58 protein-coding genes and 2 pseudogenes (2 of these 60 running past the window's edge) are annotated in these 53,742 nt (G+C 63.6%); 27 read left to right on the top strand and 33 right to left on the bottom strand.

The features are described from left to right. Window positions 1–1,364 carry the 3' portion of a DHA2 family efflux MFS transporter permease subunit gene (locus tag AC0V7N_RS04055; RefSeq protein ID WP_475454931.1) on the top strand. The gene continues 232 nt to the left of window position 1, outside the view, so only the last 1,364 of its 1,596 coding nucleotides appear in the window; its start codon lies off the left edge, out of view; its stop codon occupies window positions 1,362–1,364. 171 nt (window positions 1,365–1,535) lie between these two features. Here AC0V7N_RS04055 and msrB read toward each other — a convergent pair whose 3' ends face one another. From msrB to AC0V7N_RS04035, 4 genes are all read right to left on the bottom strand, one after another. After that, entirely contained in the window at window positions 1,536–2,039 is a 504-nt protein-coding gene (gene msrB, locus AC0V7N_RS04050) for a peptide-methionine (R)-S-oxide reductase MsrB (protein ID WP_475454930.1), read from the bottom strand. A gap of 227 nt (window positions 2,040–2,266) precedes the next feature. Next, complete coding sequence (locus AC0V7N_RS04045) at window positions 2,267–2,824, bottom strand: fasciclin domain-containing protein (protein ID WP_475454928.1); 558 nt, start codon at window positions 2,822–2,824, stop codon at window positions 2,267–2,269. Window positions 2,825–3,050: 226 nt separating this feature from the next. Next, window positions 3,051–3,773: an anti-sigma factor gene (locus tag AC0V7N_RS04040; RefSeq protein ID WP_475460197.1), complete on the bottom strand. Its 723-nt coding sequence runs from the start codon at window positions 3,771–3,773 to the stop codon at window positions 3,051–3,053. Then, the gene (locus tag AC0V7N_RS04035) at window positions 3,770–4,309 is read right to left on the bottom strand and encodes a sigma-70 family RNA polymerase sigma factor (protein WP_475454926.1); all 540 of its coding nucleotides are present in this window, start codon (window positions 4,307–4,309) and stop codon (window positions 3,770–3,772) included. Before AC0V7N_RS04035 ends, AC0V7N_RS04040 begins: the two co-directional genes overlap by 4 nt. 137 nt (window positions 4,310–4,446) lie before the next feature. Between AC0V7N_RS04035 and AC0V7N_RS04030 the strand changes: the two genes are divergently transcribed. Both AC0V7N_RS04030 and argB read left to right on the top strand, forming a co-directional pair. Further along, window positions 4,447–5,943 carry an amidase gene (locus tag AC0V7N_RS04030; RefSeq protein WP_475454924.1) on the top strand — a complete coding sequence of 499 codons (1,497 nt, stop codon included), beginning with the start codon at window positions 4,447–4,449 and terminating at the stop codon, window positions 5,941–5,943. A gap of 161 nt (window positions 5,944–6,104) precedes the next feature. Beyond that, entirely contained in the window at window positions 6,105–6,998 is an 894-nt protein-coding gene (gene argB, locus AC0V7N_RS04025) for an acetylglutamate kinase (protein ID WP_475454922.1), read from the top strand. Window positions 6,999–7,044: 46 nt separating this feature from the next. Here the strand turns inward: argB and AC0V7N_RS04020 are convergent, their stop codons facing one another. The 3 genes and pseudogenes from AC0V7N_RS04020 to AC0V7N_RS04010 all read right to left on the bottom strand — a co-directional run bounded on the left by AC0V7N_RS04020 (window position 7,045) and on the right by AC0V7N_RS04010 (window position 9,754). Further along, the gene (locus AC0V7N_RS04020; protein ID WP_258588153.1) at window positions 7,045–7,503 is read right to left on the bottom strand and encodes a RidA family protein; all 459 of its coding nucleotides are present in this window, start codon (window positions 7,501–7,503) and stop codon (window positions 7,045–7,047) included. A 112-nt stretch (window positions 7,504–7,615) separates the two neighbouring features. After that, window positions 7,616–9,164, bottom strand: a pseudogene (bchE, locus tag AC0V7N_RS04015) (magnesium-protoporphyrin IX monomethyl ester anaerobic oxidative cyclase). 113 nt (window positions 9,165–9,277) lie between these two features. After that, on the bottom strand, window positions 9,278–9,754 hold the full coding sequence (locus AC0V7N_RS04010; protein ID WP_027040871.1) for an Lrp/AsnC family transcriptional regulator: 477 nt from the start codon (window positions 9,752–9,754) through the stop codon (window positions 9,278–9,280). Window positions 9,755–9,891: 137 nt separating this feature from the next. Between AC0V7N_RS04010 and phhA the strand changes: the two genes are divergently transcribed. Continuing rightward, window positions 9,892–10,728 (top strand): phenylalanine 4-monooxygenase, encoded by an 837-nt coding sequence (phhA, locus tag AC0V7N_RS04005; protein WP_475454917.1) that lies wholly within the window; start codon window positions 9,892–9,894, stop codon window positions 10,726–10,728. A gap of 74 nt (window positions 10,729–10,802) precedes the next feature. Here the strand turns inward: phhA and AC0V7N_RS04000 are convergent, their stop codons facing one another. After that, entirely contained in the window at window positions 10,803–11,207 is a 405-nt protein-coding gene (locus tag AC0V7N_RS04000) for a VOC family protein (RefSeq protein WP_475454915.1), read from the bottom strand. Window positions 11,208–11,310: 103 nt separating this feature from the next. Here AC0V7N_RS04000 and AC0V7N_RS03995 point away from each other — a divergent pair, with 103 nt between their 5' ends. Next, the gene (locus AC0V7N_RS03995) at window positions 11,311–11,943 is read left to right on the top strand and encodes a TetR/AcrR family transcriptional regulator C-terminal domain-containing protein (RefSeq protein WP_496627722.1); all 633 of its coding nucleotides are present in this window, start codon (window positions 11,311–11,313) and stop codon (window positions 11,941–11,943) included. A gap of 49 nt (window positions 11,944–11,992) precedes the next feature. Here AC0V7N_RS03995 and AC0V7N_RS03990 read toward each other — a convergent pair whose 3' ends face one another. Continuing rightward, window positions 11,993–12,118 carry a hypothetical protein gene (locus tag AC0V7N_RS03990; protein WP_496627721.1) on the bottom strand — a complete coding sequence of 42 codons (126 nt, stop codon included), beginning with the start codon at window positions 12,116–12,118 and terminating at the stop codon, window positions 11,993–11,995. Further along, complete coding sequence (locus tag AC0V7N_RS03985; protein WP_496627720.1) at window positions 12,115–12,450, bottom strand: MarR family transcriptional regulator; 336 nt, start codon at window positions 12,448–12,450, stop codon at window positions 12,115–12,117. The genes AC0V7N_RS03990 and AC0V7N_RS03985 overlap by 4 nt, the downstream gene beginning before the upstream one ends. A gap of 133 nt (window positions 12,451–12,583) precedes the next feature. Here AC0V7N_RS03985 and AC0V7N_RS03980 point away from each other — a divergent pair, with 133 nt between their 5' ends. Both AC0V7N_RS03980 and AC0V7N_RS03975 read left to right on the top strand, forming a co-directional pair. Further along, window positions 12,584–12,751, top strand: coding sequence for a hypothetical protein (locus AC0V7N_RS03980; RefSeq protein ID WP_475454909.1), 168 nt, complete (start codon window positions 12,584–12,586; stop codon window positions 12,749–12,751). Between the two features lie 2 nt (window positions 12,752–12,753). After that, window positions 12,754–13,965 carry an FAD-dependent monooxygenase gene (locus AC0V7N_RS03975; protein WP_496627719.1) on the top strand — a complete coding sequence of 404 codons (1,212 nt, stop codon included), beginning with the start codon at window positions 12,754–12,756 and terminating at the stop codon, window positions 13,963–13,965. Between the two features lie 41 nt (window positions 13,966–14,006). Here AC0V7N_RS03975 and AC0V7N_RS03970 read toward each other — a convergent pair whose 3' ends face one another. The 3 genes from AC0V7N_RS03970 to AC0V7N_RS03960 form a co-directional block, all read right to left on the bottom strand. Continuing rightward, window positions 14,007–15,446: a GMC oxidoreductase gene (locus tag AC0V7N_RS03970; protein ID WP_475454905.1), complete on the bottom strand. Its 1,440-nt coding sequence runs from the start codon at window positions 15,444–15,446 to the stop codon at window positions 14,007–14,009. Beyond that, window positions 15,443–15,640, bottom strand: a complete 198-nt coding sequence (locus AC0V7N_RS03965) for a hypothetical protein (RefSeq protein ID WP_475454903.1) — start codon at window positions 15,638–15,640, stop codon at window positions 15,443–15,445. The genes AC0V7N_RS03970 and AC0V7N_RS03965 overlap by 4 nt, the downstream gene beginning before the upstream one ends. A 184-nt stretch (window positions 15,641–15,824) precedes the next feature. Continuing rightward, window positions 15,825–16,586 carry a GGDEF domain-containing protein gene (locus tag AC0V7N_RS03960; protein ID WP_475454901.1) on the bottom strand — a complete coding sequence of 254 codons (762 nt, stop codon included), beginning with the start codon at window positions 16,584–16,586 and terminating at the stop codon, window positions 15,825–15,827. Window positions 16,587–16,748: 162 nt separating this feature from the next. On the opposite strand from AC0V7N_RS03960, the gene AC0V7N_RS03955 reads away from it, so the two are divergent. Further along, a complete protein-coding gene (locus AC0V7N_RS03955; RefSeq protein ID WP_475454899.1) occupies window positions 16,749–17,471 on the top strand; it encodes a pyrimidine 5'-nucleotidase in 723 nt (240 codons plus the stop codon). 196 nt (window positions 17,472–17,667) lie between these two features. Here the strand turns inward: AC0V7N_RS03955 and AC0V7N_RS03950 are convergent, their stop codons facing one another. Continuing rightward, window positions 17,668–18,513: an LOG family protein gene (locus AC0V7N_RS03950; protein WP_421915140.1), complete on the bottom strand. Its 846-nt coding sequence runs from the start codon at window positions 18,511–18,513 to the stop codon at window positions 17,668–17,670. A gap of 145 nt (window positions 18,514–18,658) precedes the next feature. Between AC0V7N_RS03950 and dapD the strand changes: the two genes are divergently transcribed. The 4 genes from dapD to AC0V7N_RS03930 all read left to right on the top strand — a co-directional run bounded on the left by dapD (window position 18,659) and on the right by AC0V7N_RS03930 (window position 21,097). Further along, window positions 18,659–19,513 (top strand): 2,3,4,5-tetrahydropyridine-2,6-dicarboxylate N-succinyltransferase, encoded by an 855-nt coding sequence (gene dapD, locus AC0V7N_RS03945; protein WP_475454896.1) that lies wholly within the window; start codon window positions 18,659–18,661, stop codon window positions 19,511–19,513. Window positions 19,514–19,586: 73 nt separating this feature from the next. Further along, entirely contained in the window at window positions 19,587–19,940 is a 354-nt protein-coding gene (locus AC0V7N_RS03940) for a DUF805 domain-containing protein (RefSeq protein WP_475454894.1), read from the top strand. Further along, entirely contained in the window at window positions 19,933–20,310 is a 378-nt protein-coding gene (locus tag AC0V7N_RS03935; RefSeq protein WP_010912753.1) for a DUF805 domain-containing protein, read from the top strand. The genes AC0V7N_RS03940 and AC0V7N_RS03935 overlap by 8 nt, the downstream gene beginning before the upstream one ends. A 13-nt stretch (window positions 20,311–20,323) precedes the next feature. Further along, complete coding sequence (locus AC0V7N_RS03930; protein WP_475454892.1) at window positions 20,324–21,097, top strand: hypothetical protein; 774 nt, start codon at window positions 20,324–20,326, stop codon at window positions 21,095–21,097. Here AC0V7N_RS03930 and AC0V7N_RS03925 read toward each other — a convergent pair. Beyond that, window positions 21,000–22,007 carry a 2-dehydropantoate 2-reductase gene (locus AC0V7N_RS03925; protein WP_496628000.1) on the bottom strand — a complete coding sequence of 336 codons (1,008 nt, stop codon included), beginning with the start codon at window positions 22,005–22,007 and terminating at the stop codon, window positions 21,000–21,002. The genes AC0V7N_RS03930 and AC0V7N_RS03925 overlap by 98 nt on opposite strands. Before the next feature lie 169 nt (window positions 22,008–22,176). On the opposite strand from AC0V7N_RS03925, the gene dapE reads away from it, so the two are divergent. Together dapE and AC0V7N_RS03915 are read left to right on the top strand one after the other, a co-directional pair. Beyond that, entirely contained in the window at window positions 22,177–23,370 is a 1,194-nt protein-coding gene (gene dapE / locus AC0V7N_RS03920; protein WP_475454888.1) for a succinyl-diaminopimelate desuccinylase, read from the top strand. A 5-nt stretch (window positions 23,371–23,375) separates the two neighbouring features. Then, window positions 23,376–24,008: a transporter gene (locus tag AC0V7N_RS03915; protein ID WP_475454886.1), complete on the top strand. Its 633-nt coding sequence runs from the start codon at window positions 23,376–23,378 to the stop codon at window positions 24,006–24,008. A gap of 40 nt (window positions 24,009–24,048) precedes the next feature. On the opposite strand, the gene truA is transcribed toward AC0V7N_RS03915, so the two are convergent. Genes truA through def form a run of 4 tightly spaced genes read right to left on the bottom strand, consistent with a single transcriptional unit; the run spans window position 24,049 to window position 26,812 of the window. Continuing rightward, the gene (gene truA / locus AC0V7N_RS03910) at window positions 24,049–24,795 is read right to left on the bottom strand and encodes a tRNA pseudouridine(38-40) synthase TruA (RefSeq protein ID WP_475454884.1); all 747 of its coding nucleotides are present in this window, start codon (window positions 24,793–24,795) and stop codon (window positions 24,049–24,051) included. Between the two features lie 23 nt (window positions 24,796–24,818). Further along, window positions 24,819–25,325 (bottom strand): GNAT family N-acetyltransferase, encoded by a 507-nt coding sequence (locus AC0V7N_RS03905; protein ID WP_475454882.1) that lies wholly within the window; start codon window positions 25,323–25,325, stop codon window positions 24,819–24,821. Further along, the gene (gene fmt / locus AC0V7N_RS03900) at window positions 25,322–26,275 is read right to left on the bottom strand and encodes a methionyl-tRNA formyltransferase (RefSeq protein ID WP_475454880.1); all 954 of its coding nucleotides are present in this window, start codon (window positions 26,273–26,275) and stop codon (window positions 25,322–25,324) included. Before fmt ends, AC0V7N_RS03905 begins: the two co-directional genes overlap by 4 nt. A 6-nt stretch (window positions 26,276–26,281) precedes the next feature. Beyond that, complete coding sequence (def, locus tag AC0V7N_RS03895) at window positions 26,282–26,812, bottom strand: peptide deformylase (protein WP_475454877.1); 531 nt, start codon at window positions 26,810–26,812, stop codon at window positions 26,282–26,284. Window positions 26,813–26,915: 103 nt separating this feature from the next. Between def and AC0V7N_RS03890 the strand changes: the two genes are divergently transcribed. Beyond that, window positions 26,916–28,184 carry a DNA recombination protein RmuC gene (locus AC0V7N_RS03890; RefSeq protein WP_475454875.1) on the top strand — a complete coding sequence of 423 codons (1,269 nt, stop codon included), beginning with the start codon at window positions 26,916–26,918 and terminating at the stop codon, window positions 28,182–28,184. A 13-nt stretch (window positions 28,185–28,197) separates the two neighbouring features. Here AC0V7N_RS03890 and AC0V7N_RS03885 read toward each other — a convergent pair whose 3' ends face one another. From AC0V7N_RS03885 to AC0V7N_RS03870, 4 genes are all read right to left on the bottom strand, one after another. Continuing rightward, window positions 28,198–29,010, bottom strand: coding sequence for a class I SAM-dependent methyltransferase (locus AC0V7N_RS03885; RefSeq protein WP_475460195.1), 813 nt, complete (start codon window positions 29,008–29,010; stop codon window positions 28,198–28,200). Window positions 29,011–29,090: 80 nt separating this feature from the next. Further along, entirely contained in the window at window positions 29,091–29,495 is a 405-nt protein-coding gene (locus tag AC0V7N_RS03880; protein ID WP_475454873.1) for a GFA family protein, read from the bottom strand. Window positions 29,496–29,572: 77 nt separating this feature from the next. After that, on the bottom strand, window positions 29,573–30,526 hold the full coding sequence (locus tag AC0V7N_RS03875; RefSeq protein ID WP_475454871.1) for a cation diffusion facilitator family transporter: 954 nt from the start codon (window positions 30,524–30,526) through the stop codon (window positions 29,573–29,575). A 122-nt stretch (window positions 30,527–30,648) separates the two neighbouring features. Beyond that, complete coding sequence (locus tag AC0V7N_RS03870) at window positions 30,649–31,458, bottom strand: transglutaminase-like domain-containing protein (protein ID WP_475454869.1); 810 nt, start codon at window positions 31,456–31,458, stop codon at window positions 30,649–30,651. A 214-nt stretch (window positions 31,459–31,672) separates the two neighbouring features. On the opposite strand from AC0V7N_RS03870, the gene AC0V7N_RS03865 reads away from it, so the two are divergent. Together AC0V7N_RS03865 and sugE are read left to right on the top strand one after the other, a co-directional pair. Further along, on the top strand, window positions 31,673–31,798 hold the full coding sequence (locus tag AC0V7N_RS03865) for a hypothetical protein (RefSeq protein WP_013891842.1): 126 nt from the start codon (window positions 31,673–31,675) through the stop codon (window positions 31,796–31,798). A gap of 205 nt (window positions 31,799–32,003) precedes the next feature. After that, window positions 32,004–32,318: a quaternary ammonium compound efflux SMR transporter SugE gene (gene sugE, locus AC0V7N_RS03860; protein WP_064990686.1), complete on the top strand. Its 315-nt coding sequence runs from the start codon at window positions 32,004–32,006 to the stop codon at window positions 32,316–32,318. A gap of 156 nt (window positions 32,319–32,474) precedes the next feature. On the opposite strand, the gene AC0V7N_RS03855 is transcribed toward sugE, so the two are convergent. Further along, window positions 32,475–32,903, bottom strand: a complete 429-nt coding sequence (locus tag AC0V7N_RS03855) for a DUF6481 family protein (protein ID WP_475454866.1) — start codon at window positions 32,901–32,903, stop codon at window positions 32,475–32,477. Between the two features lie 220 nt (window positions 32,904–33,123). Here AC0V7N_RS03855 and AC0V7N_RS03850 point away from each other — a divergent pair, with 220 nt between their 5' ends. After that, the gene (locus AC0V7N_RS03850) at window positions 33,124–34,185 is read left to right on the top strand and encodes an LLM class flavin-dependent oxidoreductase (RefSeq protein ID WP_475454864.1); all 1,062 of its coding nucleotides are present in this window, start codon (window positions 33,124–33,126) and stop codon (window positions 34,183–34,185) included. 88 nt (window positions 34,186–34,273) lie between these two features. On the opposite strand, the gene AC0V7N_RS03845 is transcribed toward AC0V7N_RS03850, so the two are convergent. Beyond that, a complete protein-coding gene (locus AC0V7N_RS03845) occupies window positions 34,274–35,104 on the bottom strand; it encodes a helix-turn-helix domain-containing protein (protein ID WP_475454862.1) in 831 nt (276 codons plus the stop codon). A gap of 101 nt (window positions 35,105–35,205) precedes the next feature. Then, window positions 35,206–35,760, bottom strand: a complete 555-nt coding sequence (locus AC0V7N_RS03840; protein ID WP_475454860.1) for a carboxymuconolactone decarboxylase family protein — start codon at window positions 35,758–35,760, stop codon at window positions 35,206–35,208. Between the two features lie 277 nt (window positions 35,761–36,037). Here AC0V7N_RS03840 and AC0V7N_RS03835 point away from each other — a divergent pair, with 277 nt between their 5' ends. The 4 genes from AC0V7N_RS03835 (at window position 36,038) to AC0V7N_RS03820 (ending at window position 39,990) form a co-directional block, all read left to right on the top strand. Further along, window positions 36,038–37,207 (top strand): AI-2E family transporter, encoded by a 1,170-nt coding sequence (locus AC0V7N_RS03835; RefSeq protein WP_258588125.1) that lies wholly within the window; start codon window positions 36,038–36,040, stop codon window positions 37,205–37,207. 73 nt (window positions 37,208–37,280) lie between these two features. Next, on the top strand, window positions 37,281–38,114 hold the full coding sequence (locus AC0V7N_RS03830) for an arylamine N-acetyltransferase family protein (protein ID WP_475454857.1): 834 nt from the start codon (window positions 37,281–37,283) through the stop codon (window positions 38,112–38,114). Then, the gene (locus tag AC0V7N_RS03825; protein WP_496627718.1) at window positions 38,111–39,112 is read left to right on the top strand and encodes an MsnO8 family LLM class oxidoreductase; all 1,002 of its coding nucleotides are present in this window, start codon (window positions 38,111–38,113) and stop codon (window positions 39,110–39,112) included. The genes AC0V7N_RS03830 and AC0V7N_RS03825 overlap by 4 nt, the downstream gene beginning before the upstream one ends. An 83-nt stretch (window positions 39,113–39,195) precedes the next feature. After that, window positions 39,196–39,990: an inositol monophosphatase family protein gene (locus AC0V7N_RS03820; protein ID WP_475454853.1), complete on the top strand. Its 795-nt coding sequence runs from the start codon at window positions 39,196–39,198 to the stop codon at window positions 39,988–39,990. Window positions 39,991–40,005: 15 nt separating this feature from the next. Here the strand turns inward: AC0V7N_RS03820 and AC0V7N_RS03815 are convergent, their stop codons facing one another. Beyond that, window positions 40,006–41,025 (bottom strand): LacI family DNA-binding transcriptional regulator, encoded by a 1,020-nt coding sequence (locus AC0V7N_RS03815; protein ID WP_475460193.1) that lies wholly within the window; start codon window positions 41,023–41,025, stop codon window positions 40,006–40,008. A 220-nt stretch (window positions 41,026–41,245) separates the two neighbouring features. Between AC0V7N_RS03815 and AC0V7N_RS03810 the strand changes: the two genes are divergently transcribed. Genes AC0V7N_RS03810 through AC0V7N_RS03800 form a run of 3 tightly spaced genes read left to right on the top strand, consistent with a single transcriptional unit; the run spans window position 41,246 to window position 45,110 of the window. After that, the gene (locus AC0V7N_RS03810) at window positions 41,246–42,832 is read left to right on the top strand and encodes a sugar ABC transporter ATP-binding protein (RefSeq protein ID WP_475454851.1); all 1,587 of its coding nucleotides are present in this window, start codon (window positions 41,246–41,248) and stop codon (window positions 42,830–42,832) included. Beyond that, window positions 42,829–44,148 carry an ABC transporter permease subunit gene (locus tag AC0V7N_RS03805; RefSeq protein ID WP_496627717.1) on the top strand — a complete coding sequence of 440 codons (1,320 nt, stop codon included), beginning with the start codon at window positions 42,829–42,831 and terminating at the stop codon, window positions 44,146–44,148. Before AC0V7N_RS03810 ends, AC0V7N_RS03805 begins: the two co-directional genes overlap by 4 nt. Continuing rightward, a complete protein-coding gene (locus AC0V7N_RS03800) occupies window positions 44,145–45,110 on the top strand; it encodes a substrate-binding domain-containing protein (RefSeq protein ID WP_475454847.1) in 966 nt (321 codons plus the stop codon). Before AC0V7N_RS03805 ends, AC0V7N_RS03800 begins: the two co-directional genes overlap by 4 nt. Window positions 45,111–45,157: 47 nt before the next feature. Here AC0V7N_RS03800 and AC0V7N_RS03795 read toward each other — a convergent pair whose 3' ends face one another. The 6 genes and pseudogenes from AC0V7N_RS03795 to AC0V7N_RS03770 all read right to left on the bottom strand — a co-directional run bounded on the left by AC0V7N_RS03795 (window position 45,158) and on the right by AC0V7N_RS03770 (window position 52,284). Then, window positions 45,158–45,619: a MarR family winged helix-turn-helix transcriptional regulator gene (locus AC0V7N_RS03795; RefSeq protein ID WP_172221215.1), complete on the bottom strand. Its 462-nt coding sequence runs from the start codon at window positions 45,617–45,619 to the stop codon at window positions 45,158–45,160. Beyond that, window positions 45,616–46,199: pseudogene (locus AC0V7N_RS03790) on the bottom strand (amino acid synthesis family protein). The gene AC0V7N_RS03795 and the pseudogene AC0V7N_RS03790 overlap by 4 nt, the downstream one beginning before the upstream one ends. Further along, complete coding sequence (locus AC0V7N_RS03785; protein ID WP_475454842.1) at window positions 46,192–47,076, bottom strand: UPF0280 family protein; 885 nt, start codon at window positions 47,074–47,076, stop codon at window positions 46,192–46,194. The pseudogene AC0V7N_RS03790 and the gene AC0V7N_RS03785 overlap by 8 nt, the downstream one beginning before the upstream one ends. Beyond that, entirely contained in the window at window positions 47,076–48,617 is a 1,542-nt protein-coding gene (locus AC0V7N_RS03780) for a 6-hydroxynicotinate reductase (protein WP_475454840.1), read from the bottom strand. The genes AC0V7N_RS03785 and AC0V7N_RS03780 overlap by 1 nt, the downstream gene beginning before the upstream one ends. After that, window positions 48,614–51,430 carry a molybdopterin-dependent oxidoreductase gene (locus AC0V7N_RS03775; RefSeq protein WP_475454838.1) on the bottom strand — a complete coding sequence of 939 codons (2,817 nt, stop codon included), beginning with the start codon at window positions 51,428–51,430 and terminating at the stop codon, window positions 48,614–48,616. Before AC0V7N_RS03775 ends, AC0V7N_RS03780 begins: the two co-directional genes overlap by 4 nt. Further along, complete coding sequence (locus AC0V7N_RS03770) at window positions 51,427–52,284, bottom strand: FAD binding domain-containing protein (protein ID WP_496627716.1); 858 nt, start codon at window positions 52,282–52,284, stop codon at window positions 51,427–51,429. Before AC0V7N_RS03770 ends, AC0V7N_RS03775 begins: the two co-directional genes overlap by 4 nt. A gap of 289 nt (window positions 52,285–52,573) precedes the next feature. On the opposite strand from AC0V7N_RS03770, the gene pncA reads away from it, so the two are divergent. After that, window positions 52,574–53,188, top strand: coding sequence for a bifunctional nicotinamidase/pyrazinamidase (gene pncA, locus AC0V7N_RS03765; protein WP_475454834.1), 615 nt, complete (start codon window positions 52,574–52,576; stop codon window positions 53,186–53,188). Between the two features lie 205 nt (window positions 53,189–53,393). Then, window positions 53,394–53,742, top strand: the beginning of a protein-coding gene (locus tag AC0V7N_RS03760) for a sodium:proton antiporter (protein ID WP_475454832.1). 1,046 nt of this gene lie beyond the right edge of the window; 349 of the gene's 1,395 nt are visible here — the first part of the coding sequence; the start codon lies at window positions 53,394–53,396; its stop codon lies off the right edge, out of view.

The following is a 53,742-nucleotide window of genomic DNA, read 5'->3' as shown; positions in this document are numbered from 1 at the left end:
TGATCCCGCTGTCGGGCTTCCTCAGCCGCATGCTGTCGACGCGGGTGTTGTTCACCATCGCCGCCGCCGGCTTCACCGCGGCCAGCGCGCTGGCCGCGACCGCCACCAACATCGACCAGATGATCGTCTACCGCGCTGTCCAGGGCTTCATCGGCGGCGGCATGATCCCGAGCGTCTTTGCCGCGGCCTTCACCATCTTCCCACCCTCGCGCCGCGCCATCGTCTCGCCGATGATCGGCCTGGTGGCGACGCTGGCGCCGACCATCGGTCCGACCGTCGGCGGCTATATCAGCCACGCTTTTTCATGGCACTGGCTGTTCCTGGTCAACGTCGTGCCCGGCATCCTGGTGGCGACCGCCGCCTGGTCGCTGATCGATTTCGACAAGCCCAATCTCAAGCTGTTCAACAAGTTCGACTGGTGGGGCCTCGCCGGCATGGCGGCCTTCCTCGGCTGCATGGAATATGTGCTCGAGGAAGGCCCGAACAATGACTGGCTGCAGGACCAGGGGGTGTTCATCTGTGCCATCGTCATGACCGTCGGCGCGGTGATCTTCTTCTGGCGTGTCTTCACCGCCGAGGAGCCGATCGTCGATCTGAGAGCCTTCAGCAACATCAACTTCGCCTTCGGCTCGCTGTTTTCCTTCGTCATCGGCATCGGCCTCTACGGCTTGACCTATCTCTATCCGGTCTTCCTCGGCCGCATCCGCGGCTACGATTCGATGATGATCGGCGAGGCGCTGTTCGTCAGCGGCCTGGCCATGTTCATCACCGCGCCGATCTCCGGCATCCTGTCGAGCAAGATGGATTTGCGGCTGATGATGATGATCGGCTTCTTCGGCTTCGCCACCGGTACGTGGTGGATGACGCATCTGACCGCCGACTGGGATTTCTATGAGCTGCTGATACCGCAGATCCTGCGCGGCTGTTCGATGATGCTGTGCATGGTGCCGATCAACAACATCGCGCTCGGCACCTTGCCGCCCGACCGGCTGAAGAATGCGTCCGGCCTGTTCAACCTCACCCGCAACCTCGGCGGTGCCGTCGGCCTTGCCCTCATCAACACCGTGCTGATCGACCGCAACGCCTTCCACTATGCAAGGCTCGCCGAGCATGTGCAGTGGGGCAGTGCCGCCGCGCAGACCAAGCTGCAGAACATGACGCTCAATTTCGAGCAGGTCACGGGTCTCGATGCCACCAGTGCGGCGATCTCCAAGCTGTCGGGCATGGTCCAGCAGCAGGCGGCGCTGCTGTCCTTCATGGACGTGTTCTACATGCTGACGGTGCTGTTCGCGACGCTTGGCCTGTTCACCATGCTGATCAACAAGCCGGCCGCGCCGGGTGGCGGTGGGAGTGGCGGGCATTAAAGCAATTCCAGGAAAAGTGTGAAGCGGTTTTCCGTCCGGAATTGCGTCGAAGCAAAAATACCAGACGTGGCAGCGGTTTCGGGAAGCTCCTCCAGTCCACGCCCGAAAAGCTCTGACCGCGCAAAAACTCCGGGCCGCAAAGCCCGGAGTTTTTTGCATTTATAGCTGGGTTCAGGCCGTGGCGGGCTTGAAGGTCAGCGCCACGCCGTTGATGCAGTGGCGCAGGCCGGTCGGCGCCGGGCCATCGTCAAAGACATGGCCGAGATGGCCGCCGCAGCGGCGGCAATGCACCTCGGTGCGGGTCATGCCGAGCGACCGGTCCTCGGTCTTGCCGATGCCATTGGCGATCTCCTGCCAGAAACTCGGCCAGCCGGTGCCGGAATCGAACTTCGTCTCGGAGGGATAGACCGGCAGGTCGCAGCCGGCGCAGGCGAAAATACCCTTGCGGTGTTCGTTGAGCAGCGGGCTGGTGCCGGGATATTCGGTGCCTTCCTTGCGCAGCACGTCGAAGGCGGCCGGCGACAGGATGGCTTTCCATTCATCGTCGGTCTTGGTGACCTCGAATTTCTCGGCGGCCTGTGCGGGCTGCGGGCTGCCCATGCGCAGCATGGTTGCCGCGGCTCCGACGACGCCAATTGCAGCGGCACCGCTCAAAAGAAGATCGCGACGGTTCATGGCCAGTTCCTCCTGTCGTTTCTTTTGCCAAACTTATACCGCCACGCGAAAATCAAAAAGCCGGTGACGGCTGCCCTCGAACGAAACTCCGCGTCGCCCACGGTTGAGCGTGGGCGGCGCGGAGCACGCGTGTCGTTTGCAGGTCACGGGAGCGAGACTATGCAATCGACGGAGGGCTCTTGCTGCAGGTTCGTCGCGGCAAGCCCTTTGTTACATTTTCGGGTCGATCACATCTTCGGGAGCAGAACCTTGTCGATGACGTGGATGACACCGTTGGACTGCTCGACATCGGCGATCGTCACATTGGCGACGTTGCCGTTCTCGTCTGTGACGGTGACCTTGCCGCCCTCGGCCTTCAGCGACAGCTCGCAGCCGCCGACGGTCTTGACCTTGTGGGTGCCGCCGTCAGCCTTCACCATCGCGGCGACATCAGCCGCCATCGCTTTGGCGCCGATGACATGGCAGGTCAGGATCTTGACGAGCTTGTCCTTGTTCTCGGGCTTGAGCAGCGTGTCGACCGTGCCGGCCGGCAGTGCCGCGAAGGCTTCGTTGGTCGGCGCGAAAACGGTAAACGGACCGGCGCCCTGCAGGGTCTCGACAAGGCCGGCTGCCTTGACGGCGGCGACCAGCGTCGTGTGGTCCTTCGAATTGACTGCGTTCTCGACGATGTTCTTGTTGGCAAACATGGCGGCACCGCCGACCATCGGGTTTTCGGCATAGGCAGCGGTGGCGAGTGCGGAAACGGCAATCGTACCGGCGAGCAAAAGGGTGGCGTATCTACGCATGATATTCAAACTCCTCGGGTTTTCTCTTCCCATTTTTGGGGACGCGAGGAGATACGGAACACAAACGCGTGAGTTTCAGAATATTTTTGAATTTTTAATTTAATCGTGCGGGCGAAGAGATTTATTCCGCGCAACAGTTTGCCGGCTTACGCGCTTGTTTAGACAAGCGTCACATAAGATACATTGAAATTATTCTGGCGACGGCCTCGCGGTGAGAAGAAGCGGCTCAGATGCTCTTCAGGTCGCCTGCGGCCACCACGGGTCCAGTCGGCTGCCCGGTCGGCGAACCGCCGGCCGGCTCAAGACTGACGGCCAGCACCGCGCCCTGAGCAAGCTTCTGCTGGGCTGCCGGCGAGACGACGATATGGGCCGTCGACCCGACCGGGATGACACCCATCGAGACCGGCGGATTCTTGCCCTCGATCATCCAAAGCTCGAAGTCCTTACCTGTGGCACGCTCACCGGAGACATGCGACAGGCCGACCTCGTGATGTGCGGCATCGTAAACGGCGAGATATTTGACGTCGCTGCCATCGGCAGCCAACGAGGCGACGAGCCGTGCCTGCGGCTGTGCGATCGGCGGGTTGACGTAGGGGATCGCAATGTAGATCGCCAGCGCGGCAACCGCCGCCGCGGCAAGACCGCGCCAGAAGGCGAGGCTGGACCACAGGCCGGCGCGTGTCTCGCCTGAAGTGGCCGCGGTCGATGCAAACAGCCGGCGATCGATCGCGGGCTTCACTGAAGCCGGCGGCTCGACCTCCGCATAGGCCGCGGCCAGCGGCGAGAGGTGAACCTCCCAGCCATCGACGAGCCGCGCGAAATCGGTTTCGGAATCGATGCGCCTGGACGCGATCTGTCGCTCTTCCGCCGGCAGCACGCCAAGAACGTATTCGGCGGCGAACATGTCGTCGCCCCCACGTTCCGGTCCATTGTCCTCTGCGAGCGTCATCTTTCCAGACATTCTCTGAGTTTCATCAGGCTGCGGCGCAGCCAGGTACGCATCGTGTTCAACGGCACGCCGTGACGTTCCGCCAGTTCGGCATAGCTTTCGCCCTTGAGATAAGCGCCCCGGACGGCCGCCGCCCGGTCTTTCTCCAGCTCTTCAAGACAATGATGGATGCGCTCGGTCTCGTCGCCCGCCACCACCATCGCTTCAGGTCCCGGTGCCGGATCGGCCACGTCGAGCGCGGCATCGATATCGGCGGCAGGCTTGCGCCGCGCCCTGATGCGATCGATCGCATGATTGCGTGCGATCGCCACCAGCCATGAGATCGGGCTCAGATCGGAAACAGCAAAACGGTCTGCCTTCGTCCATATCTTGACGAAGACTTCCTGCAGCGCTTCTTCCGCATCTCCCCGGTCGTTCAATACACGAAGGCACACGCCGAAAAGTTTCGCGCTGGTCTGCCTGTACAGCAGATCGAACGCGGCCCGGTCCTTCATCGAAGTCCGGACGATCAGCTTGGTGATGTCCTGCGGCGTCATGCGGGTCAAATTAGGCGATTACGCTGTATTTGCAACGCCGGAAATATTCCATGCACCTAAAGTTCCGGCCTCCGGGCGCAGGCTTCGATTGCCAAGGGAATCGCCGCTGGCTAGCTTGGCGGGGGTGGAGAGCGCTGATGTCGGTCGAACGGATCCTGTGGGAAGAAGACGCGACCGGCCTCGCCGGTCTTGTGCGTAAGGGCGAGTTGTCGCCGGTCGAACTGACCGAAGCGGCGATCGCGCGCGCCGAGGCCACGCGGCCTGAAATCAATGCCACGGCCGAACCGCTTTACGAGGCCGCGCGCACCCGGGCCAAGACCATCGACCGCTCGCTGCCGCTGGCCGGTGTGCCCTCTGCCATCAAGGACCTCGGCATCGCCATCAAGGGCGTGCCGTCGCATGGCGGCAGCCGCATTCCGGCCTCGGTGCCCGACGTCAATTCGGTGATGACCGAGCGCTACCTCGCCGCCGGACTGATCCCCATCGTCACCTCGACATCGCCGGAACACGGGCTGCGGCTGATGACAGAATCCAAAGCCTTCGGCATCACCCGCAATCCCTGGAACACAGGCCACACCAGCGGCGGCTCGTCGGGTGGTTCGGCGGCCCTCGTCGCAGCTGGCGTCGTGCCGGTGGCGCATGCCTCCGATGGCGGCGGTTCGATCCGCGTGCCGTCCGCCTGCACGGGCTTGGTCGGCCTCAAGACATCGCGCGGCCGCATCCCGCTGACGCCGCTGGTCAGCGAAAGCTGGTACGGCATGGTGGTCGATCACGCCGTCACCCGTTCGGTGCGCGATTGCGCTTTGCTGCTCGACCTCACTCACGGTCCCGACGCCTTGTCGCCATATGCGGCACTGCCGTCGAAGGGCACATTCGCCGCCGCCGCGGCGCGCGATCCGGGCAAGCTCAGCCTGGCCGTGTACCGCAAGTCGCCGCTTGGTCTGCCGATCTCGGCCGAGACAATGAAAGCGCTGGACACGGCGGTGGCACTTGCGCGCGAGGGCGGCCACACCGTCGAGGACATCGACCTGCCCTTCATCGGCCGTGATTTCTTTGCCGACTTCTGCCGGACGGTTGCTTCCGCCGTCGCCGGCACGCTGCGGGCGGAGGCGCTGCGCGTCGGCCGTTCCGTTACCGGCGACATCGAGCGTGCCACGCGCGTGCTTGGCCGGTTGGGTGAAATGGTCTCGGCCGGCGAGATCTATGCCGGGCTGCAGCGGCTGCATGCGGCCTCGCGGCGGATGATCGAGGAAACCGCGCAGTATGATGCCGTACTGATGCCTGTTATCGCGCATCCGCCGCTCGCCTGCGGCGCCATGGATCCGAAAGGCGCCGATGAGCTGATCGAAAACATGCTCGACAAGCTTCACCTCACGCCCTTGCTCAAGCTGAAGCCACTGTTCGGCCAGCTGATGGACAAGAGCCTTTTCTTCACCCATTGGCCGGCGATCCACAATGTCAGCGGCCAGCCGTCGATCGCGCTGCCCGTTCATGTCACTGAGGCCGGGCTGCCGCTCGGCATCCAGGCCGCCGGCCGTCCGGGCGATGAGGAGACGCTTTTGTCCTTCGCCGCGCAGATGGAGAAGATCTCGGGTTGGCTGACGAGGCGGGCGCCGCTGATGGTGCCGACATGATGACGAGGCCGTGAGCTCGGCGAATATGACAGCAATGCCATTTGCCCCCCGCGCCAATTCCCGCTAAGACGCCGCCGTCCTTTCCAAGTGCATGTCGCCCAAAAGTGCCCAGCGGTTTTGGGACAACGACATGCACAAATCAAAAGCCGGGAACCACGCCGATGACGGAGATAACCGCCACCGCCGAAATGCAGGCCGCCCTGCTTTCGCGGGCGCTGCCCTACATGCAGCGCTACGAACACAAGACGGTCGTGGTGAAATATGGCGGCCACGCCATGGGCGACCTCGAACTCGGCAAGGCTTTCGCCCGCGACATCGCGCTGCTCAAGCAATCCGGCGTCAACCCGATCGTCGTCCATGGCGGCGGCCCGCAGATCGGCGCCATGCTGGCCAAGATGGGCATCGAATCCAAGTTCGAGGGTGGGCTCCGCGTCACCGACCAGAAGACGGTCGAGATCGTCGAGATGGTGCTGGCCGGTTCGATCAACAAGGAGATCGTGGCGCTGATCAACGCCGAGGGCGAATGGGCGATCGGCCTGTGCGGCAAGGACGGCAACATGGTGTTCGCCGAAAAGGCGCGCAAGACCATGATCGATCCGGACTCCAACATCGAGCGGGTGCTCGATCTCGGCTTCGTCGGCGAGCCGGTCGAAGTCGACCGCACACTGCTCGACCTTCTGGCGCGTTCCGAAATGATCCCGGTGCTGGCGCCGGTGGCGCCTGGCCGCGACGGCCACACCTACAATATCAACGCCGACACTTTCGCCGGCGCCATTGCCGGCGCCTGCAAGGCCACGCGCCTTTTGTTCCTGACCGACGTGCCCGGCGTGCTCGACAAGAACAAGAAGCTGATCGACGAGCTGACTGTGGCCGAGGCCAAGGCGCTGATCAAGGACGGCACGGTGTCGGGCGGCATGATCCCCAAGGTCGAGACCTGCATCGAGGCGATCGAGCGCGGCGTCGAAGGCGTCGTCATCCTCAACGGCAAGACGCCGCACGCGGTGCTGCTCGAACTCTTCACCGAACACGGCGCCGGCACGCTGATCGTGCCGTGATAGTCTGCGGCTACAGCGCCGGACGCGGCCTGCCGTTGAGCATCCACTAATCCGGCAGAGCCGCAACCGCCACGATTTCGACGACGAGGTCGGGGTGGGCAAGTGCGGCAACTCCGATCACCTCCGATGGCGGCGGATTGTTGTAGCTGCAGTGCTTTGGGCAGTGCTCAGCAAAGAATTCGTCCATGACGTCCAGCCGAAAATTGGGGGAACTGAGAGCCCCACCGTCCGGAAACGGTCCCTTGACGTATTGGGTGATCTTGACGAGATTTTCGAGCGAACTGCCAAGCTCCTCCAGATCTGATTTGATGTTCGTCAGGATGGAGCGCCATTGCGTCGCTGCGTCACCGACGGCACCACCCTTGCCACTCGACGGATCGTAGTTTTCGGCAGTGCCCGTATTGCCGGCAAGAAAGACATATCCCTTGGCGCCGGTGACGACAGTACCTTTCCCCCAAGGCATCAGTCGGTCACCCTTCATCTTCTTATGTGTGACAAGGTTCATCGCGTCCTCCTGCCGGTAATCGGCGGTCCATTGCAAAAATTTAGCGCGCTGACCGTCGGCGACCAGTGCGAAAGCTCAGGCTCGAAGCGGCGATACGCAGAAGCCGCGTTGCTCAGACGCTATGCGACTGTTCGACGGCAGGCGCGGCCGGTTTACGCGGCGGTCGCCCGACGATCATCGATTCCTCTTCCGCGTCCTGCGGCGCGCCCCGAGAATTCGGCAAGCGTCGGGCCGTCTTTGACCCGACCATCGTGCGCCAGAAATCCCCAGACCTCGCGGAACCAGACGCGGCGGCCCATTTTGGTGTACCAGCGCATCGAGTGTCGCTGCTCGGGATCGGGGTGGAACAGGATGCGTGCCAGCGCCTTCGGCCGCGATTGCACCGCCACTTCGATCAGCTTGACGCTGAAGAACAGCATCCATGGCTTCAGTCGGGTCATCTGCAACACCTGGTGCTTGTAGTCCCACAGCCGGGCATCTCTTTGGATGACCTTGCGGTCGCGCGCGATGCGGAAGAACGGCGTCCAGCGATGCGGCGTCACGTAAAGCGCCTGGATCTGGTCGGGGTCATAGGCGAGGAGCTGGCGAAAGCCGCGCCACAGGTCGCGAAACCCCTCATCCTCGAAACCGGCCACCCAGGTCGCCATCGACAATATGCCGTGCTTTCGCAGCAGCCTGATCGCCTCGCGGTCGGATGAGGTGCTGCCGCCCTTGCGGATCAATTGCAGCGTCTGTTCGTCGGTGTTTTCCATGCCAAGCAGCCAGCGGATCACGCCCGCCCTGCGGTAGAGATGCAGGATGTCGGCATCGCGCACGATGTCGTCGGCCCGGGTCGAGCCGACGATCAGCACCGGCACGTTCTCTGCGATCAGCGCATCGAGAAAGGCGCGCCAGGCCTTCTTCGAAACCGTCGGGTTCTCGTCGGCAAGGTTGATCAGCTCGACACCATGCTTGCGGTGCAGCCAGGCGATTTCTTGAGCGAATTTCTTGGGATCGCGATGCCGCCAGCGGGTCCAGAAGCCGCGCTGGCCGCAATAGTTGCACAGATGCGGGCAGCCGCGCGAAAACTGCATGACCACCGCGCGCTTGCCGCCCCAGTAGCTGTATCTGCTGTGGTCGATCAATTCCCAGCCGACGCGGTAGGCGTCGAGCTCGGCAATGGTCATGGCGGCCTGCGTGGCGAAGGGGCGGCGCAAATCGTCGCGAAAGGCGATACCGGCCACGCTTGCCGGCGACTGGTGCATTTCCAGCGCCTCGACCAGCGCCACCACGGTTGCCTCGCCCTCGCCGCGCACGATGAAGTCGAAGACGTCGGTCGCCTCCAGTATGTCGCGCCAGTGATAGGTCGGGAAAACGCCGCCATAGATGACGATGGTCGCCGGTTCGCGCTGCTTGATCATTTTGGCGATCAGCAAGGCGGTCGGGTGCGCCGAGGTCGAGCCGGAATGGCCGATCAGGACGAAGTCGGGAAAGTTATTCAATGCGTCGCGCACGACGTTATCGAGCGGCATCGGCCCGAACTCGGCATCGACGAGCCGCACTTGGTGACCGGCATCGATCAGCGGGCCACCGATCGCCAGCAGGCCAAGCGGCGGCAGGTGATCGTCCGGCACGCGGCTGCCGATGGCGGTGTGCGGCGGATTGATGAGCACGATTTTCATGCCGGACCTCCTGGGAAGTTGGTCCGCGTATGCTGGCCGGCGATGTGGACGGCCGCTTGGCCCGTTTCAGCAGTTTGCGTGCAGCTTTTCCGCAGGAACGCCGGGGATGCGCGTCACTTCCGGAGATGCGCGAGCGGCACGTGGCCCGGTCCCTTGATGTTCTGCAGCACCAGCTGCGTGTGGACGTCGCGCACACCGTCGAGCCGCATCAGCCGGTGCATGACGAAGGCGTTGAGCTCGTCGACCGACGGCACCATGACATGCAGCAGGAAGTCGTGGTCGCCGGTCATCGTCCAGCATGACGACACCTCGTCCATGCGCTGCACGGCGGCGATGAAGCTTTCCGGCGAGCCGTCGCTGTGGCTGACCAGGCGTACCTGGATGAACACCTCGACCATCAGGCCGACCGCGCGGCGGCTGATCACCGCGGCAAATCCCTTGATGATGCCGGCATCCTGCAACGCCTCGAAGCGTCGTGCGCATGGCGTCGTCGACAGGCCGATCTCCTGTGCCAATTCGGAGACGGGCTTGCGGCCGTCGCGTTGCAGGACATCGAGCATCTTGATCTCGAAATCATCGAATTGAGGCATTTTCACTCCCATGGCGCGGATTGTGAGTGAATATTATCTCGAATATCGCTGATGAGCCATCATCAAAACCAAATTGCCTCGGCAAATCCGGGTAACCTCTGGGTACGTCATCCTTGATGATTTGCGAGGAGAAAACCATGACGACGATGAGTGTTGCCGAATATGCCCGCGATTGCGCGGCGCAGGGGCTGCGCGGCGACTACTCGGTCTGCCGTTCCGATTTCACCGTGGCGCAGGGCTACGATTACAGCGCCGAGGAACAGGCGGTGTGGCGCACTTTGTGCGACCGCCAGACCAAACTGACGCGCAAGCTCGCCCATCATTCCTACCTCGACGGTGTCGAAAAACTCGGCCTGCTCGACCGCATCCCCGATTTCGAGGACGTCAGCGCCAAGCTGCGCGAGCTGGCCGGCTGGGAGATCGTCGCCGTGCCGGGTCTCATCCCGGCCGCCCCCTTCTTTGATCATCTCGCCAACCGCCGCTTCCCGGTCACCAACTGGCTGCGCACCAGCCAGGAGCTCGACTACATCGTCGAACCGGACATGTTCCACGATTTCTTTGGTCACGTGCCGGTGCTGTCGCAACCGGTATTCGCCGACTTCATGCAGATGTATGGCAAGAAGGCTGGCGACATCATCGCGCTCGGCGGCGACGAGATGATCACCCGCCTCTACTGGTACACGGCCGAATACGGCCTGATGCAGGAGGCCGGCCAGCCGCTGAAGGCCTTTGGTGCCGGCCTGATGTCGTCCTTCACCGAACTGCAGTTCGCCGTCGACGGCAAGGACGCCCACCACGTGCCCTTCGATCTCGAAACGGTGATGCGCACCGGCTACGAGATCGACAAGTTCCAGCGCGCCTATTTCGTGCTGCCGTCCTTCGACGCCTTGCGCGACGCCTTCCAGACCGCCGATTTTGCGGCGATCGTAGCTCGCCGCAAGGGCCAGCCGGCGCTCGACCCGGCAACGGTCTAGCAATCCGGCATCAGTGTTTAAAGCGCGTCGCATGAATCCGTGCTACGCGCTTTAGGCGCTTTGATCCCGCTGAGCTATTGCATGGCGGCGGGGTTCATCCACAGGAACTCCCAGACGTTGCCGTCGGGGTCTTCGATGTGGCGGTTGAACATGAAACCGAGATCCTGCGCTGGATTGGGATCAGCGCGGCCGCCTGCCGCCACACCCTTCTCGATCACGGTATTGACCTCGTCCTTGCTGTCGGTGGTGAGCGCGATCAGCATCTGGCTGTCACGCTTGGCATCGCCGATCTGCCGCGCCGTGAACTGGCTGTAGTGCCCATGCGTAAGCAACATAACCCCGATCGAGTCGGAGAACATGATCGAACTGGCCTGGTCGTTCGAGAACTGCGGATTCAGCGTGCCGCCGATCGCGAGATAAAACGTGGTCGCTGCCTGCAGATCGCGAACCGGTAGATTGACGAAGATCATTTTGCTCATCGGTTTAAGCCCTGCTTTCGTTGACGGGTACTAGTCAGTCTAGTACTGTTGTCGTAACTACCATGCAGGAACGGTACCGTCTAGTACTGGTCAGGAGGATTCTATGGAAATCGACGGCGAGACCAGATCAGCCCGCAAGGATCGAGAAATCATCCAGGCGGCCACGGCGGCGTTCATCGGCAAGGGCTATGATGGAACCAGCATGGAGGAAATCGCCACCAAGGCGGGAGCTTCCAAGCAAACCGTCTACAAGCATTTCACCGACAAGGAGACGCTTTTCGGCGAAGTCGTTCTGGCAACCGCAACCCAGGCCAACGATATCGTCGAAGCCGTGACGACGCTGCTTTCCGAGGCGAAATTCATGGAGGGTGGCCTGCAACAGCTCGCTCGATGTTTGATAATGACGCTCATGGACGACGAGTTGTTGAAGCTGCGGCGCTTGATTATCGCCAACGCGGATCGAATGCCGCAGCTTGGCCGCAGTTGGTACGAAAAGGTTTTTGAGCGCATGCTGGCGTCGATGGCGTCCTGCTTTCAAAAGCTCACCAGTCGAGGACTGATACAGACCAGTGACCCCTATCTGGCAGCCAGCCATTTTTTTGGAATGCTTCTTTGGATCCCCATGAATGAAGCCATGTTCACCGGAAGCAACCGGCGTTCCAAGGCCGAACTTGAACGGCACGCGGATGCCTCGGTGGAGGCGTTTCTTGTCGCCTATGGGGTCCAGCCGAAATAGCCCCGTTCCCTGCCGACATTTGCAGTAAGGCCGCGAACACATCGCACCCCTATCGCCCGGGGCTGTCCGGCCCCTCGGCCTTCAGCCGCGCAAGCTGGGCGCGCTGCAGGTCGAGCGCGGCGTTGACGAAGCGCGATATGGTCGCAAGCTCGGCGTCGCTGAAGGTGGCGATCACCTTTCTCCCTCCCGCGCGATGGCGCCATAATAGCGCGCCGACAGCTCCCGCGTCGCATCGGTCGCTTCGATCACCACCTTGCGCCTGTCCTCGAGACTGCGCGTGCGCGTCAGCAGGCCGCGCGCTTCCAGCCGGTCGATCAGAGCCGTCACCGCCGCCGGCGTCAGCCCGGTCGCGATGGCTACCGCGCCGGCCGATTGCGGGCCGCCATAGAGCAGCCCGATGCAATGGCGCTCGGCCATGTTCAGCCCAAGCCTCGTCCCCACCGCTTCGTCATAGGCCTGCGTCGCGTCCTGCCACTGCATGATGGCAAGGCCGATGGAGGCAGTCATGTCGTTGCGATTCTCGCTTGACGAATTTGTTTCGATCATCTAATTATCAATCCGTCTAACATTTAGACCATTACAGCAATATGCGGCCGCGGTTTGGACAAGGCAAGAGCCGGCCACCGACAAGGAGTGAAAAATGAGCTTGATTCAACAACGTAACCCTCTCTCGCACGAGGATGAATTCAAATACGCCAAGCTGGCGATGGAATGGTATGGCTGGGGCTCTCCCATCGGCCTCGGCATCCTGCTCGTGGCGCTAGCCGCGGCGGCCGTGCTGGTGCGCATCGCCATCTACGGCCTGTAACGATGGCCGTCACCACCCCCTCGGCATTGCCGATCGCCATCATTGGCGCCGGCGTTGCCGGGCTGGCCCTTGCCGTCATGCTGCGCCGGCAAGGGGTTGGCGTCTGCCTGTTCGAGGCACGATCGCGCGAGGCATTGAGCGAAGGCGCGTTCCTCACTTTGACGCCAAACGGCATCAATGCCTTGCGCGCGCTTGGGCTTGCCGAGCGTGTCAGCGCGCTGGGCACTCCGACGCTTGGATTCGAGATCATGAACGCCGCCGGGCGCCGTCTCATCAATCTCGACGAGCGGCGATCGATGCGCGTCGCCGGCGCCGAAAGCGTCACGCTGCGGCGCTCGGACCTGCTCGGCGCGCTGCTGGACGAGGCTGTGGCGCTTGGCGCCGATATTCGTTTTGGCCATGCGCTTGCCGAGATCGAAGAGCAGCCGGAGGCTGTGCGCCTTGTCTTCGGCAACGGCACCACGGTCGATGCCGCCTGGCTGGCCGGCTGCGATGGTGTCTGGTCGCGCGTCCGCCGCCTCTGCTTTCCGGCCTCCCCGGATCCCGTCTACACCGGGCTGACCGGCGTCGGCGGCGTGGCGGAACTGCCCTTCGTCGAGCCGACCGAAGGCCTGATGCACATGGTGTTCGGCAAGAAGGCTTTCTTCGGCTACATGAAACCAGATGATGGGCCGGTGTTGTGGTTCTCGTCCTTTCCGCTGGACGAGGATGCTGCCCTGGCGAGACCCGATCCTCTCCATCTGGCGGCAACCCTTCGCCGGTTGCATGCCGGCGACCCCAGGACGATCCGCCAGATCGTCGACACCATCACGCAGATCCCGCGCACCTATCCGGTGTTCGACATGCTGCATCTGCCGCAGTGGCACAGCGGCCGGGTGGTTCTGCTGGGCGATGCCGCGCACGCCGTCTCGCCGCATTCCGGGCAGGGCGCGTCGATGGCCATCGAGGATGCCGTGGTGCTGGCCGCGTGCCTGGATGCAACGCCGTTGCCGACGCAGGCCTTTGCCGCCTTTCAGGCGCTGCGCCAGGACCGTGTCGAACACATCGTCAAGGTCAGCCGGCGCATCGGCTCGCAAAAGCAGGTGAAGGGTCGCGTCGCTCTGTTCCTGCGCGACCTGATGCTGCCGTTCTTCATCCGCTTCGGCTCCGGCACGACCCGCGCCATGACGCGTTACCGTGCCGACCTGGCGCCGCTCGACAAGCCGCTGATCTGATCGACAACCGCGCCCGTCGCGAGCGCGGTAATCGAGGCAGCTCAGACCGAGACCACCTTGCTCAGATGATCTCCTAGCCGGCAGGCCAGCGCGGTGATCGTCGTCGTCGGGTTGGCTTGACCGGAGGTGCAGAACACCGAGGAGCCGCCGACATAGAGATTGTCCATGCCGTGCACCTTGCAGTTGGCGTCCACCACGCTCCTGGTCACGTCGGTGCCCATGCGCGTGCCACCCATGTGATGGTGGCCCGCGGTCTCCTCGTTGGTCGGATAATCCTCGCCATTGGCAATCCAGTCCATGAGACGGACACGGCCTAGATCCTTCTCGATCAGTGTCGTGCCGAACAGCTTCAGGCCCTCGACCAGCGTGCGGCGTTCGAGCGCCGATTTCTTCCAGTGCAGCTCGATGCGCGGCACGCCGGCATGGTCGACATCGGTCTTCGACAGTTCGATCTGGTTGGAGGCAAGCGGCGCCTGTTCCCAGGCGACGTAGAGCTGGGCCGCGCAGCGCAGGTTCTGGCTGAGCTGATAGGCGACCCATTCGGCCATGTCGGGCGCCGTGCAGGCGAGATCTGCAATCACGTGCTTGACGCCGGCATAGGGCGTCTCGATCAGCCTGATGCCGAAATTCATGATCTGCAGGCGCTCCATCGCAGCAAGCGTCGGCGAGAAGAAGGCCTCGTTGACGGCATCGACCTCGAACTCGCTGTAGTCGGCCAGGATGGCATTGCCGCCCTCGAAGGTCGGGTGTTCCATCCAGTAGCGGCCGAGCGCCGTGGCGTTCGGAACCACGCCGCCGTTGGAGCGCTGGTTTGACCACAAAAGCAGCCGCGAATTCTCCAGTCCACCGGTGCAGACGATGAAGTAGTCGGCGCTGAACGAGCCGGCGTCCTGGCCGTTGGACCACAGTTTGGCGCCGGTCACCCGCTTGCCGTCGCCGGCAAGCTCGGTGGCATAGGTGTTGAGCACGAGGGCGATGTTTCGGCTCTTGTCGAGTTCGTCGGCGAATTTCTCGGCAAAGCGCACCGCCGGGCTCTTGATCAACTGCACCCAGCGTATGTCGTCCGAGATCGGCACGTCAGGCCGGAAATCGGGAAGCTCGAGGATATCGTGCACCTCGGGCAAATAGGGCTCGATGTCGGCGCGGCGGATCGGCCAGCCGGTGTCGGGTGCCCAGGCCTTCGGTTCGAAATCCTGCTTGTCGAGCACGCGGCACCAGCCGGCCCAGTGGTTGGAGCTGCCGCCCATGTACCGCAGCCGGGTGATGTCGAGGTCGAAATAGAAATCGCCGACCGTGGTGCCACGGTAGAAATCCTGCGACTCATCGCTGAAGTCCCGCGAGCCGGCCTCCAGCACCACGACCGGAATGCCGGCGGCACCCAGCTTGCGGGCAATGGTGGTGCCGGCCGGACCGGAACCGAGGATGCAGACCTTGGGTTTGAAGTTGGTGGCGCGATACGCCTCATAGCTGTCGAAGATCATGCCAGGTCGCTCCGCTTCAGGATCCAGCCATTGACCTCGACGATCTCATTCGGGTCGGCCCGTGATGTATCGACTCGGGATGGACCGGTTTGAGCTGCGCCGGCTTCAGGCAGCTTGCGGAACAGGGACAGGGCAGGCAGTGCGATCATCGCCCGCACGAGCGTGCGGCGTGACATTTTCTTGAAGAAACTCATGACAGGTCTCTCGTACAGGGGCTTCGATGCGCGCATGCCATTCCCCGAACGGCACACGCATCGTCACAGAGGCCAGTATCGTGCCAAGCCTGGTCTCAAGGCAGTGAAAAGACGGGCAAGCGGCACAACCGAATGCAAACAGAGTTAGAAATTCCTTAACGGTCCGGGTGTGCCGACCCATGGCTCACGCGGCCGCGGAAATGTCCGTATCGAGGATCGTCAGGTTGCGGCCGCGATGCTTGGCCTGGTAGAGGCGCCGGTCCGCGGCCCGCATCAGTTCCGAGACGTTGATGTCCTCGCCACAGACGGTGCCGCCGATGCTGACGGTCAGCGGAATGGTCCGTTCGTCGACCGGCCGGAAGCGGATCAGCTCAACCTCGCGGCGAATGCGTTCGGCGACACGCTTGGCCTCCTGCTCAGTGGCGCCGACCAGAAACGCGCCGAACTCCTCGCCGCCGATGCGGCCAAGCACATCGCCGCTGCGCACGCCGCGCTCGATGGCGCTGGCGATCAAAAGCAGCGCGTCGTCGCCGGTCAGGTGACCGAAGCTGTCATTGATCTTCTTGAAATGATCGGCGTCGATGATCAGCAGCGCGCCGCGGTCGGACTTGCGCCGGGAGCCGTCGAGCGCGGCAAAGAAACTTTCCCGGTTGAGCATTCCGGTCATGTCGTCGCGGCTCGCCTTTTCCGCCAGGCGGCGGTGTGCGGCGGCAAGCTGGGCGTGGGCCCTCGCCAGTTCGCGGTGCGCGTTTTTCAGCCTGTCGCTCTGCCAGAAGGTGCTGACACAGGCCACCCATGCAAGCACCAGCGGGCACAGCGTGGAGGTCAGCCAGATCGTTCGGTTGATCGGGAATCCCAAGGCTGGAACGATGATCAGCGTCAGAAGAAGCGAGGCGGCGACGGAGGCGAAAGCGATAGCGGCGGATTTCAGAATGATGCTGTTCATCGCAGGCTCCCCACAGGACTGTCTCTGTGCCAGCAAGCCCTGAAGGCCACCTTTCCCGGTTGCTTAAAATTTGAATCGTGGGGCCATTTCTGCCACTAAAAGCGCGTGGAAGTTGTGGATAAAGTCTCTTTCAGAATCTCTGTTTCGTGCCATAAGGAGCGCATGACCACGCTGCCTGATCCCGCCCGCTTCGCTCATGTCACCGACTGGGTGTTCGACCTCGACAACACGCTCTATCCGCATCATTCGAATCTGTTCTCGCAGATCGACGTCAAGATGACCGCCTATGTCGGGGAACTGCTGGCGCTGCCGCGCGACGAGGCGCGCAAGCTGCAGAAGGAACTCTATCTCGAATATGGCACGACGCTGAACGGCCTGATGACGCGCCACGGCATCGACCCCGACGATTTTCTCGAGAAGGTGCATGACATCGACTATTCATGGCTGGTGCCCGACCCCGTTCTCGGCACCGCCATCCGCCAGCTTCCCGGCCGCAAGTTCATCTTCACCAATGGCGACCGCAGGCACGCCGAGCGCACCGCGCGCCAGCTCGGCATCCTCGACCATTTCGACGACATCTTCGATATCGTTGCCGCCGGCCTCAATCCCAAGCCCGCGCGCCAGACCTACGAGAAGTTCGCCGCACTGCACGCCGTCACCGGCCTTAATGCGGTGATGTTCGAGGATCTCGCCCGCAACCTGGAGGTGCCGAAGTCGCTGGGCATGACCACGGTGCTGGTGGTGCCGCGCAATTTCGAGCCGACCTTTGCCGAGATATGGGAACGCGACCCCGCGCAGGAGGACGATGTCGACTACGTCACCGACGATCTCGCCGGGTTTCTGACGGCGATTGTGGAGGGGAAGGAAGAGGAATTGAAGAACTGAGGAATTGAAGAACTGGGGAACGATCCTGCCCTGCTTTTCCTCAATTCCTCAATTCCTCAACTCCTCAATTCCTCAATTCCTCAATTCCTCAACTCCTCAACTCCTCAACTCCTCAATTCCTCAACTCCTCAATTCCTCAATTCCTCAATTCTTCAATTCCCCAGTTCCCCAGTTCCCAGTTCCTCAGTTCCCCGCCCTACTCCCCTAACTTGTAGAACCGGCTGATAATCCCCCACGCCTCATCGGCGGTGTCGACGAAATCGATGATGTCCTGGTCGCCGGGACTGATCGTGCCTTGCTCGGCGAGGAAATCGAGGTCGATCGCCCGCTTCCAGAACGATTTGCCGAACAGGATCACCGGCACGCGCTCCATGCGTCCGGTCTGGATCAGCGTCAGCGTCTCGAAGAACTCGTCCATCGTGCCGAAGCCGCCGGGAAACACCGCCACCGCCTTGGCGCGCATGACGAAGTGCATCTTGCGGATGGCGAAATAGTGGAAGTTGAAGCACAGCTCCGGCGTCACATAGATGTTCGGCGCCTGCTCGTGCGGCAGCACGATGTTGAGCCCGATCGACGGTGCGCCGACATCGTCGGCGCCGCGATTTCCCGCTTCCATCACGCCGGGGCCGCCGCCGGTCACCACGACATATTCGCGGTAGTATGACGCGGCCGACTGCTGCGAGCACAGGCGAGCGAATTTGCGCGCCTCCTCATAATATTTGCTGTTTTCCTCGAGGTTCTTCTTTTGCGTCTCGTTCTTGGCCGCCCAGGCCTCGCCACCGGGTTCCGGCAGGCGCGCGCCGCCAAACAGGATCACGGTCGAACGGATGCCGCGCTCGGCCAGGATCATTTCCGGCTTCAAAAGTTCGAGCTGCAGCCGCACCGCGCGCAATTCGCGCCGCGTCATGAAGTCGGGGTCGTTCCAGGCAAGCCGGTAGGTCTCGGCCCGCGTCTGCGGCGTGTCCGGCACGCTTTTCGACCGCTCCAGATCCTCGTCCGAATGCGGCAGCGGCGTCCACCCCGCCTTTTCCATAGGTGTCATCGAATTACCCGTCCAAATTTCCTTGACTGCGCCGTCCCATGACGCAGGCGCGATTGACCCCCATTGAGCCTTAACATAGGGTCCGCGCGACTTTCAAAACAGGTTAAGGCTCAGGCCCTTAACAGCTTGGTAATGGAGCGAATTCATGTCGAAGCCCGATCTGGCGAGCCTCGAAAAGACCATCGAGAAGGCCTTCGAGGAACGCGACACCATTTCGACATCGACCCGTGGCGAAACGCGCGATGCCATCCAGTCGGCGCTCGACCTGCTCGACCACGGCACCGTCCGCGTCGCCGAGCGCCAGGCCGACGGCAAGTGGCATGTCAATCAGTGGCTGAAGAAGGCGGTGCTGCTGTCCTTCCGGCTCAACCCGATGGAGATCATCAAGGGCGGTCCGGGCGAAGCCGTGTGGTGGGACAAGGTGCCGTCCAAGTTCGATGGCTGGAGCGCTGTCGATTTCGAGAAGGCGGGCTTTCGCGCCGTGCCGTCGTCGATCGTGCGCCGCTCCGCCTATGTCGCCCCGGGCGCCGTGCTGATGCCGTCCTTCGTCAATGTCGGCGCCTACGTCGATACGGGCACCATGGTCGACACCTGGGCTTCGGTCGGCTCCTGCGCCCAGATCGGCAAGAACGTCCACCTGTCAGGCGGCGTCGGCATCGGCGGCGTGCTGGAGCCGATGCAGGCGGGGCCAACCATCATCGAGGACAATTGCTTCATCGGCGCGCGTTCGGAAGTCGTCGAGGGCTGCATCGTGCGCGAGGGCTCGGTGCTCGGCATGGGCGTCTTCATCGGCCAGTCGACCAAGATCGTCGACCGCGCCACCGGCGAGGTCTTCTATGGCGAAGTGCCGCCAAATTCCGTCGTCGTCGCCGGCTCGATGGCCGGCAAGCCGTTTCCAAACAACGAGCCCGGCCCCAGCCTCTACTGCGCCGTTATCGTCAAGCGGGTCGACGCCAAGACCCGCTCCAAGACCTCGATCAACGAATTGCTGCGCGATTGATCTTTCCGCAAAGCGGGCGCACCTTCCCGCCGGCGCGACAATCCGTCGCGCTGGTTCAACATGGAGGGGTGACATGGACTGGAAATATCTGCTGACCAGCTATGAGGGTCGCATCAACCGCGCCAAATTCTGGGCTTGCGTCGGCGTCATTTTCGTTGGCGCGGTGATCGCGATGATCCTCGACAACATACTGGGCACGACATTCAACCAAATGCCTTACGGCTTTATCTATGTGCTTTACTCGCTCGCCATGCTCTATTCGATCTTCGCAGTCTACGCCAAGCGCTGGCATGATCGAGGCAAGTCCGGCTGGTGGACCCTGATCATCCTGGTGCCTTTTATCGGCGCGATCTGGTTTCTGGTGGAATGCGGCATTCTCGAAGGCGCCAAGGGTGCCAATCAATACGGACCGGACCCGCTTGCCTGACAGTTCAAATCTTACCTGGCTTTTCTTCAAGACATCGGGCCGCGTTAGCCGCGCGGCCTATTTTCTTGGCGGGCTGCTGGTCGCTATCATCCAGGCGTTCCCGCTCTACCGCTTCACGCTGGTGCCGGAAGGCTCGGCCGAGAGCAACATGTGGTCGTTCATCTTCTTCATCGCCTTCATTGCCTCGCTGTGGTCGAACATCGCGCTGGCGGTGAAACGCCTGCACGACCTCGACAAGCCGGGCATTGCCGCGCTGATCCTGTTCGTACCGGTCGTCTCGATCGTCGCCTTTCTTGTGTTGTGCTTGTTTCCAGGGCAGCCTGGGCCCAACCGCTATGGCCGGCGCACCAACGAGCCGGCACAACCCTGAGGACCGATCGGACATGCGCTACCGCACGCTTGATCCGAAACTGATCATCGACACCGCCGAGCGGCTGGAGAGCCGCGTTGCAGAACGGTTTCCAAAGGCCGGATTGCGCGGCGTCGCCGCCGAACTGGTGTCGCTGTCGCGCGACTTGGCCAAGGCGGCAAAGGCGCTCGAGGAGCCGATCTGGTGGCTGCGCGGCCTGATCATCGCCGCCTTCGTCGCCGGTGTGCTGGTGTTTGTGTTCGTCGGCACCATCCTGCCTCTCGACCGCATCTCGGGAAACGACGATGCCCTGCAATCGGTGCAAGGCATCGAGGCATCGATCAACACCTGCATTCTCGCCGTGCTCGGCCTGCTGGCGCTGATCCGCACCGAGGAGCGCATCAAGCGCAAGAAGGTGTTTCGCCAGTTGCATGGCCTGCGCTCGCTGATCCACGTCATCGACATGCACCAGCTGACCAAGGATCCGGCAACGCTTTCGGCCAATTTCAAGCCGACGGCGCATTCGCCGGCCCGCATCACCAATGCCGCCGACCTGGCGCGCTACCTCGACTATTGCTCCGAAATGCTGTCGATCACCGGCAAGATCGCCGCGCTCTTCGCCCAATCGGTCAATGACGACGTGGTCATCGACGGCGTCAACGACATCGAGAATTTGAGTTCAAACCTGTCGCGCAAGATATGGCAGAAGATCACCCTGATCGAGAGCCACCCGGCGGCACAACCTGTTCCGGCGCCAGGCCCGGCGACCCCAGCCGCGCCGCTTCCGCCGCGCGCACCAAAGCGGTAACGCTTTTCAAGAGCGGCGCCGGCGTGCCCGTTTTTTCGGCGAGGCCGATCACCGCCCCTTGCAGCTCACCGATCTCCGTCGGCCGGCCGCGCTGCAGATCGTCCCACATCGACGAGCGCGCCTGAGGATCGATCGCCAGCATGCGCCGCGCCAGCAGTTTGAACAGCCAGTCCGGCAGCCTGAGCACTGTCGGCAGCAGCGCCGGCCGCAGCCCGGCGATCCGCGCCGGCTCGATGCCGGAGGCTTTCATCGCCCGAAGCGCTTCGTCGATCTGGCCGGCCAGGATCAGCCGCCAGCGGCGGTCGGCGAGTTCGCTCGCCAGCGGCAGGCCTGACAGCGCCACCAGCGCGTTGTTGAGGTTCATCAGAAGCTTGCCCCACAGCACGGCCTTCATGTCGCCATGCGACTCGACCGGCAGTCCCCCGACATCAAGAAGACTGACGACATCGAGAAGGCCGGCAAGGCCACCGGCCTCGATCATCACCTTGCCGTCGCTGGCGCGGTGGACGCGTAGCGGCAGGTCGCCGTCCGGCGATTGCACCACATTGAATGGCACCATGCCGGCCAGCACCGTTCGCGGGCCAAGCACGGCGCGCAGCCGGTCGGCATTGTCGACGCCGTTCTGCAGGCTGATCACCACCGCATCGGGGCGGGCATGGGCCTTGATCAGCACTGCCATTTCGTGCGTCGCGCCGCTCTTGACGGTCACCAGGATCAGGTCCGCCTCGGGCAAGGCGGCGGACGGATCGGCGGTGATCCCGAACCCGTCCGGCTTGACCAGGCGATCGCGGCCTTCAAGGTCGCTGATGCACAATCCGCCCTGCCGCAGCGCGGCCTCGATGCGCGGCCGGGCCAGCAGAATCACCTGCCGCCCGGCAAGCGCCAGGCAGCCGCCGACATAGCAGCCGATGCTGCCGGCGCCGGCGATGACGATCCTTTTTCCCCGTCTGCCATCTCTTGCTCCGCACCGGCCTGACTATACGACATGCAAACCATAATGTTGGCGGTATCGTGGACCATTGGGCTGGCCTCTATGTCGGGCCGTGACAGGCCTTCCGCTTTCGACTATCGCTTTTGCCATGACGCTGCCGACCGATCCCGCCGAAAACCTTGCCGCCCTCATCCGTTGCGCCTCGGTGACACCAGCCGAAGGCGGCGCACTGAGCGCGCTGGAAACGATGCTGAAACCGCTCGGCTTCCTGGTCGACCGGCCGGTGTTTTCGGAAGACGGCACGCCCGATATCGAGAACCTCTACGCAAGGCGGTCCGGCAACGGCCCGCATCTGATGTTCGCCGGCCATACCGATGTGGTGCCGGTTGGCGACGAAGCCGCCTGGACGCATCCGCCCTTCGCCGCCGAGATCGCCAATGGCGAGATGTATGGCCGTGGCGCGGTCGACATGAAGGGCGGCATTGCCTGCTTCATCGCCGCCGTGGCGCGCCATGTCGAGACAAAGGACGGCCCCAAGGGTTCGGTCTCGCTGTTGATCACCGGCGATGAGGAGGGCCCGGCCATCAACGGCACGGTCAAGCTGCTCGAATGGGCGGCGTCCAGGGGCGAAAAATGGGATGCCGCGATCGTCGGCGAACCGACCAACCCGGATGCGCTCGGCGACATGATCAAGATCGGCCGCCGCGGCTCCATGTCCGGTTCGGTCACCGTCAATGGCCGCCAGGGCCACGCCGCCTATCCGCATCTTGCCGACAATCCGGTGCGCGGGCTGATGAGCCTGGTCGACGCCTTGCTGCATCCCGTCTTCGACAAGGGCACGAAGGATTTCCAGCCGACCAATCTGGAGGTGACCTCCATCGATGTCGGCAACCCGGCCACCAATGTCATCCCGGCAAAAGCGACTGCGACCTTCAACATCCGCTTCAACGATACCTGGACGGCCGAGACCGTGCAGGCTGAAATCCATAATCGCCTCGACCAGGCGGCCAAACGCAAGAAATACCGGCCGGGCAAGAAGACGTCGGTCGACTATGATCTCATCTGGCGTGACCGGCCGAGCCATGTCTTCCTGACCCGTGACGACAAGCTCATCGACACGCTTGCCGGCTCGATCAAGGCGGCGGTCGGCAAGGAGCCGACGCTGTCGACCTCCGGCGGCACGTCGGATGCGCGCTTCATCAAGGATTATTGCCCGGTGGTCGAGTTCGGCCTGGTCGGCAAGACCATGCACATGGTCGACGAGCGCGTCGCCATTGCCGATCTTGAAACGCTGACGCGGATCTACCAGCGCTTCATCGAAGACTGGTTCGGACAGGGCTGAGCAGCATGCTTACGGCGGACGAGACCCAAGCTTCGCTGACCGGCGCCTGGCGACTGATGCTCGGCAAGGCCGACGGCCTGCGCCTGCTCGACCTGTCGGCCGACGGTTTCTGGAATTCCTTTTTTGCCATCGTTGTTGCCGCGCCGGCGCTGATCGTCGGCTGGGTCGGCATCGCCAACGAGATCGGCGACCCCGATGCCTTCGCCGGCCGCTTCAGCATGCTGATGCGCCTGGCGACGGTCGATATCGGCTCCTGGGTGCTGCCGCTGATCGCGCTCGCCCTGGTCGCGCCGCGCGCGGGCATTGGCGGGCGCTTCGTCCACTATGTCGTCGCCAGCAACTGGGCCTCGGCCATCACCGCCTGGCTGATGCTGCCCTCGGCGCTGATCCGGCTTTTCCTGTCCTCGGCGAGCCAGGTCTCGAGCCTCGTGTCGCTGCTGCTGTTTGCCCTGTCGATGGTGCTGACCTGGCGCATGACCAACGCCACGATCGGCAAGGGCGCGGCAGTCGGCACCGCCGTTTTCGCCGGCATGTTCATCGCTTCGTTGTTGGTGCTGTTCGGGTTGCAGATGCTGCTTGGCATCACCGTCCCCGACGATATCGGGGCTCAGAGCCTTTCCGGACTCGTCCCTGGATAGGATCTTCCGGCTCTATTCCGAATAGAGCCTTCGTCTCTATTCAGGGATAATCGACGCCAATGAGAAAAAGCCCGTCGGGCGGCGCCACCTGGCCGCAGGCGGCGCGGTCGCGCGCCTCGAGCGCCGCCTTGAGGTCGGCCTCGGTCCAGCCGCCATCGCCGACGCGCTTGAGCGAGCCGACCATGGAGCGCACCTGGTTGTGCAGGAAGGAGCGCGCCGAAGCCCTCACTTCGATCACGTCGCCCGTCCGGCTCACATCGAGCCGCTCCAGCGTCCGGATCGGGCTGTTGGCCTGGCACTGGGTGGAGCGGAAGGTGGTGAAGTCATGCCGGCCAAGCAGTATTTTCGCCGCCTCATGCATGGCGCCGGCGTCGAGCCGCTTGGGCACCCACCACACCTTGCCCTTGTCCAGGGCCGCGGGCGCGCGCCGGTTGAGGATGCGGTAGAGATAGTGGCGGCCGGTGGCTGAGAAGCGCGCGTCGAAATCGTCGGGGACGACCGTCGCCTTCAGGATGGCAACATGCGCGCCCGCCGCCTGCATATGCGCGTTGATGGCATCGCGCACCTTGTCGCCAGGCCATGCCTTGGCGAGGTCGACATGCGCCACCTGGGCGGTCGCATGCACGCCGGCATCGGTGCGGCCGGCGGCGCGCATCCGCACCGCCTCGCCGCTGAATTTTTCGATGGCCTGCTCGATCGCCTGCTGCACCGAAGGCTGATCGGCCTGGTGCTGCCAGCCGGCAAACAGGCTGCCGTCATATTCGATGTCGAGGCGAAAACGCGGCATGCCGGAGCGCTATACGCACTCGCCTAGGCGGCGAGTGCGGTGAAGGCGGAGGCGTAGACCAGCCTGCCGGCTTCCGGAGCGTCGCCCCAGGCCAGCGCCTGCAGCGCCTCGCCTTGGTATTCACTCTCGAACTTTTCGGCACGCGCATGGCTGTAGCCGAAACGGCCGTAATAGGTCGGGTCGCCCAGCACCACGGCCAGCGTCTCGCCGGCATCCCTGAGACGGATATGCGCCTCGCGGATCAGCGCGCCGCCAATGCCGCTGCCATGGAACGAAGGTTCCACCGCCAGCGGCGCCAGCGCCAAGGCCGCAAAGCTCTTGCCGCCATTGCTGACGAACAGCCGCGAAAACAGGATGTGGCCGACCACCTGGCCGTCTTCTTCCGCCACCAGTTCGACGACGGCATCGCCGCCGGTGACCAGTGCGTCGACCAGCCCGGCCTCCGCCTGCTGGCCGAAAGCGTGTTCTTCGACGAGGCGAATGGCCTCGCGATCCCGCGGCGTCGCCGCGCGTATCGACATCATGCTCATGAGAACTTCATTCCTTTTACGATCTTGGCTCCGCGCAGGAATTCCGACGCGGCGGCGAGCTTTCCGCCCGCACGTTGAACTTCGACCAACCTGACCGCGCCTGCCCCGCAGGCGACCGTCAGCCGGTCATCGAGAATTCCTCCCGACTCGCCCAAATCGTCCGAAAGCGACAGGCCTTCGGACAGCGTCGAGCGAAGCAGTTTCAGCCGTTCCATGCGGCCGCCAATGTCAATTTCGGACCAGGCGCCGGGAAAGGGCGACAGGCCACGAAGGTGGTTATGGACCTCGGCCGCAGGCCGCGTCCAGTCCACGCGCGTCTCGGATTTATCGATTTTTCTGGCGTAAGTCACCCCTTCCGCCGCTTGCGCGGTAAATGTCAGGGTGTTCTCTTCCAGCCGCGCCAGCGCTTCCACCATCAAGGCAGCACCGACACTCATCAACCGATCATGCAGATCGCCCGCCGTCATATCGGGTTCGATGGCGCATTTTTCAAGCAATCCCACCGGTCCGGTATCCAGACCCTCTTCCATGCGCATCACCATCATGCCGCTTTCCAGGTCTCCAGCCATGATGGCGCGCTGGATGGGGGCGGCACCGCGCCAGCGCGGCAAAAGCGATGCATGGCCGTTGATGCAGCCAAGCCGGGGTGCGTCGAGAACAGCCTTCGGCAGCAGCAAACCATAGGCGACGACCACGGCGATATCGGCCTGCAGGGCATGGAAAGCGGCCTGCTCGGCCTCGCTCTTGAGGGAGGTCGGCGTCCGCACCTCGATGCCAAGCCGCTCCGCCTCGCGCTGCACCGGCGACGGCGTCAGCTCCAGCCCGCGCCGGCCGGCGGCACGCGGCGGCTGCGTGTAGACGGCTGAAATCTCATGTCCGGCCTCGGCAATGGCGCGCAGCGTCGGCACCGAAAACTCCGGCGTGCCCATGAAGATGACGCGAAGGGGCATTTTCCCCTATCCCACCAGCTTGCCCGGCGCCTTGTCCTTGGCGAGCTTCTTGAACTTCTTCACCACCATGTCGCGCTTCAGCTTCGAGATGTGGTCGATGAACAGCACGCCGTTGAGATGGTCGATCTCATGCTGCAGGCAGGTCGCCATCAGGCCTTCGGCCTCCATCTCCTGCAGCTTGCCGTCGCGATCGAGATATTTCACCCGAACGGAAGCCGGGCGTTCGACCTCGGCGTAATAGTCGGGGATCGACAGGCAGCCTTCCTCATAGACGGAGCGCGCCTCGGCGCTTTCCAGGATCTCGGGGTTGATGAAGACATGCGGCGCCGGCGTTTCGTCTTCCTTGGCGAGGTCGATCACCAGCATGCGCACAGGCTCGCCGATCTGGATCGCCGCCAGCCCGATGCCGGGCGCGTCATACATGGTCGCCAGCATATCGTCGGCCAGTTTGCGCAAAGGCGCGTCGACGCGCTCCACCGGCTTGGAAAGCTGGCGCAGGATGGGATCGGGAAGGATGATGAGCGGCTTGATCGGCATGGCGTTCCACCTAAGACGTCCAGCGAAAAGCGTCAACCGGGGCGCCCGAGCCTCGTTCACGTTTTGATCTGTGCCAGCCTGCCGAATCGGCTATGCTGTCCACATGAATGATCTGAGCACCATCCTTTCCGAGCCCGTCGCACGGCTTGGCGCCACCACGATTACGCTTGGCCATGCGCTGGCTTTCGGCGCCTTGCTGTTTCTCGGCCTGTTCGTGGCGCTGGTCATCGCGCTGTGGCGGTCGGCCAAGGCGCGCGCGGTCGCTGCCGCGGAAGCCGCCGACCATGCCCGCGACGCCGAGGCACGGATGGCCGGCATATTGCAAAGCCAGGCCGAGATGCAGGGCCGCATGGGCGCCATCGCCGAAGTGTTCGGGGCGCGCCAGGCGGAACTGACGCAGTCGATCGGCCAGCGCCTCGACGCCATGACCGGCAGGCTCGGCCAGACCATGACCGAGCAGACCAAATCCACGCATGAGAGCCTGGCCAAACTGCAGGAGCGGCTGGCGATCATCGATGTCGCGCAAGGCAACATCCAGTCGCTCGCCGGCCAGGTCGTTCAGCTGCAGGCGATCCTCTCCAACAAGCAGACGCGCGGCGCTTTCGGCCAGTCGCGCATGGAGGCGATCGTCGCCGACGGTCTGCCGATGGGCGCATACGAATTCCAGGCGACCCTGTCGAATGGCAGCCGGCCGGATTGCCTGGTGAAGATGCCGAACGGCGCGCCGTCGCTGGCCATTGACGCCAAATTTCCGCTGGAAGCCTGGAATGCCATCCGTGCCGCCGATGGCGCCGACCTGCAGAAGGTCGCCTCGCAGGCCTTTCGCCGCGACATCGAGATCCATGTCCGCGATATCTCCGAGAAATATCTGATCCAGGGCGAGACGCAGGACACCGCCTTCATGTTCGTGCCGTCGGAATCGGTGTTCGCCGAGATCCACGAGAATTTCGAGGCGATCGTCCACAAGGCGCACCGTGCCCGCATCGTCATCGTCTCGCCATCGCTGCTGATGCTGTCGATCCAGGTCATCCAGGCGATCCTCAAGGATGCCCGCATGCGCGAACAGGCGCATCTGATCCAGGGCGAGGTGATCCGGCTGATGGAGGATGTCGCGCGCGTCGACGAGCGCGTGCGCAAGCTGCAGGTGCATTTCGGCCAGTCGGCCAAGGACATCGACGACATCCTCGTCTCGACATCGAAGGTGACCAAGCGCGGCCAGAAGATCGAGGCGCTGGAGTTCGGCGTGCAGCCCGAAGGCGACGCCTCGGAGATACCGTCACGGGCACCGGCCGCGAAACTCGAGCCCGGACCGCGCGTTGCCGATTCAAAGACCGGCCAGCTCAGGCTGCGGGTCGTCGAAGGCGATGACTAGCGGGCAATTCCACCTAGGCCACGGCCACGATGACGTGCGCCTGAATTTTGGCGGCAAACGCCCCGCTGCCATGTCTGGCCGCAATCGCGGCTGCTGCATAGTCCGTTGCAGCGTCGAGTTTGCCCGGATCCCGGGCCTCGATTTCGGTGCGAAGAACAGTTCCCTGGCAATAGGCAACGGCCGGAATGCGCGGCGAAGGTGCCCGGCTTTGTTCGGCTCTCGTCTCGATCGCCACGCTGGAGAAACCTGCCTCCTCAAGGTCGCTGCGGATCAATGCCGTGTCGTGGTAGCCGTGCGGCGTGCGGGCCAGAAAGCGTGGCGGATCGTTCGGAAAAATCCTCGCCAGGGCATTCGTCACATCATCGGCAAAAACATTCTCTTCGATGCGATCCCATACGTTGAACAGAAAATGTCCGCCGGGCTTCAGCACCCGCTTTGCCTCGCGGTAGGCGGAGGGGCGGCTGGGAAAGAACATCGCGCCGAACTGGCAGCAAACCAGATCGAAGGCCGCGTCTTCAAAGGGCAGCGCCATGGCATCGGCCTGGCGCCATTGGATGCGACTGTCGGGCGCTTGACACGAAGCGGCGTAGTCGAGCATCGGCTGGTTGAGGTCGGTCACGACATAGCTTGCGTCAGGGGATAGTTTTGGCGCCAAGGTGCGGGTGACGACCCCGGTGCCCGCGGCGACTTCCAGGACGGCGCTGGGCGATAAGGACGCGGCTCGCCGTGCAAGGTCCGCGGCGAACGGCTCGAAAATCAACGGCACCATATAGCGGTCGTAGTTTTCCGGGATCGAGCCGGCAAACAATTTGTCCGTTTCCAACATGGCTATCCCCGCCCGTTTGATGGCGAGCCAGGCTAGCACATAATTGCGTGTCTGGGCGGCTTTCGACCCGAGAAACGGGGCTACTGCTCCTCCACGGTCGCCATGCCTTCGAATTCCGGAAGCCAGTGCAGAGCCGATCTGTGCCACTTCTGTTGTCTTGGGGTCAAATCCTGGCGTTGCCGCGCGGTGCCGACCCTGATCCCATAGATTTTCGGGCCGTCGCCGACCGACGTCGCGTAAAGATGCGAACCGCAGTCGGCACAGAAGGCCTGAACGCGCTTGGCGCCGCTCGCTACGGTTTTGATATAGATTTTTGGCGTTCCCCGGGTGATCCGGTAGTGATCCTCAGGCGCGGGAACGGTGACGCGAAAGGCCGTGCCGGTCAGTTGCTGACAGTCCGTGCAGTGGCAGATCGAGGTCTTTTCCGGATCGACCTCCGCCTCATAGGTGATGGCGCCGCAATGGCACCCGCCATCGATCTTCATGCTTGCTCCTCCGAAATCCACCGACCGATCTTAGCGGGACCAGGTGGTGGGGCCAACAGTGCAGTGCTGGTCCAGGACTACTCGGACGCGGCTTCGATCAGCTTGCGCCGCTGCTCCCAGGTGCCCGTGGTCTGCGGCTTGACGAACAGCCGCGTGATCTCGGGCATCTCCTTCTTCAACCGGGCCTCGATCCGCTCGACACAGGCTTCGATCTCCGGCGCCGTCAGATGGTCCTCGAATTCGATGCTCAAGCCAGCAACGATCTCCTGCGGCCCCATGTGGACGGTCAGCACGCCGTTCGCCCGCTGCACCGCCGGGTCCTGCTGGGCGATCGCCAGCACCTTTTTCTGCACCTCGGGTGAGGCCGGCTCGCCGATGAGCAGCCCCTTGCTTTCGCGGGCGAGGAAGATCGCCGTCGCGCCGAGGATCAGCGCGATACCGATCGAGGCGGCGCCGTCGAGCTCCGGCATCTCCAGCAGCTCCGCCGCCATTATGCCGGCAAAGGCGACGATCAGGCCAAGAAGCGCCGCGCTGTCCTCGAACAGCACGGTATAGACGCTCGGGTCCTTGCTCGATTGCACGGCCTGCAGCCAGCCCTGCTTGCCCTTCTCTCGGCGGAATTCCTTCAGCGCCACCATCCAGGAGGTGCCTTCGAACAGGAAGGACAGGCCGAGAACGATATAGTTCACCTTGACGTTGGCGACCGGCTCCGGCGCCATGATGTGGACGATGCCCTCGTAGAACGACACGCCGGCACCCAGCGCGAAGACCAGCAGGGCAACGATGAAGCTCCAGAAATAGAGTTCGCGGCCGTGGCCGAGCGGATGCGTGCGGTCGGCCGGGCGCGCGGCACGGTGCATGCCGTAGAGCAGCAGGCCGCCATTGCCGGTATCGACCAGCGAGTGCACGCCTTCCGACAACATTGCCGAGCTGCCGGTGAAGAAGGCGGCGGCGAATTTGGTCAGCGCGATGGCCATATTGCCGGCCAGCGCCGCGTAGATAACCGTTTTCGAGCCGCCATGCCCGGCCATGCAGTCTTGTCCCCTTCAGGATGCCCATTGTAACGGCCCTGCCGCCGAAGCTCCACAGGCAGCACAACGCGCGAACCGTCCAGCCGTTCAGACGGTTGAAGACTTATGGGCAGGAACGCCTTCTACTCGACGATCTCGTCGGTCCACACCTTGAAGCCGGCAAGTGTCCCTGGTCCAAAAATATGGGTCAGCGGTACATCCGCCGCGTCACGGCCCGAGGCGATCAGGATGCGCCCGATGCGCGGTGCGTTGTTGCGCGGGTCGAAAGCGTGCCAGCGGCCGCCGAGATAGACCTCCATCCAGGCGCAGAAATCCATGCTCGACCACGGCTTCGGCATGCCGATATCGCTGATGTAGCCGGTGCAATAGCGTGTCGGGATGTTGAGCGCCCGGCAGAAGGTGACGGCGAGATGCGCGAAGTCACGGCACACGCCGCTCTGCTCGCGATAGGCTTCCGCCGCGGTGCGCGTCGGTCGCGCGTTGCCGTAGTTGAAGACGATGTGGTTGTGGACGAAATCGCACACCGCCTGCACGCGCGGGATGCCGAGCGGCGTATGGCCGAACAGCCGCCACGCTTCGTTGGCCAAAAGGTCGCTCTCGCAAAACCGGCTGGGCAACAGGAACAGCAGCGCTTCGGCCGGCAGGTCTCGCACCTCGTGCTGCCAGGCCATCAGCTCGCTCATCTCGAATGTGCCGGGCGCGCGGATGACCGCATCGGTGCCGAATGTGAACCGGCCGGGGGGAGCAACGAAGCGGTTGCACCAATTGCCGAAACTGTCGCGGTAGCTCTCGATCGGCACCGGCGGATTCGAGGTCAAAAAATCCGGGCGCTCTAGATCGGAGGCGCGGGAATAGTGGACATTGAGCATCGCGATAAGCGGCGTTTCCTGCGGGAAGTCGAAACTCATCTCGCAGCCGATGTGGATCCGCATTGTTGTCCTGACCGGCCTGCCCAGCGATCACCCGGCGAAGGCGCGGGTCGATGCTGCAGTGCGAAGATGAGAATGGCACGGACCGGGATGGTTTACGAGCAAATTAGAAACCGGTTGAAAGCCGTCGACCGGCAGTCGCGACAGGCGCGCTGCCCCCTTGCAGCAAAGCGTTTCTCTTGTTTCACTCTGCATCCCGCAACTGGAGGAACGAATCATGGCTAAAGGTGCGATGAAGGCAGGCAAGGAAGCCCGCAAGCCGAAGAAGGATGCGAAGAAGCCGGCACCCGCTCCCGCCCTGAAGGCGCCGCCGGTCAAGGCGATGCGCATCAAGGAAAAGTAGGCCTCGGTAAGTCAGGCGCGGCGAAATCCCACCGGCGGCGTCAGACAATGCCGCCGGGTTGATCGGGCGTTTGGACAATCCTATATTTGTGGCGCGGGGACGACCCCGCGCTTCCCCGAAAATTCGGTCGGGACGACCCGCCACTATGATCGGCATCTGAGGAGCGGATTCCGTCTCCGGCCCGATGCTGGATGGAGCGTTCCCGATGTCATGGATTCTTCTGTTTTTCGCCGGCCTGTTCGAAATCGGCTGGGCGATCGGCCTCAAATACACTGATGGCTTCTCGAAACTGGTGCCGACGGTCCTCACCGTCGCCTCGATGATCGTCAGCCTTACTTTGCTTGGCCTGGCGCTGAAGGCGCTTCCCGTGGGCACCGCCTATGCGGTGTGGACCGGCATCGGCACCGTCGGCACGGCGCTGCTCGGCATCTGGCTGCTCGGCGAGCCCGCAACCGCGATCCGACTTGCCTGCATCGCGCTGATTGTCTGCGGCATTATGGGGCTGAAGTTCGCGGCCTGATTACGTCCAAGCGCCCGTCCTCGGACCTGGCCCGAGGGCGCGGCCGCTGGCATGACCTGCCTCGGAGAGGCTCAAAGCCTTGCTTTCACGCAAACGCCTTCAGGGCCGCTGCAAGGCGACCCTGATTCCAAATTTCGAAGCTTGGCCGCTAAGGCGTTAGCGGGCTGAGAAGCCTGGAGGCGTTCTGCCGGTGCGCTGCTTGCGCGCCGCATAGCGTGCGTCGCGTTTTGCTTTGCGTTCGGCTTCGTCGGCCAGCAAACGGGCGATGCGCTCGTTCTCTTCGGCTTCCTTGATCTTCGCTTCGGCCTGTGCCGTCTCTTCGGCCGCAATGCGTGCCGCTTCGGCCGCTGCCTCGCGCTCGGCCTTCTCGACCGCCTCGCGTGCCAGCTTCTCCTGCTTCAGCCTTGCCTTTTCAGCTTCGCGAATCTCGCGGGCCTCGAGGATTGCCTTGCGTTCGGCCTGTCGCGCCACGACTGCAGGATCGTCTGCCGCCGGCTTCGACTTGAAGCGCTCCAGAAGCGCCTTCTTTGCCTCGTTCGCGGCATTGCGCCGCTCGAAAATGTCTTTTTCCCTATAGATAGCCAAGTCCACTTCCCTGAAGTCAATTCGCGAGGCTTACATACGCGCGAATGCCGAGAGTTCAAGCGCCAAAACGGTATGCCAGCCATGAAATTCCGCGATGTTGCAGCCGGGAGACGCCTTTCCCCTGGAAATCGACATGCACTGTTCACCGCTAGCCCCTCTGGCGGCAAGACGGGTCGCTCGCTACCTCTAGCGCTAAAACCCAACACCAGGATGACATCACATGGAACTCGGTCTCTACACTTTTGCCGACGTCAGCCCGCAGCCGGGCCCCGGCGCCATCGGCCCGCATGAGCGCTTGCGCAACCTGATCGAGGAGGTTGAACTGGCCGACCAGGTCGGTCTCGACGTCTTTGGTCTCGGCGAACATCACCGGCCTGACTATGCCGCCTCAGCGCCCGTCGTGGCCCTGGCGGCGGCCGCTGAACGCTCGAAACGCATCAAGCTGACCAGCGCGGTCACCGTGCTCTCCTCGGACGATCCGGTCCGTGTCTTCCAGCAGTTCGCCACGCTAGATCTTCTGTCGGGCGGCCGTGCCGAGATCATGGCCGGGCGCGGCTCATTCATCGAATCCTTCCCGCTCTTCGGCTACAATCTCGAGGACTATGACGAGCTCTTCGCCGAAAAGCTCGACCTGCTGCTCGCCATCCGCGACCAGGTCAAGGTCACCTGGTCCGGCAATCTGCGTGCACCGATCAACGATCGCGGTGTCTATCCCCGACCCTTCCAGGACAGGCTGCCGGTCTGGATCGCCATCGGCGGGACGCCACAGTCTGCCGCCCGCGCGGGTGCGCTCGGCCTGCCGCTGGCGCTTGCCATCATCGGCGGCGAGCCGGCGCGCTTCGCGCCGCTGTTCGACCTTTACCGCGAGGCCGCCAAGCGCGCAGGCAATGACCCGGCGGGTCTCGCCACCAGCATCAACGTGCATGGCTTCATTGCCGAGACGACCGAGCAGGCGGCCGACGATTTCTACGGTCCGCAGGCCGAGGTGATGAACCGGATCGGCCGTGAGCGTGGCTGGGGCCCGACATCGCGGGCGCATTTCGACCAGTCGCGTGGTCCCAACGGCGCGCTGTTCGTCGGCAGTCCGGAGCAGATGGCCGAGAAGATCGTTGCCCAGCACAGGATCTTCAACAATGACCGCTTCCTGCTGCAGATGGCGATCGGCACCATGCCGCATGCCAAGATCATGAAGGCGACCGAGCTCTACGGCACGAGAGTGGCGCCGATCGTGCGCAAGGAAACCGCAAAATCCGCTCCGGCGGTGGCTGCGCCCGTCGCCTGAAGCAATTGCAGGAAAAGTGTGAAACGGCTTTCCGTCCGCAATTGCGCAAAACAAAGAGGTAGAGCGGGCTCGTCCCGCCGCTACACATTTATGGGCTGCCGGCGGCCTTCATAAGCTCCGCATGATGGATTTCGGTCGCTTCGTCGGCCGGGAACATGCATTCGATGCGCAGTTCCTGGGCGGCGACGGTTTGCGGCGTGCCTACTGTTGTGACCATCGAAAAGTAGTTGAGAACCCGATCTCCCCTGACGAAGCCCAGTGGAATGGTCGGCATGAAGCCGATTGCCACCGGGTTTCTCCATGCGCTTTGCACGTCCGGATAAGCGAGCAGTTCCGCCAGCAATGCCTTGGTCTTGTCATCGACGGCGCGGCCGATGGATTCGCGATAGACGCGCTCGAACAGGCTTTTCGCGACATCGGGCCAATTGGCGACGAACGGGCGCATGCCTTGCGGATCGAACATCAGGTGCAGCATGTTGCGCGGTCCCTGGCGGGCGGCCATGTCGATGAAGCCGCCGAAGAAGCGCGGCGCGGCTTCGTTGGTCATGAGCACGTTCCAGTAGCGATCCATGACCAGGGCCGGAAACGGCTCATGTTGCCGCAACATGCGCTTCAAGGCGTTGGTCACACCGGTCATCTCGGCCGAGTCCCACGCACTCTCGGAAAACATCGGCGCATAGCCTGCCGCCAGCAGCAAATTGTTGCGGTCGCGCAAGGGGATGTCGAGCGCCTGGGCGATGGTCATCAAGGTCTGGCGGCCGGGAACGCTGCGGCCGCTTTCGACGAAGCTGATCTGCTTTTGCGAAATCCCGGTATCGAGCGACAGGTCGAGCTGGCTTCGGCCACGCAGATCACGCCAGTGGCGCAAAAGCACGCCCAGGTTCGGCGTCATGTTCGTCTTGAGATCGGCCGATTTCATGGGGTCCTCGCAATCCACTTGCACCATACATGGCGATCGGACAGCGCATGAAGCCGACATCGCATGGATCGCGTCAGCCAATCCATGCGATGTCGATTGGTTCAGGCCGCCGCGGACCACAGCTGCGGCTGAAAACGGTCCTCGATCGGCGTGCCAGCCATGTTGGTGGTGATTGCCGCCATGGTGGAAATGCCGATACCGGTCACGACTTCCAGGATCTGGGCCTTCGAATAGCCCGCCGATGTAAACGCGTCGATATCGGCGTCGCTCACGTTTCCCCTGGTCTCGATCAGCGCCTTTGTCAGTGCCGACAGCGCCGCATATCTGGGATCGCTCGGCAGCCTGCCCGCCCGGATCGCCAAGACTTCGCTCTCGGCGATCCCGTCTTCGATGGCGAACGTCGAATGGGCGGCAACGGTCCAGGGGCATTTGATCGTGACGGCGTTGGTCAGCAGCAGCACCTGCTTTTCGATCTCGTCGAAGCTGCCACCGTGAAAGCTGCCGAAGCTGCCGGCGAATCCATTGAGAAGAACCGGATTGTTCGCCATCGTCGCCATCACATTCGGAAGAAAACCAAATCGCTCTGCCAAGGCTTTCAGCGTCGGCCTGGATTGTTCCGGCGCAGACTCGATCGTCTGAAGGGTGAATCTCTGCATTGTAACATCCTCTTGCAAGATCAGTTTCTGATTGCACGCACACCTTCGCGGATGCCCTACGACAGTGTTGCATCGCGAAAGTCCCCATCCACTAAGCCTCTCGAAGGCATGGTCTCAATTACATGCGGTGTAATATTTCGATCGAAGCGCTGCCCAACCGCTGATTTCCTGCTGCCATCCGGCCCGGCTTCGAAGCCGGCTCATGGAACCCGCGCCCGGAGTCTGCGTTTTCATGCAGGTAATTGCCGCGCTGAGGGGCGCGGGCTTGAGGGCGACCATGAAAACCGAACCCGCCGTTTTGGGCGCAGGCGTTGCCGAGGCCGAAGAGTCGCGCGAGGTGGCACGTGCCGACACGCATCTGATGCGCTCGCTGCTGGTCGGCATCTTCATTTTCATGACCATCTACGCCCTCTACTTCGCCCGCGCCTTCTTCATGCCGGTCATCCTGGCCTTCCTGCTGGCGCTGACATTGACGCCGATCGTGCGGCTGCTGCGCAAACGCGGCATTCCCGAAGTGGTGTCGGCAACCTTGCTGGTGCTCTTGTCCATCTGCGTCTTCGCCAGCGCCGGCTATTTGCTCTCAGGCCCGGTTATCGACCTCCTCAACAACACCTCGTCGATCGGCCAGCAGCTCACCGAGCGGCTGGCGCAATTGCGGCGTCCGCTGGAAAGAATCATGCAGGTCTCGCATCAGATCGAGCAAATGACCGAGACCTCGCAGGAGCCGGGCATCCAGAAGGTGGCGGTCGCCCAGTCCGGCATCCTGTCGGCGGCCGCCAGCAACATCCTGTCGGCGGGAACGAGCCTCACCATCATCTTCGTGCTGTCGCTGTTCCTGCTCGCCTCGGGCACGATGTTCTACGAGAAGATCATCCAGTCCTTCGCCAGCCTCAGCGAGAAGAAGCGGGCGCTGCGCGTCGTCTATGACGTCGAGCGCGAAATCTCGCACTATCTGCTCACCGTCACCATCATCAATGCCGGCCTCGGCACGGTCATCGGCATTGGCCTGTGGGCGCTCGGCATGCCCAACCCGCTGGTCTGGGGCGTCGCCGCGGCATTGTTAAACTTCCTGCCCTATGTCGGCGCGCTGTTGACCATCGTGCTGGTCGCGGTGATGGCACTGATCAGCTTCGACACCATTTCCTACGCGCTGCTGGCGCCGGCCTTCGTGCTGTTGTGTGACATTGTCGAAGGCCAGTTCGTGACACCGATGGTGGTCGGCAGGCGCCTGGAGATCAACGCCGTGGCGATCTTCATCGCCATTGCCTTCTGGTCGTGGCTGTGGGGTTTCGTCGGCGCGCTGATGGCGGTGCCGCTGCTGGTCGTCATCAAGGTGTTCTGCGACCATTTCGAGGGGCTCGACCATGTCGGCAATTTCCTCGCCGCGCAGCAAACCGCCGTGGTGGAGGACGAACCCGTCGAGGAGAACGGCAAGGCCGCGGCGTAACCGGCGGGCCGTGTTTGCGGCGCCCGGATCGAATGCCTATATGCGGCCGGACAATGGCCGGTGCCGCTTCCCGATGAACGACCTTTCCTTCGATCTCGACGCCTATCTCGCTCGCATCGGTTACGCCGGTCCGCGTGACGCATCGCTGGATACGCTGAAGGCACTGCATTTCCTCCACCCGCAGGCAATACCGTTCGAGAACATCGATCCGTTTCTTGGCCGACCGGTCCGGCTCGACCTTGCCGCTCTGCAGGACAAAATACTCCTTGGCGGACGTGGCGGTTATTGCTTCGAACACAACCTCCTCCTCATGCACGCGCTGAAGGCGCTTGGCTTTCAGGTCGGCGGTCTGGCCGCGCGTGTGCTTTGGGGCCAACCCGAAGACGCCATCACCGCGCGCAGCCACATGCTGCTGCGCGTCGAGCTTGATGGTCGGACCTATGTCGCCGATGTCGGCTTCGGCGGCCTGACCCTGACGGCGCCACTGCTGCTGGAGCCCGGCGCGGAACAGAAAACCCCACACGAGACATTCCGTCTCGTCGAGGTGGACGATCATTTCCGGCTTCAGGCCTCAATCGGCGGCGATTGGCGTTCGCTCTATCGCTTCGACCTGCAGCCACAATATGAGGTCGACTATTCCGTCACCAACTACTTCCTGTCGACCAATCCGACATCGCATTTCCTCTCCTCCGTCATAGCGGCACGCGCTACGCCCGACCGGCGTTACGCATTGCGCGGCAACCGCCTGTCGATCCATCACCTTGGCGGCCGCACCGAGCAGACAGAGATAATCACCGCCGCCCAACTCGCCGACACGCTGGAAGGCCAGCTCGGCATCATCATTCCCGACCGCACGGCTTTCGAGGCCAAAGTGCGTGAGAAGAAGATCGTGGAGACCAACGCATGACCGAACTGTCCGTTCTCGACCTGTCGCCGATCGTCGAAGGCAGCAATGCCTCGCAGTCGCTGGCCAATTCGCTCGATCTCGCCCGCCATGCCGAGCGGCTGGGCTACAAGCGCTACTGGCTGGCCGAGCACCACAACATGCCGGGCATTGCGAGCGCCGCCACATCCGTGGTCATCGCCCATGTCGCCGGCGGCACCAAGACCATTCGCGTCGGCGCCGGCGGCATCATGCTGCCCAACCATGCGCCGCTGGTCATCGCCGAGCAGTTTGGCACGCTGGCCGCCCTGTTTCCCGGCCGCATCGATCTCGGCCTTGGCCGGGCACCCGGCACCGACATGAACACCGCGCGCGCCTTGCGCCGCAACCTCGAGGCCGGCGTCGACAATTTTCCGCAGGATGTCGTCGAGCTGATGGGCTATTTCCCGCCGGCCGAGGAAGGCCAGCGCCTCAGGGCCGTGCCCGGCGAAGGCCAGAGCGTGCCGATCTGGATCCTTGGCTCCAGCCTTTATGGCGCGCAGCTCGCCGCCATGCTCGGCCTGCCCTATGCCTTCGCCTCGCATTTCGCGCCGGCCGAGCTCGACCACGCACTGGACATCTACCGCTCGCGCTTCCAGCCGTCGGAGCAGCTCGACAGACCGCATGTCATGCTCGGCCTCAATGTCTTTGCAGCACCCACCGACGCCGAGGCGCGGCTGCTGTTCACCTCCCTGCAGCAGGCCTTCGTCAATCTGCGCACCGGCCGGCCGGGACGATTGCCGCCGCCGGTCGAGAGCTATGACAGGGATCTCGACCCGATGGCCAAGACCATGCTTGGTCAGGCGCTGTCCTGCGCTGTCGTAGGTTCCCCGGAAACGGTTCGCCAGGGCATCGACGCCTTCGTGCGCCGCACCGGCGCCGACGAGCTGATGGTCACCGCGCAGATCTTCGATCACGCCGCCCGCGTGCGCTCCTTCGAGATCCTGGCCGAGGCGCACAAATCGCTGTCGCGGGCGGCCTGACGTTTTCTGTCTCGCCGGGTCCTTTTGCCGGTAGCGATGCTCTGCTAAGTGCGGAGCATCCAGTGGCAAGAGCGAGCTTTCCCGTGACACATGATCTTGACGCCCGCACGCAGTTTGCCATCGATCTGGCGCGGCGGGCAGGCGAACTCGGGCTCAAATATTTCCGCGATCTGGAAAGCCTGACCATCGAGAGCAAGGGCCATCAGGACCTGGTCTCGCAAGCCGACCGCGAGGTCGAGCTGTTCATCCGCGCGGCCATCGCTGCTGATTACCCGCAAGACGGCATCGTCGGCGAGGAACATGCCTCGGTCGCTGGCGCGACCGGCTATGTCTGGGTCATCGATCCCATCGACGGCACCGCCAATTTCGTGCGCGGCATTCCCGCTTGGTGCGTGGTGATCGCTTGTGCACGGGACGGGGAGACGGTCGTCGGCGTCATCCACGAGCCATCGACCGGCGAAACCTTCCACGGCCGGCTCGGCGGCGGCGCCTTCGTCAACGGCAGGCCGATCAGGACGAGTGCGGCGACCAACCTTGAAGAAGGGTCCGTGGGGACCGGATTTTCAAACCGGGCCGAGGCCGAAAATATCGCCGTGCTGATCAGCAGGATCCTTGCCGAAGGCGGCGTCTTCTTCCGCAACGCGTCAGGCGCCCTGATGTTGGCCTATGTGGCCTCGGGCCGGCTGCTTGGCTATGTGGAAGAGCATATGAACGCCTGGGACTGCCTGGCCGGCATGCTGTTGATCGAGGAGGCCGGCGGCACGGTTCTGAAGGCAGACCCAAAGACGGTGCTGCGGAGCGGGACACAGGTCATCACGGGTGGCAAGGGCGTGTTTTCGAAGCTGCAGGCGCTTTGTTCAGGGGTGTTCAAGCCCTGATCCGGCATCCGCCGCTCAGGCACTCACGCTCTGCGCGATTGCTCCCAGCGGCCGACACGAATTGCGGATCATCAGCCGGCCTTTGAGCACGAGTTTGCGCGGTGGCGCATCCCGGTTGCCGGCGAGGCGGTCAAGCAACAGATTGGCCGCCTGTTCGCCGATCGCCTGTACCGGCTGCGCCACGGTGGTCAGCTGCGGCTGGAACACGTCGGACCAGGGAAAATCGTCGAAGCAGGCAACCGAAATATCTTCGGGGCAGGACAGGCCAATATCGCGGATCGCCTTCATGGTGCCGATCACCATCGGGTTGTTGGCCGAGAAGATCGCGCTTGGCCGGTCATGCGACGAAAGCAGCTGCATGGTCGCGTTGTAGCCATCGATCTCATGGAAATTGCCGGAGCGGACCAGTTCCTCGGCCACCGGCAGGCCGGCGGCGTGAAGCGCCTCGCGATACCCCGTCATGCGGTCATGCATCGGCGAAATGTCCGACGTGCCGGTGATGTAGCCGATGCGCCGGTGGCCGAGATTGATCAGATAGGTGATGGCGTCGAACACCGCGCGTTGGTTGTCGAGCACCACCGTATCGGTGTCGACGCCGTCGCAGACGCGATCCAGAAGCACCACAGGCACATTGGCGTCGTCGACGATCCGCTTGAGGATCGCGCCATCGCCGACACGCGCCACGATCAGCCCGTCGACCATGCGGTCGAGCAGCAGCCGGATCTGGTCGTCCTGGGTGTTCAAATCCTCATCCGTGCAGCACAGCATGACGGCATAGCCGGCGCGGTCGAAGGCCTGCTGGATGACCGAGACGACATCGGTGAAGAACGGATTGGTGATGTGCGGCACGGTCAGCCCGATGGTGCGCGTCGTGCCCATCTTCAGGCTGCGGGCGATCGCATTGCGCTTGTAGCCGATATCGCGGATCGCCTGTTTGATGCGCTGGCTGAGCTCCGGGCTGACGGTCGCCGTGCCGTTGATCAGTGCCGACACGGTGGCGACCGAGACACGCGCGGCTTCGGCCACATGCAGCATGGTCGGCGCCGTCGATTTCCGCTGTCTCGTCCGCTTGGATGCTGCCATTTTCGAAACGTTTCGCCGGTGTTTGTTCGCTATACCTACGGAATATCAAGGTTTTTCGCAAGAATTGAAAAGGGTCAATCCTGCGTTATCAGATGGCGGCTTGACAGCATCGAAACGTTTAGATTAGCGTTTGGATGAAATTGACGACGACGGAAGGGAGGCCGCCATTGTCATGGAGCACGAAGCGTCCATCGCCCATGGGCATGCCGCGGCGGCCGACCGTTCCAATGTCGTCCTGAGCGCCGACCGTATTTCCAAGAGCTTCGGCGGCATCGCCGCTCTGGTCGATGTCGGCTTCGAATTGCGGCGCGGCGAGGTCCATGCCCTGATGGGCGAAAACGGCGCCGGCAAGTCGACGCTGATGAAGATACTGTCCGGCGTCTATACCGGCTACGAGGGCACGGTCAGCATCGATGGAAGGCCGGTCAGCTTCGCCGGCGTGCGCGACGCCGAGGATGCCGGCATCGCCATCATCCACCAGGAACTCAACCTGGTGCCGGAGCTTAGCGTCGCCGACAACATCTTCCTCGGCCGCGAGAAACTGATCGCCGGGCTGATCGTCGACCGCAAGGCGAGCAGCCGCGCGGCGGCTGCCCTTTTGCAGCGGCTCGGCATCGAACTCGATCCCGAAGCGCGCGTCGGCGCCTTGCGCGTCGGCGAACAGCAGCTGGTCGAGATCGCCAAGGCACTGTCGATGTCGGCGCGCATCCTGATCATGGACGAACCGACCTCGGCGCTGTCGCCGGCCGAATGCCAGCGGCTGTTCCGCATCATCCGCCAGCTTGCCGAAAGCGGCGTCGCCATCGTCTACATCTCGCATCGCATCGACGAGGTCATGCATCTGGCCAGCCGCGTCACCGTCTTCCGCGACGGACGCCATGTACTGACGCGGCCGATGGCCGAGCTTGACGAGAATGCCATCATTTCGGCGATGGTCGGACGGGACCTGCTCGCATCCTCCCAGGACGAGCGGGAACCCGGCGGCAGGACGGTGCTTTCGGTCAGCAATCTGTCGCTGTCGAAGCCTGACCGCCAGGGCTGGCGGCAGGTGATCGAAGGGGTCAGCTTCGATCTTGCCGCCGGTGAAATCCTCGGCATAGGTGGCCTTTTGGGGTCGGGCCGCACCGAGATCATGGAAGCGATCTTCGGCTCAAGCGACGGCCGTGCCGGCGGCGAGATTCGCCTCGATGGCCGGCCCGTGGACATCCGCTCGCCGCGCGATGCAAGGCGGCTGGGCGTCGCGCTGGTGACCGAGGACCGCAAGACGCAAGGCCTGCATCTGCAGGCGTCGATCACGGACAATGTGGCACTGCCGCTGGTCGGATCGCTGGCGCGCTTCGGCATCCGCTCGCTGGCCGGCGAGCAGGGGCTGGCGCGGCAGGCGGTCAAGGCGCTCGGCATCCGCTGCCGGGACACTGACCAGCCTGCCGGCACCTTGTCGGGCGGCAACCAGCAGAAGGTCGTCATCGGCAAATGGCTGGCGACGAGGCCACGCGTGCTGTTGCTGGACGAGCCGACGCGCGGCATCGATGTCGGCGCCAAGCGCGAGATCTACGACCTCATCTTCCAGCTAGCGCGCGATGGTCTTGCCATCGCCGTCATCAGTTCCGAACTGCCGGAATTGCTGCACCTCTCGGACCGCATCCTGGTGATGGCCGACGGCCGCCAGACCGGCATTCTTTCCCGCGCGGCGGCAAGCGAAGAGGCGATCATGCGCCTCGCAGCACCCCGCCGAACTCTATCGAGACCAGCCGCATGACTGCCCTGAAACTCCTGTCCCGCACCAAGCTCTATCGGGGCCTGATCGCCATCTTCCTGATCGGCGTGCTGGGCTCACCGGTGAGTTCCAAGGGCAACAACATCTTCCTGTCCTACGGCAATCTGCTCGACGTGCTGCGCCAGGTGTCGACCACCGGGCTGATCGCCACCGGCATGACGGCGGTGATCATCACCGGCGGCATCGACCTCTCCGTCGGCTCGCTGATGGCCATCTGCTCGGTGGTCTGCGCCATGCTGCTGACGGTGCCGGGCGTGACGCCGGGTGTCGTGCTGGGCGTGCCGACCGTTGCCCTGGTGGCGCTTTGCCTCGGCTTCGTCGTCACCCGCTTCATCTTTCTCAATCTCGAAAAATCCCGCGCCGGTGCGGATGCCGCCGCGCGAGATGTCCGGCTGGACAGCGTTCGTGGGCTGGTCACGCCGGCCATCGTCGGCGTCGTCCTGTGCTGCCTCGCTCTGTGGTATCTGCTGCCGCAGATCGAGCCCAAATTCGGCGTGCTTGGTGTGCTGCTGGTGGCGCCCTGCGTCGGCCTGCTGTTCGGCGCCATCAACGGCTTCATCATCGTTGCCGGGCGGCTGCAGCCCTTCATCGTCACGCTGGCGATGATGGTGACGGCACTCGGCATCGCCCGGCTGACCGCCGGCCAGAACAATGCCGTGCTGCCGGTCTATACCGGCTCGAACGCCACCGCCGATTTCGAAATGCTGCGCTCACTGGTGTTCGGCGTCATCCCGATGCCCGGCCTGTTCTTCCTCGGCGCGATCCTGATCTACGGCGCGGTGCTGCGCTTCACGCCGTTCGGCCGCTACGTCTATGCCATCGGCGGCAATGAAGAGGCGGCCCGGCTGTCCGGCATCGCCGCCGGCCGCGTCAAGATCGCCACCTATGCCATCTCCGGCCTGCTGGCCGGGATCGCCGCGGTGCTCTATGTGGCGCAGTACCGGCAAGGCAAGCCCGATGCCGGCGCCGGGCTGGAGCTCGACGCCATCGCCGCCGTGGTCATCGGCGGCACCAGCCTGATGGGTGGGCGCGGCAGCCTGATCGGCACGTTCTGCGGCGTGCTGATCTTCGGGCTGCTCTCCAACATATTGCAGCTCCACAACATCAATTCGAACCTTCAGCTGGTGCTGAAGGGGATGATCATCATCGGCACCGTGCTCGTGCAGGAGCGCAATGTCGGTGATCTCCTGGCCTATCTGCGCCTGCCCGGTGGGCAAACGGCGCGCAAGGAAACGGCCGCGGCAAAGCGACCGTCACAAGAGACCCCGTCTCTCAATCTCGGAGGAAACAAGAAATGAAACGACGTGACATGCTCAAGCTTGCCGCCCTCGGCGCGGCACTGCTGACCACCACCGCGCTGCTCTCGACCAATGCCTTCGCCCAGGACACGAAGTGGAAGATCGGCTTTTCGCAGGTGACCACCATCGAGCCCTGGCGCGCCCAGTTCAACAAGGACATCATCGCCGAAGCCGCCAAGCATCCCGAGGTCGAGCTGATCATCACCGACGGCGAGGACAAGACGGAGAAGCAGGTTGCCGATGTCGAGAACCTGATCCGTCAGGAGGTTGATGCGCTTTTGGTGTCGCCGAAGGAATCCGCCGGCCTGACCGGCGTCGTGCAGCAGGCCATCGACGCCAAGATCCCGGTCTTCGTGCTCGACCGCAATGTCGACACCAAGGATTACACGCAGTTCGTCGGCGGCGACAACGCCCTGATCGGCCGCGCGGCCGGCGAATATGCCGTCGAACTGCTCGGCGGCAAGGGCAAGGCAGCGGGCAATGTCGTCGAGATCTGGGGCGGCATGGGCACCCAGCCGGCGCATGACCGCCATGACGGCTTCCACGAATTCACCGACAAGGAGCCGGGCATCAAGTATCTACTCGACCAGCAGTCAGGCGACTGGAAACAGGACCAGGCCTACAATCTGATGGCCAACGCGCTGAAAACCAACGAGAAGATCGATCTCGTCTACGGCCACAACGACCCGATGGCCTACGGCGCTTATCTTGCCGCCAAGGATGTCGGCCGCGAGAAGGACATCAAGTTCATCGGCATCGACGGCCTGCCGAATGAAGGCGTGCAAATGGTGAACAAGGGCGAACTGACGGCGACCTTCACCTATGTGACCCCGGGCGCGGAAGGCCTGCGCCAGGCGATCAAGTTCCTCAATGGCGAGAAGGTCGAAAAGACCATCACCTTGCCGACCGAGAAGATCACCAAGGAAAACGCCGCCCAGGTGCTGAAGGATAACGGCCTCTGAGACGATACTCTTCTGCCGGGCGCTGATTGGCGTCCGGCAGGATTAACCTACGCCAGCTTGGCCAGCAGCTTCGTGAAGGTGGCGATCTCCTTAGCCGAGAGCGGCGCCAGCGTTTCCCTCGTGATCTCGCGCGCCAGCGGGATCAGGCGCTCGATCGCATCGCGGCCTTCGGGGGTCAAATTGACCAGCAGCCGCCTTTTGTCGACCTCGTGCTTGGAAAGCTCGACCAGGCCGCGCGCCTTCAGCCGGTCGATGACGCCCTTCACCGTCGCCGCATCCATGGCGATCAGCGTGCCGAGCTGGTTCTGCGAGGTCTCGCCGACATCGCGCAGCTTGGCCAGTGCCGCGAATTGCGGCGGCGTCAGGTCGCCGATATGCGCGGCGAAGATCGAGACATGGCGCTGGTGCGCCTTGCGCAGGATGAAGCCGACCTGCTCCTGCAAGAGGTAATCCTGATCGTCCGGCGCCTCGACCTCGACCAGCTTGAGCAGATTGTCCTCGCCGCTCACCGCAGCCCGTCCCAGGCCTTGATGCCGTCGGCCGCAAGGCCGCCCATGCGATTGTGGATGCGCGGGCCGCAGGTCATGGCCAGACAAAAAGAATCTCGTCGGGGCGCGGGCCGTCGCTGATGCCGACCTCCATGGCGTCGAAATGGCTGCGCACATAGGCGGCGTTGATATGGCCGAGCGGCACGTCGAGCTTCGAGCCGAAGACGCCGACCTTCTTGGCCGACGGCACGATCGCCTTGGCGTCGCCGAGCCGCTCGCGCATGGCATAGCCGCCCGGCACATGCCACAGCGCGCCATGCTCCAGCTCACCCGCTATGCCGACGATGGCGCCCTTGCCGTAGCCGTCGATCTGCTTCACGTCACCGCCCAAGGCGGCGATGAGCTTGTCGGAAAGCAGCAAGCCAAGCGGCTTCAGATCGTCCATGGCGCTCTGCAAATCCTCGACATAGCGCCCGGCGAACGGGTTTTTGACCACGGCCATGGCCGCCGCACGCCGTCGCGGCACATCGGCCAGCGGACCGCCTTCGTGAAAGATTTCTTCGCTCAGCACCGCGACCTTGCGGATCGGAAACTCAGGCATGGGCAACTTCCTCCCTCGGATTTTTGTTGGGCGCGGCAAGCGCCACGGAACCGCTGATGCGGGCCTCACCGCCAAGAAACAACGCCGATCCGGCAATCAGGCCGCGCCGGCGAAAATCTTCGGCGACGGCAAGGCCATTGTCCAGCGCCCGCGCCACCTCGCCAAGTGCAAGTGTGCCGACGCCTTGCGTCACCAGCCGCGTGCCGAGATCGCTGTCGGGGGACAATTCGCTTGCTGGAATGCGCTTGATGGCGGGATTGCCGGGCAGGTCTACCGCGTTGGCAATGAGCGTCGCCGCCGCATCGGCCTCGGCGCCAGTCCGCGCCAGCACGGTGACGGCGTCGGCAATGCCAAGAGAAAACGAGCGGCCGCGCCAACCGCTGGTGGCGACGCCGCCAACGCCATCTTCCGCGCTGATCGTGATCCGGTCGGCCATGCCGTTGCCGGTGCCGGCGACCGCCAGGCCCATCGCCTGGCCCCTGCCGATATGGAGCGCGCTGTCGCCGCCATTGTTGACATAGGCGCGATCGAGCTTGCGGCCGGCAAGCAGCGCGGCAAGCATTTCGTCGGCTACCGATCCGGCAACGGCGGCCATCGGCGTTATGAAGCATTCCGCCAAGGGCATGACGGCTGCTTCCATGCGGCGTGCCGTCGGGCCGGCAAAGGTGCGTGGCGCCAGGAAAAATGCCGGGAGCCGCAATTCGGGAAGCTCCTCGACCAACTCAATCAGGATCGTCTGGAAGCGTGCAACCGCCTGCTCATAGGCCAGATAGCATTCGTGCGCCTCGCCAAAGGCTTCGACGATCAGATCGATCGGCCCGTGGTTGAGATGCAGCCGCTTGCCGTCCTGCAGCCAATGCGCTTGCGGGTCGTCCATCATCCGGTCCCGTTCGATGCGGCCCGGCGCAACTGCGCCAGCGGCGGCCAGGGATTGTTGGCCGCAGCACCGGTGCCGCTGCGTGCATTGAGGTATTCGCCGCCCTTGGCGACGATGTCCTCGACACTGCGGATCTCGGCCTCATAGCCGCCGAGCCTGATATAGTCGTCGCGACGCAAGGTGAATTCGATCGGCGCCACCAGCGCCGGCGTCGGCACATAGCCGAAGGCGCCTTCCGGCACCCGCGTGACATCGACCATCAGCGTGATGCCGCCGCCCGGCCAGACATAGACCGGCGCGCCGCCGACCGTGACATATGTCTTCAGGCCTTGTACCGAACGGGTGAGATTGACCGGGTTTTCGGTGACGCCGGCGCGCAGCGAACCACCGGCGCCGCCGATGAACAGCACGGTGCACAAAGCCGGCTCGCAATTGTCCTCGATCAGATTAACCGACTTCTGCAGCCGTTCCGGAAACGGTTTTTCCACCGGCTTCAATTCGTCATCGAGTTCGTAATAGGCGAACTGTTCGCCGGTGGTCGAAACCATCAGCAGCGACAGGCCCGACCGCGCGCCCTTCTTGGCGTTCCATTCGCCAAGGATCGACAACGGATCGGATATGCTGGTGCCGCCCCAGCCGAGGCCGGGCTCGGAGACCTTGAAATAACGGCCCGGCGTCGAACGGCGGCCGATGATTTTGATCCCGGTATCCTGCCAGCCCAGCACCTTGCCGGCCTGGTGCTCGGAAACCACGCCGGTGATGTGGTCGTCGACCACCACCACCTCGTCGACCAGCCCGCGCCATTGCGTGGCGAACATGCCGATGGTGGCCGAGCCGCAGCCGACGCGCATACGGTGTTCCTGCTTGCCGTCGATGACGGGTGGTTTGCCGGCTTCGACGATGATCGTGGCGCCACCGTCGATGGCGAGCTCCACCGGCTTGCGGTTGCACAGATTGAGCAGCGCATCGCAGGTGGCGCGTCCCTCGGCCTTGGAGCCGCCGGTCAAATGATGCACGCCGCCCAGCGACAGCATCTGCGAGCCATATTCGCCTGTTGTGACATGGCCGATCGCCTCGCCTTGCGAGCGCACCACAGCCGTTTCCGGGCCGAGGTGACGGTCGGTGTCGATCTTCACCTTGACGCCGCAATACGAAAAAATGCCTTCGGTGACGACGGTGACGAGATCGACGCCCTCGACCTCCTGGCTGACGATGAACGGCGCCGGCTTGTAGTCGGGATAGGTGGTGCCGGCGCCGATGGCTGTGACGAAGCGGCGTCCGGTGTTGAGCAACTCGCCGTCCCATGCCTCGCCCTCGGCGATGAAGGGCACCATAGCCGCGCCAGTCTCGGCCGCATGATCGAGGATGGTCAGCGGGTCCATGCGCACGATCCGGCCGCCGGCATTGCCGTAGCGGTCGCAGGCGCCGGTGCGGCCATCGGCGATGTAGCACATGACCGGGCAGGCATCGCAGCGGATCTTCTCCGCCACCAGCTTCTCGCCGGGATCATGGGTTTCGAAACGTTCGGCAAGCTCGCTCATATGCGCGCCTCCTTTTCGCGGATAGCGGCGCGGATACGCGTCGGCGTCGCCGGAACCTTGGTGACCAGGACGCCGGTGGCGTGGCGGATGGCGTTGAGGATCGCCGGTGCCGTCGGGATCAGCACATGCTCGCCCAGCCCCTTGGCGCCGAACGGCCCCTCGGGATCGGGAACCTCGACCAGGATGGTCTCGATCGGCGGCACGTCGCCGATGGTCGGGATGAGATAATCGTGCAGGTTTTCGGTGCGGCCGGGAATGTATTCTTCCATCAGCGCCATACCGATGCCTTGCGCGATGCCGCCTTCGATCTGGCCCTCGACCAGCAGCGGGTTGATCGCCTTGCCGACATCATGGGCCGCGGTGATTTTCAGCAGCTTCACCGTGCCGAGCTTGAGATCGACCTCGAGCTCGGCGATCTGGGCGCCGTAGCCATAGAGGGCATAGGGTTTGCCCTGGCCCTTGGCATCGAGCGGCAGCGTCGGCGGATCGTAGGTCTCCTGGGCGCGGAAGACGAAGCCATCGGCATCCGCGTCGAGCGAAGCGAGATCGATGCGGCGGGCGGCGTCACCTTCGCGGATGACGATCGCCGCACCGTCCAGTTGCAGGGATGCCTTGTCCGAGACATTGGCAAAGCGCAGGATCTTTTCGCGCAAGGCGCGGCCGGATTTTTCGGCCGCCTTGCCGGTGACAAACGTCTGGCGCGAGGCCGAGGTCTTGCCGGCGTCCGGGCTGATCGCCGTATCGGCGCTCTTCAGCCGGAATCTCTCCAGCGGCAGGCCAAGTGCATCGGCGCAGATCTGGGTGATGACGGTGTTCGAACCCTGGCCGATATCGACGGCGCCCTGGTGCAGGATGACGTCACCCGAAGCCACGATGCCGACGCGGATGGTCGACGGGTTGGGCAGCGAAGTGTTGCCGCAGCCATACCAGCAGGACGCCACGCCGACGCCACGTTTTTTGTCCAAATGGGCCCTGTTGAAAGCATCTGCGTCAGCCGTCGCCCGCGCCCAATGCGGCTGCAGCGCCTCGAGGCATTCGGCAATGCCGACGCCGGACTCCAGCCTCTGTCCGGTGACCGTTTCGGAACCGTTCCGAAGGCAGTTTCTCACGCGGAAGTCGAGCCGGTCGATGCCGAGCTTGCCGGCCAGCTCATCATAGAGCGTCTCCTGCATGATCGTCGCCTGCGGCACGCCGAAGCCACGGAAGGCGCCGGAGATCGGGCCATGCGTGTGGATGGCGCGGCCCTCGGCGCGGTAGTTCGGCGTCGCATAGGGGCCGGAGGCATGCACCGGCACGCGGTTGGCCACCGTCGGTCCCCAGCTGGCATAGGCGCCGGTGTTGAAATCGCCGGTGAAGATCATGCCGGTGACAAGGCCTTCGGCATCGGCGCCGATGGTCGCCTTCATCTCCGAGGGATGGCGTTTGGTGGTCGACATCATCGATTCGTTGCGGGTGTAGGCAAGTGCCGCCGCCCGCCCGGTCTTCAGCGCCACGAGGCCGATCAGCGGTTGCAGCGAAACGTCGAGTTTCGAGCCGAAGCCGCCGCCGGTCGCGGTCGGCACGATGCGCACCTTGTCGACGGCAAGGCCGAGCACCTTCGCCGTGTCGTCGCGGTCCATGTAAGGCGCCTGGGTGCAGGCAACGACGACCAGCGTGTCGCCGTCCATATAGGCATGGCCGGCCTCCGGCTCGATATAGGCGTGCTCGACATAGGAGGTGTCGATAGCACCGGACACGATGACGGCAGCATTGGCAAGCGCCGCCTCGGGATCGCCGCGTTCGACAAAGCCGGAGGTCAGCAGGTTCGAGGGGCGATTTGCATGGATCAGCACGGCGCCGTCAGCCTGGGCTTCGGCAGGCTGGAGAAAATGCGGCAGTTCGGTCCAACGGATAGGAAAATCCGACAGGTCGAGATCGAGCATCGCCTCGCGCTCGCCGGCGACCAGTGCCACCGCCTCGCCGCGCAGTCGCGCAAACCCTTCAGCCAGCGCAGGCTGGTCGGCGAATGGGCCGATGACGCCAAAGCAGTTTTTTCCTGGAATGTCGGCCGCTGTGAAGACACCGGCGATGCCGGGACGCGCCTTGGCCCAGCTGTCGAGATCGCCGAAGGCGAAACTGGCGTGATAATGCGGCGAACGGACCACCAGCACCGCAAGCGCATCGGCGGGGAAGGAATCGCCGCCGAATTTTTCGCCGCCGGTGACTTTCGGCACGCCGTCGAGCCTGACCGGTGACGCGCCAACGGCGTGGCCGGACTGGGGCAGGCAGAAATCGAGGTTTGCTGCCTGCAGGGAGGCCTCCATCACCCCCGCGATGATCTTCCGGTAGCCGGTGCAGCGGCACAAAATACCGCCCAGCGCATCCTGCACCTCGGTCTCGGTCGGTCGGGGTTTGGTGTCCAGCAGCGCCGTTGCCGCGACCAGCAGCGCCGGCGTGCAGATGCCGCATTGAGCCGCGCCATGCGCGAGGAAAGAGGCCTGCAGCGCCGACAACCGGCCATTGGCCAGCCCTTCGACGGTCGTCACCGATGAGCCAGCGGCTGAGGCGGCCGACATGAGGCAGGCGCAGACGGGGTCGCCGTCGACCAGCACGGTGCAGGCGCCGCAGTCACCGGCGTCGCAGCCGACCTTGGTGCCGGTCAACTGCAATTCGTCGCGCAACACCTGGGATAGCCGGCGCAGAGGCGGCACATTGACCGAGACGGCGGCGCCATTGACCTCGAAGGCGATGTCGGAGCGTTCAAGGCCGAGGCCAGGCTGGACTCTGCCCGGATCGAGCAGAGCTTCACGGACTTCAGGCAGAACCTGGCTCATGCTGCCACCATATGATTCATCGGTCCGGTTACCGTCAGCACTGCCCGGGCAACAATCTCGCGCACGGCGTCGAGTCGGTATTCGGCACTGCCGCGCACATCGGCGATCGGCGACAGCTCGGTCATCGGCGCGGACTGGATCGCAGCGGCGAGTCCATGATCGGCCGGCAACCCGCGTATCGCGGCCTCGACGCCGGCAAGCCGCTTGGCGACAGCCGAACACGATCCAACGGCAATCGCCGCTTCAATGACAGTACCGTTCTCCACGACCAGACGCGCCGCCACCATGGCGATGGAAATGACGAGATAGCGCCGAGCGCCGAGCTTGACGAAAGCGGACGTGCCGCTGGCGGCAGGCTTAGGCACGCGGATGGTCGTCACCATCTCGCCGGCCTGCAAAGCCGTGCGACGGTTGCCAAGAATGAAATCCGGCAACGGCAGATTGCGCGTTGTCGTTGCCGAACGCAGTTCGACCTCGGCATCGAGCACGAGCAGCCCCGGCACGCCATCGGCGGCCGGCGAGGCGTTGCAGAGATTGCCGGCGACGGAAGCGACATTCTGGATCTGCGGCGAACCAACCTCGCGCGCGGCCTGTTTCAGCGCATCGAAGGCCGGCGGCAAGGCATGGCGGATGATGTCGGTCCACGTCGTGCGCGCGCCGATGACAAAATGGTCATCCGTCTCGGTGATACCGCGCAGCGCGGCGAGGCCATTGATGTCGAGGACATTGTCGCGGAACGGCTTCGCGCCCTGCGCCGGGTAGAAATCCGTGCCGCCGGCAAGGATGCGCCAGGCGCCCTCGCCAAGCAGCGCGAGCGCCTCGTCAACCGTGGTGGGTTTCGCGTAACGGATCACGCTTTGCCTTCCCAGAGATGGGGCCTTCCCCGAAATTGGCCCTCCCAAGGCGTTTACCCCGGGATCGTGTTGCCGGTTTTCAAACCGGAAATTCATTCGTATGCAAATGATATCAAGCCGGAGGAAATTGTCAAAGCCAGAGTTTGGTCTGTCGTCCTTGCCAGGGTGCATGCAACGAGATTGTTACGCCTGCGGAGGTTGACGCGGCCGGCCATCTGGTCAAGTTTCTGCCTCCGGTCGCGTTCGCGGCATTTTCCACTGGAGCACGACGTACAGAAGAGGGAAGCCCATGGCCGACGAAGCGCTTGTTGTCATCGACCTGCAGAACGACTTTTGCCCGGGCGGCGCGTTGGCCGTGACCGGCGGCGACGAGATCGTGCCGCTGGTCAACGATATGATCCGGCACGCCGACCATGTCGTGCTGACGCAGGACTGGCACCCCGCCGGCCATTCCAGCTTCGCCTCCAGCCATCCGGGCGCACAGCCCTACACGATGATCGAAATGCCCTACGGCCAGCAGACGCTGTGGCCGGACCATTGCATCCAGGGCAGCCTCGGCTCGGATTTCCATTCCGGCCTTGCCTGGACCAAGGCGGAACTCGTCATCCGCAAGGGCTTTCGCCCGGCAATAGACAGCTATTCGGCCTTCTTCGAGAACGACCATATGACGCCGACCGGCCTCGGTGGCTACCTCAGGGAGCGCGGCATCGACACCATCACCCTGGTCGGCCTGGCGACCGATTTCTGCGTCGGCTTTTCGGCGCTGGACGCTGTCAGCCAGGGTTTTAAAACCACCGTCCGGCTCGATGCCTGCCGTGGCATCGATCTCAACGGCTCGCTCGATGCCATGCTGCAGCGTATGCGCGATGCTGGCGTGACGCTGCAAGACCAGCTGTCGGACTGAACCGGCCTTTGGGAAAGAACCCCTCACCCGGATTGCCAACCGAATTGCGAAAAGCAATTCGGGGCAATCCCTCCTCTCCCCGAGGGGAGAGGAGGGGGGTCGCGTCGACGCCAGTCTCTTCTCCCCCACGGGGAGAAGGTGGCGGCGAAGCGGCCGGATGAGGGGGCCTTTTTCATATTCACTCCCCCTGCGGGCGGCATGCGCTATGGCTCTTGTCATGCTATTCCCGGGAGCAGCCTTCGCGGCCGAGGGACACGCGCTGCCCGGCGCCTCGATGTCGCTGTGGTGGGCGCTGCCCTTTGCCGGCCTGCTGCTGTCGATCGCCACCGGACCGCTGCTGTTTCCCCATGTCTGGGAGCATCATTACGGCAAGATCGCGGCCCTTTGGGCCGCATCTGTGGTCGTGCCGCTGGCGCTTGCCTTCGGTCTGCCTTCGGCGACCGAGGCGGTGCTGCATGCGCTGCTCACCGAATACATGTCGTTCATCATCCTGCTGTTCGCGCTGTTCACCATTTCGGGCGGCATCCTGGTTGCCGGCAACATCCACGGCACGC

The sequence above is a fragment of the Mesorhizobium kamtschaticum genome, assembly GCF_056174585.1.
Note: the sequence above shows the minus strand (reverse complement) of the source record. Positions and strands in the feature narration are given on the sequence as shown.

Bases quoted from the DNA above. Each gene is read 5' to 3' on its own strand.
- msrB (WP_475454930.1), bottom strand. From the start codon at position 2,039: ATGAACCGTCGCGATCTTCTTTTGAGCGGTGCCGCTGCAATTGGCGTC.
- AC0V7N_RS04045 (WP_475454928.1), bottom strand. From the start codon at position 2,824: ATGCGTAGATACGCCACCCTTTTGCTCGCCGGTACGATTGCCGTTTCC.
- AC0V7N_RS04040 (WP_475460197.1), bottom strand. From the start codon at position 3,773: ATGACGCTCGCAGAGGACAATGGACCGGAACGTGGGGGCGACGACATG.
- AC0V7N_RS04035 (WP_475454926.1), bottom strand. From the start codon at position 4,309: ATGACGCCGCAGGACATCACCAAGCTGATCGTCCGGACTTCGATGAAG.
- AC0V7N_RS04030 (WP_475454924.1), top strand. From the start codon at position 4,447: ATGTCGGTCGAACGGATCCTGTGGGAAGAAGACGCGACCGGCCTCGCC.
- argB (WP_475454922.1), top strand. From the start codon at position 6,105: ATGACGGAGATAACCGCCACCGCCGAAATGCAGGCCGCCCTGCTTTCG.
- AC0V7N_RS04020 (WP_258588153.1), bottom strand. From the start codon at position 7,503: ATGAACCTTGTCACACATAAGAAGATGAAGGGTGACCGACTGATGCCT.
- AC0V7N_RS04010 (WP_027040871.1), bottom strand. From the start codon at position 9,754: ATGCCTCAATTCGATGATTTCGAGATCAAGATGCTCGATGTCCTGCAA.
- phhA (WP_475454917.1), top strand. From the start codon at position 9,892: ATGACGACGATGAGTGTTGCCGAATATGCCCGCGATTGCGCGGCGCAG.
- AC0V7N_RS04000 (WP_475454915.1), bottom strand. From the start codon at position 11,207: ATGAGCAAAATGATCTTCGTCAATCTACCGGTTCGCGATCTGCAGGCA.
- AC0V7N_RS03995 (WP_496627722.1), top strand. From the start codon at position 11,311: ATGGAAATCGACGGCGAGACCAGATCAGCCCGCAAGGATCGAGAAATC.
- AC0V7N_RS03985 (WP_496627720.1), bottom strand. From the start codon at position 12,450: ATGACTGCCTCCATCGGCCTTGCCATCATGCAGTGGCAGGACGCGACG.
- AC0V7N_RS03980 (WP_475454909.1), top strand. From the start codon at position 12,584: ATGAGCTTGATTCAACAACGTAACCCTCTCTCGCACGAGGATGAATTC.
- AC0V7N_RS03975 (WP_496627719.1), top strand. From the start codon at position 12,754: ATGGCCGTCACCACCCCCTCGGCATTGCCGATCGCCATCATTGGCGCC.
- AC0V7N_RS03970 (WP_475454905.1), bottom strand. From the start codon at position 15,446: ATGATCTTCGACAGCTATGAGGCGTATCGCGCCACCAACTTCAAACCC.
- AC0V7N_RS03965 (WP_475454903.1), bottom strand. From the start codon at position 15,640: ATGAGTTTCTTCAAGAAAATGTCACGCCGCACGCTCGTGCGGGCGATG.
- AC0V7N_RS03960 (WP_475454901.1), bottom strand. From the start codon at position 16,586: ATGAACAGCATCATTCTGAAATCCGCCGCTATCGCTTTCGCCTCCGTC.
- AC0V7N_RS03955 (WP_475454899.1), top strand. From the start codon at position 16,749: ATGACCACGCTGCCTGATCCCGCCCGCTTCGCTCATGTCACCGACTGG.
- AC0V7N_RS03950 (WP_421915140.1), bottom strand. From the start codon at position 18,513: ATGACACCTATGGAAAAGGCGGGGTGGACGCCGCTGCCGCATTCGGAC.
- dapD (WP_475454896.1), top strand. From the start codon at position 18,659: ATGTCGAAGCCCGATCTGGCGAGCCTCGAAAAGACCATCGAGAAGGCC.
- AC0V7N_RS03940 (WP_475454894.1), top strand. From the start codon at position 19,587: ATGGACTGGAAATATCTGCTGACCAGCTATGAGGGTCGCATCAACCGC.
- AC0V7N_RS03930 (WP_475454892.1), top strand. From the start codon at position 20,324: ATGCGCTACCGCACGCTTGATCCGAAACTGATCATCGACACCGCCGAG.
- dapE (WP_475454888.1), top strand. From the start codon at position 22,177: ATGACGCTGCCGACCGATCCCGCCGAAAACCTTGCCGCCCTCATCCGT.
- AC0V7N_RS03915 (WP_475454886.1), top strand. From the start codon at position 23,376: ATGCTTACGGCGGACGAGACCCAAGCTTCGCTGACCGGCGCCTGGCGA.
- truA (WP_475454884.1), bottom strand. From the start codon at position 24,795: ATGCCGCGTTTTCGCCTCGACATCGAATATGACGGCAGCCTGTTTGCC.
- AC0V7N_RS03905 (WP_475454882.1), bottom strand. From the start codon at position 25,325: ATGAGCATGATGTCGATACGCGCGGCGACGCCGCGGGATCGCGAGGCC.
- fmt (WP_475454880.1), bottom strand. From the start codon at position 26,275: ATGCCCCTTCGCGTCATCTTCATGGGCACGCCGGAGTTTTCGGTGCCG.
- def (WP_475454877.1), bottom strand. From the start codon at position 26,812: ATGCCGATCAAGCCGCTCATCATCCTTCCCGATCCCATCCTGCGCCAG.
- AC0V7N_RS03890 (WP_475454875.1), top strand. From the start codon at position 26,916: ATGAATGATCTGAGCACCATCCTTTCCGAGCCCGTCGCACGGCTTGGC.
- AC0V7N_RS03885 (WP_475460195.1), bottom strand. From the start codon at position 29,010: ATGTTGGAAACGGACAAATTGTTTGCCGGCTCGATCCCGGAAAACTAC.
- AC0V7N_RS03880 (WP_475454873.1), bottom strand. From the start codon at position 29,495: ATGAAGATCGATGGCGGGTGCCATTGCGGCGCCATCACCTATGAGGCG.
- AC0V7N_RS03875 (WP_475454871.1), bottom strand. From the start codon at position 30,526: ATGGCCGGGCATGGCGGCTCGAAAACGGTTATCTACGCGGCGCTGGCC.
- AC0V7N_RS03870 (WP_475454869.1), bottom strand. From the start codon at position 31,458: ATGCGGATCCACATCGGCTGCGAGATGAGTTTCGACTTCCCGCAGGAA.
- AC0V7N_RS03865 (WP_013891842.1), top strand. From the start codon at position 31,673: ATGGCTAAAGGTGCGATGAAGGCAGGCAAGGAAGCCCGCAAGCCGAAG.
- sugE (WP_064990686.1), top strand. From the start codon at position 32,004: ATGTCATGGATTCTTCTGTTTTTCGCCGGCCTGTTCGAAATCGGCTGG.
- AC0V7N_RS03850 (WP_475454864.1), top strand. From the start codon at position 33,124: ATGGAACTCGGTCTCTACACTTTTGCCGACGTCAGCCCGCAGCCGGGC.
- AC0V7N_RS03845 (WP_475454862.1), bottom strand. From the start codon at position 35,104: ATGAAATCGGCCGATCTCAAGACGAACATGACGCCGAACCTGGGCGTG.
- AC0V7N_RS03840 (WP_475454860.1), bottom strand. From the start codon at position 35,760: ATGCAGAGATTCACCCTTCAGACGATCGAGTCTGCGCCGGAACAATCC.
- AC0V7N_RS03835 (WP_258588125.1), top strand. From the start codon at position 36,038: ATGAAAACCGAACCCGCCGTTTTGGGCGCAGGCGTTGCCGAGGCCGAA.
- AC0V7N_RS03830 (WP_475454857.1), top strand. From the start codon at position 37,281: ATGAACGACCTTTCCTTCGATCTCGACGCCTATCTCGCTCGCATCGGT.
- AC0V7N_RS03825 (WP_496627718.1), top strand. From the start codon at position 38,111: ATGACCGAACTGTCCGTTCTCGACCTGTCGCCGATCGTCGAAGGCAGC.
- AC0V7N_RS03815 (WP_475460193.1), bottom strand. From the start codon at position 41,025: ATGCTGCATGTGGCCGAAGCCGCGCGTGTCTCGGTCGCCACCGTGTCG.
- AC0V7N_RS03810 (WP_475454851.1), top strand. From the start codon at position 41,246: ATGGAGCACGAAGCGTCCATCGCCCATGGGCATGCCGCGGCGGCCGAC.
- AC0V7N_RS03805 (WP_496627717.1), top strand. From the start codon at position 42,829: ATGACTGCCCTGAAACTCCTGTCCCGCACCAAGCTCTATCGGGGCCTG.
- AC0V7N_RS03800 (WP_475454847.1), top strand. From the start codon at position 44,145: ATGAAACGACGTGACATGCTCAAGCTTGCCGCCCTCGGCGCGGCACTG.
- AC0V7N_RS03785 (WP_475454842.1), bottom strand. From the start codon at position 47,076: ATGGACGACCCGCAAGCGCATTGGCTGCAGGACGGCAAGCGGCTGCAT.
- AC0V7N_RS03780 (WP_475454840.1), bottom strand. From the start codon at position 48,617: ATGAGCGAGCTTGCCGAACGTTTCGAAACCCATGATCCCGGCGAGAAG.
- AC0V7N_RS03775 (WP_475454838.1), bottom strand. From the start codon at position 51,430: ATGAGCCAGGTTCTGCCTGAAGTCCGTGAAGCTCTGCTCGATCCGGGC.
- pncA (WP_475454834.1), top strand. From the start codon at position 52,574: ATGGCCGACGAAGCGCTTGTTGTCATCGACCTGCAGAACGACTTTTGC.